Consider the following 56,409-nt stretch of genomic DNA (forward strand, 5'->3'; position numbering starts at 1 on the left):
CGCATCGAGGTCGAGGCGCAGAACCGGGGCGGCGACGGCGCGCAGCGCGAGTGGCGCCTGTCCAAGCTCAACCTGTCGGTGCCCGAGGCCACGCTGGTGTCGAGCGGCAACTGGGTGCTGCCGGGCGGGGGCACCGCCGGCCCGGAGGCGCGCCGCCGCACGGTGATGAATTTCCGGCTCGACGTCCGCGATTCCGGCGACCTGCTGGCGCGCTTCGGCATGGCCGACGTCGTGCGCCGGGGCAAGGGCCGCATCGAGGGGCAGGTGGCCTGGGTGGGGGCGCCGCTCAGCCCCGATTACCACTCCATGACGGGGCAGATGAACGTCAACATGGAGTCCGGCCAGTTCCTCAAGGCCGACCCGGGCCTGGCCAAGCTGCTGGGCGTGCTGAGCCTGCAGTCGCTGCCGCGCCGGCTCACGCTGGATTTCCGCGACGTGTTCAGCGAGGGTTTCGCCTTCGACTTCGTGCGCGGCGACGTGCGCATCGACCAGGGCGTGGCCACCACCAACAACCTGCAGATGAAGGGCGTGAACGCCGCCGTGCTCATGGAGGGCAGCGCCGACCTCGACCGCGAGACGCAGGACCTGCACGTGGTGGTGGTGCCTGAGATCAACGCCATGACGGCCTCGCTGGTGGCCACCGCCATCAACCCGGTGGTGGGGCTGGGGAGCTTCCTCGCGCAGATGTTCCTGCGCGGGCCGCTCATCCAGGCCGCCACGCAGGAGTTCCGCATCGACGGCACCTGGACCGATCCGCGCATCGCGCGCGTGCCCCGGCGCCGGGTCGGCTCGGGGCCCGCGGACGTCGCCGCGCCGGGCAACGCGCCCGCTGAGGGCGTGGTCGCCCCGGCCGCCGCTCCGGCCGCATCCAACCGCAAGGCGCCCCGCGCCCGGGGCTCTGAAGAGGACGATTCATGATGAAAGCCGCCGCATTGCAGATGGTCTCGGGCCTGCGGGTCCAGGACAACCTCGCGCAGGCCCGCCGCCTGCTGGAGGAGGCCGCCGCCCAGGGCGCCGAGCTGGCCGCGCTGCCCGAATACTTCTGCGCCATGGGCGCGCGCGACACCGACAAGCTGGCCCTGCGCGAGGCCTTCGGCGAGGGCCCCATCCAGGACTTCCTGGCCGGGGCCGCGCGCGATCTGGGCCTGTGGATCGTCGGCGGCACGCTGCCGCTGCGCTGCGACAGCGACCGCCACGTGCGCAACACCACGCTGGTCTTCTCGCCCGCGGGCGAATGCGTGGCGCGCTACGACAAGATCCACCTCTTCCGATTCGACAACGGCCGCGAGCGCTTCGACGAGGCGGCGGTGATCGAGGCCGGCAGCGCGCCCGCGCGCTTCACGATGACCGCGCGCGACGGCAGCGCGTGGCGCGTGGGGCTGTCGGTGTGCTACGACCTGCGCTTTCCCGAGCTGTACCGCGCGCATGCCCGCGCGGGGGCCGACGTGCTGCTGGTGCCCAGCGCCTTCACCCACACCACCGGCCAGGCGCACTGGGAGGTGCTGCTGCGCGCCCGCGCCGTGGAGAACCTGGCCTACGTGGTCGCGCCCGCCCAGGGCGGCGTGCACGAGAACGGGCGCCGCACCTGGGGCCACAGCATGGTGGTGGACCCCTGGGGCGCCATCCTGGACCAGCGCGCCGAGGGCGCGGGCGTGGTGGCCGGCACGCTGGACGCGGACCGCCTGCGGGACGTGCGCGGGCAGTTGCCGGCGCTGGACCACCGCGTCCTGTGAACCCGCCGTGAGCGCCACGCCCCCCGCCGAAACCGAGGCACCCGCATCCGATGCGGGCACGGCCCCCGAGCCCGGGGCCGCCGCCCGGACGGTCGGCGGCCCCGGGCGCGGGCCCTGGCGGCACTGGCACATTGCCTGGCGGCGCTGGTCGCTCTGGACCGCCCTGGTGCTGCTGGTCGCGGGCATGCTGGTCACCCAGGTGTGGCTCGCGGGGCGCTACGAGGCCACCGAGGTGCAGAACCGCCTGGACCGCGACGCGGCCGATGCCGTGGCCGACATCCGCACGGGCTTCGCGCACAACCTGCAGAGCCTGCAGGCGCTGCAGGCGGGCGACCCGGACACCGCGAGCTGGGAGACCCGGGCCGGCCAGCTGCTGGGCGTGCGCCGCGAACTCGTGCGCATCGAATGGCGCGAGCCCTCGCTGCGCGTGCGCGCGCATGTCGAGACGCCCTACCGCCCCGTGCAGTGGGACAACGAGGCGCGCAGCGGCACGCACTCCAACACGGCGCTGGCCTGCGGCAACGCGCGGCGCGTGGGCGGGCCCTCGTATTCGGGCAGCTACTACCAGCCGCTGGGCGACGGGCGGGGCACCGAGATGATGGAGCTGTGCATTCCGCTTTCGCAGGAAGGGCAGAACACCGGCTATCTCGTGGCCACCTATTCGCTGCAGAACGTGCTGGTGGAGCTGGTGGTGCCCAGCCTCAAGCGCGGCCAGGAGGTTTCCTTCACCGAGGCCGACGGCACGCGCCTGGCCATGATCGGCGCGAACCGGCGCGGCACGCGCATGTTCAGCACGCAGCAGCTCTTCGATCTGCCGGGGGGCGCGCTGGTGTTGCGCATGGACAGCTGGCACAGCGCCCCCAGCGTGTTCCCCAACGTGCTCACGGCGCTGGTCACGGCCATGTCGATCGCGCTGATCACGGTGCTGGTGGTGCTGGTGCGCGACAACCGCCGCCGGCTGCGCGCGGAGCGCGATCTGGGCGATGCGCTGGCCTTCCGCAAGGCCATGGAGGATTCGCTCGTCACCGGCCTGCGCGCGCGCGACCTGCAGGGGCGCATCACCTACGTGAACCCGGCCTTCTGCGAGATGGTGGGGTTCCCGGCGCCGGAGCTGCTGGGCCAGGCCGACCGCCTGCCCTACTGGCCGCCGGAATTCGCCGACGAGTACCTGCGCCGGCAGCGGGGCCGGCTCTCGGGGCGCCAGCCGCCGCCGCGCGAGGGCTACGAATCGACCTTCATGCGCAAGGACGGCACGCGCTTTCCGGTGCTGATCTTCGAGGCGCCGCTCATCAACGCGCAGGGCCTGCACACGGGCTGGATGAGCGCGTTCCTCGACGTGAGCGAGCAGCGCCGCATCGAAGAACTTTCGCGCGCCTCGCAGGAGCGCCTGCAGGCCACGGCGCGGCTGGCCACGGTGGGCGAGATGGCCTCGCTGCTGAGCCACGAGTTGAACCAGCCGCTCGCGGCCATCGCGAGCTATGCCTCCGGCTCGCTCAATCTGCTGGGCGCCCCGGGCGCGCCGCACCCCGCCGAGCCACCGGCCACCCATCTGCCGGACGTGCGCGTGGCGCTGCAGCGCATCGCCCAGCAGGCCGAGCGTGCGGGGCGCGTCATCAAGAGCGTGCACGACTTCGTGCGCCGCCGCGACCAGACGCGCGAGCCCGTGGCCGCGGGCGATCTGCTGGAGGCCGTGCTGCCCCTCATCCGCCTGCAGGCCCGCAAGCTGGGCGTGCAGATCCGCCTGGCCGTGGAGCCGCCGCTGCCCAAGGTGCTGTGCGACCGCACGATGGTCGAGCAGGTGCTGCTCAACCTCGCGCGCAACTCCATGCAGGCCATGGACGAGCCCGGCACGCCCCAGCGGCTCCTGGAGCTGCGCGTGCGGCGCGCGGCCTCCAACGCGCAGAACGCGTGGATCGAGTTCCAGGTGATCGACGGCGGCCCGGGCATCCCGCCCGACGTGGGCGCCAAGCTGTTCACGCCCTTCTTCACCACCCGCGCCGAGGGCATGGGGCTGGGCCTGAGCCTGTGCCGCACCGTGGTCGAGCAGCATGGCGGCTTCCTGGGCCATGAGCCCCATGCGCCGCGTGGTACGGTATTCACTTTCACCCTGCCGGCCTGCCCCGTGGCCGGCGCAGAACCCGAAGAAACCGCCGCCTGATGGAACCCGTCTCCAACGCCACCGTGTACATCGTGGACGACGACGCCGGCGTGCGCGAAGCGCTCGCCTGGCTGCTGCGCTCGCGCCGCGTGCCCAGCGAGTCGTTCGACAGCGCCGAGGCCTTCGAGGCCATGCTCGCCAACGCGCCGCTGCCGCGCCACCCCTGCTGCCTGCTGCTGGACGTGCGCATGCCCGGCATGAGCGGGCTGGCGCTGTTCGAGCGCCTCGCCGAGCGCCGGCTCATCGAGGCCATGCCGGTCATCTTCCTCACCGGCCATGCCGACGTGCCCACGGCCGTGGCCACGGTCAAGCGCGGCGCCTTCGATTTCTGCGAGAAGCCCTTCTCGGACAACCTGCTGGTGGACCGCATCGAGCAGGCCCTGGCGCAGTCCGCGGGCCATCTCGCGGAGGTGCTGCAGCGCAGCGACCTGCAGCACCGGCTGGCCGAACTCACCGAGCGCGAGCGCGACGTGATGCGCCTCGTGGTCGAGGGCCTGCCCAACAAGCTCATCGCCGATCAACTCGACATCAGCGTGCGCACGGTGGAGGTCCACCGCGCGCGCGTGTTCGACAAGATGCAGGTGAAATCGGCCGTGGAGCTGGCGAACCTGCTGCGCGCGGCGGACTGAGCGCCGGCGCGCCCGTCAGCCGGGCCGGCGTTCGCCCACGAAGATCTCCACGCGGCGGTTGTGCGCGCGGCCTTCGGCGGTGTCGTTCGATGCGATCGGCTGGCGCGAGCCGCGGCCCTCGACCTGGATGTGGCCCCCGTTCGCGCCGCGCGCCGCGAGGTAGTTGCGGGTGCTGGTCGCGCGGTCGAGCGACAGCGGGTTGTTGATGGCGTCGCTGCCGGTGGAGTCGGTGTGGCCGACGATGCGCACCTCGGCGTTGGGGTTGTTGCGCAGGCCTTCGGCGAAGCGGTCCAGCACGGGCGCGAAGTTGGGCTGGATGTCGGAGCGGTTCACCGCGAACGAGATGTCGCTCGGGATGTCGAGCTTGAGCTGGTTGTCGGGCGTCTGCGTGACCACCACGCCCGTGCCCTGCGTGACCTGCTGCATCTCCTGCTTCTGGCGCTCCATGTGCTGCGACCAGATGTAGGTGCCGAGCGCGCCCACGCCGGCGCCCACCACGGCGCCCGTGCCGGCGTGGCCGCCCGTGGCCGAGCCCAGGACGGCGCCGGCCACGGCGCCCACGCCCGCGCCGGTGGCGGTGCGGCGCTCGGTGTCGGTCATGTTGGCGCAGCCGGTGGCGAGCAGCGCTGCGGCGGTGGCGCCGATGAGGATTCGGGGTGTGCGCATGGCGGAACTCCTGTTCGTGTGGTTGTCGAGAGAGGGACGGGACGAGGGCAAAAGAACCGGGGCGGTGCACGGTGCCCGGGCGGCCCGGGTTCCGGGGGCGCCACGGCCGCGCATCCGTGCTCCGGTTCGGCCAGCGGTTGTCTCACGGTTTCGCCCGGCGATGCCGCAGCCGATGCCGCCAGACCGTGCAGGCCGTGTCCTACCCGCCGCTGGAGCCGGGGGGCGGCGGCGGCCCGGGGGGCTGGCTGTCCTGCGGCGGCAGTTCGCCCCGGCGGCGGCCCGAGAACATGGTCCACCACACGATGGCCACCAGCACGGCGAGCGCGAGCAATGCTTCAAGCAAAATCAGCCCCATGAACTTCCGCCTCCTGCGCCTGGTGACAACGGCGCTGATTGTAGGAACGCTGGTGGCGTGCTCCACCCGGCCCCTGCCTCCCCCCTCCGCCCTACCGGGCCCCATGGTCACCCTGCCGCAGGGGCCCGCCGCGCCCCTGCCGCTGGAGCCGGGCGGCCCCCTGCCCCCGCCGATGGCCCAGCCCAAGAGCCGCTGGATTCCCGTGCACTGGGCCGAGCTGCCCGGCTTCACGAGCGATGCGCTGCACGAGGCCTGGAATGCCTGGGTGCGCAGCTGCGAGCGCCCCCCGCCGGCCTTCGCCGCCCTGTGCCCCGAGGTGCGGCGCCTCACGATCGCCACGCCCGAGGAGCAGCGCGAGTGGATGGTCGCCCGTCTGCAGCCCTACCGCATCGAGGCGCCGGACGGCAGCGCGGACGGCCTGCTCACGAGCTACTACGAGCCCTACCTCGACGCCTCGCGCACGCCGGGCAACGGCTACACCGTGCCGCTGCACGGCCTGCCGGCGGGCTACGGCGCGCGCAAGCCCTGGTACACGCGCCAGCAGATCGACACCCTGCCGGAGGCCCAGGCCGCGCTGGCGGGCCGCGAGATCGCCTGGGTGCGCGATCCGGTCGAGGCGCTGGTGGTGCACATCCAGGGCTCGGGGCGCCTGCGCATCCAGGAGCCCGACGGCTCGGTGCGCCTGGCGCGCGTGGCCTTCGCCGGCACCAACGACCAGCCCTACCAGAGCGTGGGCCGCTGGCTGCTCGACCAGGGGCTGGTGCGCGATGCCACCTGGCCCGGCATCCGCGCCTGGACGCTGCAGAACCCGCAGCGCGTGCAGGAGATGCTCTGGGCCAACCCGCGCTACGTGTTCTTCCGCGAGGAGCCGCTCTCGCCCCTGGACGCGGCCTTCGGCCCGCGCGGCGCGCAGGGCGTGCCGCTCACCCCGGGCCGCTCCATCGCCGTGGACCGGCAGAGCATTCCCTACGGCACGCCGGTGTGGCTGGCCTCGGGCGGCCCCACGGCGCAGCTGCAGCGGCTGGTGCTGGCGCAGGACACGGGCTCGGCCATCCTCGGCGCGGTGCGCGCCGACTACTTCGCGGGCTGGGGCCCGGAGGCGGGCGAGCTGGCCGGGAGGCTCAAGCAGGGGCTGCGGCTGTGGGCGCTGTGGCCGCGGTGAGCCCTGCGGCTTCGCCGGATTTCTGCCCCGCGCGAATCGTGTAGTCTGCCTTTCCCAAAACACCATCCAGGGAAGGAGAACCGATGACACCCCTCCGCGCAGCCATCCTCCATGCGGCCGCGCTGCTCGCATGCAGCGCGGCGTTTGCCCAGACGCCACCCGCCGCCGGCCCCGTCCTGCGCCCCGACACCACCGCGCGCTTCATCCCCTTCGTGTTCCCCAGGGGCGAGCGGCCTGCACCCATGACCCTCGCGCCCCAGCTGGCCTTCGAGGTTCGCATGCCGCCGGATGCCCGCGTGCCCGCGCCTGCGCGGTCCTTCACCGTCACCATGGACACCGGCTCCACCGGCGTGGTGATCTCCGCCGTCGATCTGCCCGGCTATTCGCGCAACGAAGAGGCCCGGCCGGCCAACCTGGGCTGGGAATTCCTCTCCAGCAGCAAGCGGCTGTGGATCGGCCACTGGGTGGTGCGCGATCTGGCGTTCCGCGATGCCTCGGGCGGCGAGGTGGTGGCCCGCGTCCCGGTGCTCGCGGTCGAGAAGGAGATGATCTGCCCGGGCTGGAGCGAGAAGGCCAACCGGCCCGACTGCGAGAAGCCCACGAGCACCACCGAGAGCCCGGGCGGCATCGCCTACATGGGCGTGGGCTTCGGGCGCGAGCACGACGGCCAGCCGCAGGGCACGCCCGACAAGAATCCGCTGCTCAACATCGCCGCCATCGACGGCCAGCCCGCGCCCAAGGGCACGGTGCACGGCGGCTACATCGTGACGAAGTACGGGGTGCACGCGGGCCTCACGACCGCCAACGCCGAAGGTTTCCGGTCCGTGAAGCTGCAGCCGGGCAGCCTGCTCGCGAACGGCGAGCCGGCCTCCACCGACCCGCGCGACTGGCAGCAGGCCACCATGGCCGTCTCGGTGAACGGCGGCGCGCCCGAGGCCGGCCCCGTGCTGGTGGACACCGGCATCGCGCAGATGTACCTCACGGTCGCCGATCCGTCCGCGCTGCCGACGAAGGAGATCCCCAACCCCAGCCGCAAGGGCCGGACCGCCACGGGCCTGAAGGAAGGCACCCCGGTGCAGGTGATGTTCCCCGGCGCGCAGGCGCCCGTGGCGCAGTACGACTTCCGCGTGGGCGACGCCGCCGCGCCCCAGGCCGTGCTCGTGAACAAGCCGGGCAGCCCGGCCTCCGTGAACACCGGGCGGCACATGCTGCGGCAGTACGACGTGCTGTTCGATGCCGAGGGCGGCTGGTTCGGGCTGCGCGCGTCGCGGCGGTGAGCGGTTCGGCGGCAGGGGGCGTGCGCGCCCGGCCTTCTGCGGGCCGCGCGCACGCCTAGGGCTGGCGCGGTCCGGCGGAAGACGCGGCCCGTTGCATGTCGAATCGGATCGGAGAATCGTTCAGCCTGCGGCCGGATTCGTCATGGACGTCATACCGGACATTGGGGTTGCCGCTGAACGGGACATCCCAGCGGTCCTCGGGGTCCTTCACATGGTCCGCAATGTGGCTTTCGGGGTCGCGGAATTTCTCGGCAACGAACCGATCGCGTATCGGCGATTGTTCCTGGGTGATCGCTTGCCGCCTCAGTGCTTCCTTGATCTCCAGTTTCGGCAAAAGGTCGCCGGCAGGCTTGGTGTGGCTGATGCTGCTGCCTGCCGCGCCGAGCAGTGTCCGGTGCAGGGGAAGTGCGTCCTGAACGAGCGTCGGTGAGGCAAACGGAGCCCATGGGTCCACCACGATGTCGTGCTCGGGTTCCTGCCCCCGGATCACGACGAAGGTATGGTTTCCGTCCGAACTCCTGCCGCTCACGAGGTCGATCCTGGAGTGCGCGAGGGCAGGATTCTGTGAGAGGAGTTGATAGGCCAGGCTGGCCTGGGCGTCGCAGTAGCCGCCCTGCCACTGGATGGCCAGGAAAGCGCGAATCACCGGGTGGTCGGTCTGGGTGTGCGACAGCGAGGACCGGAGAAGGCTGTCGCCCCCGGTTGCCGCGAGGTCCTTGATCTGGTTGCCGGCGCCGCCGGGGAGAAGTGCCTTGACCAGGTCGATGGCTTCCCGCGCCGATGCGAGGTTGGCGGCAACCGCGGGCGTGATCACGCGCAACTGAGGCTTCGTGTCCGGCATCTGTGTTTTGACGCCAGGATGCTTTGTGGAGAGCGCGTTGGCCTGATTCAGCCGCTCAGGGGAAAGCTCGATGAACGTGTCGGAGCGCAAGAGGTCCGGGACCAGTTCCTGTGCCGGAACCAGGACCGTGCTCTGTCCGTCGGACGCCATGTAGGTATCGAGCGGGTAAGGCGCTATGGAGAGGGGGGAGTCGTTGTGCACTTGCCGGGGCAACAAGGCCGCTTCGTCGAGCAGGCGCCTCCTGGCGGCTTTCGCCTCGGAGGCGTGGCTGCCGATCCATGCCCTGGGCTCCGGCTCGGGCCCAGGCTCGGGCTCCTTGCGGGAGGAGCCCCAGGCCATGAATCCGCGCATGGTGCCGAGTACGGAGGAATGTGGCACCGAATGCGAATGCGGCCTGGACGGCAATTGATCGCTGCGGGGTCGAATGCCGGCACCGGCGTCTGGACGGCGTGGCGGCCCGCCTGCCAGGGCGTGGGATGCCGTCCTGCTGGACGAGGCACCGTGCTGCGGCGAGGCGCTGGGTGCGGACTCTTCATGCGCGGTCGCGCGCCGGGGGCTCTGGGGGTGGAACAGACGGCTTAACTTCATGGACCTCTTCCCTAGGCGAGCTTGCCACCCCCGCCACGCGGCAGTTTGACAGCAAGGCCAGGATAGAGCGGTCTCACCACGATGGAATCGTGCCGACCGAAGCATTTCCAGGAGGCGCGAAAAGACCCTCCCTACCGCTCCAGCTCGACCAGGTAGCGCGTGACCACGGGCGGCGCGTCGCCCGCGTGGAACGCGAGCTTGCGGTCGCGCAGCGCCACGTCGGAGGCCGTGACGCGGTCGAAGCGGCGCAGGTGCTCGGTCCAGGATTCGTCCACGATGCGCTCCACGTAGCGGCTCGGGTCGGCGATGTCGTGCTGCAGCTGCCAGTCGAGCGCGCCCTGGCGCAGGCGGCTGCGGCGGCTCTCCTGCATCAGCGCGCGGAATTCGGCCGCGCGCGCGGTATCGATCACGTACTCGATGGTCGCCACCACGTGGCCGCGCTCGGGCGTGGTGGGCGCCACCGGCACCTTGAAGGCGCGCGAGGGGCTCAGGTCCTCCTCCATCGCGCGGTCCACCACCAGCCGCTGCGCCAGCGCCATGGCGGCGGTGCCGGTGAGCGCGGCCAGCGCCAGGCTCACGTGCACGCTGGTGACCGAGGCCACCTGCCCCCAGAGCGCCGCGCCGGCCGCCGTGGCGCCCATGATGGCCATCTGGTAGATCGACATGCCGCGCGCGCGCACCCAGTTGGGCAGCGCGAGCTGGGCCGAGACGCTGAGCGAGTTGGCCGTGGTGATCCACGCCATGCCGCCCACCACCATCGCGGGCACGGCCACGTACACGTTCGGCGCGATCGCGACCACCGAGGTGGCCAGCGCCTGCAGCATCGCGCCGCGCCCCACCAGCACGTCGCGCGGCATGGCCTGCCGCAGCCGGGGCAGGAACATCGCCGCCACGATGGCGCCCGCGCCCATGGAGGCCAGCAGCAGGGTGAAGGTGCCGGCGCCGCCGCCCTCCAGGTCGCGCGCCACCAGCGGCAGCAGCGCGAGCAGCGCCGTGGCGTGCAGGAAGAAGATCGAGATGCGCCAGAGCACGGCGCGCATGCGCGGCGACTCGCGCACGAACTGCACGCCCACGCGCATGGCGCTGGAGAGCCGCTCGCGGCCCAGCGGGTTGGGCGTGTGCGTGCGCTTCCAGCGCATGATCGTGAAGCCCGCGATCACCGACAGCACGGCGTTGAGCACGAACACCCAGGCGCTGCCCGCGCTGGCGATGATGGCGCCGGCCAGCAGCGGCCCGATGATGCGCGAGGCGTTCATCGCCACGCCGTTGAGCGCCAGCGCCGCGGGCAACTGCGCGCGGTTGACCAGCTCCGGCACGATGGCCGCGAACACCGGCCAGCGCATCGCCAGGCCGATGCCGTTGGCGAAGGTGAGCGCCAGCAGCAGCGGCGCCGTCATGCCGCCCCCGAGGATGGCCACGCACAGCACCAGCGCCACGGCCGCCACCCAGAACTGCGTGGCGATGAAGTAGCGCCGCCGGTCCAGGATGTCGGCCAGGGCCCCGCTAGGCAGGCCGAGCAGGAAGACGGGCAGCGTGGAGGCCGTCTGCACCAGCGCCACCAGCACGGGCGAGCTGGTGAGCGTGGTCATGAGCCAGGCGGCCGCCACGTCGTTCATCCACATGCAGGTGTTGGCCGCGAGCCAGGTGAGCCAGAGCATGCGGAACACCGGCACCGAGAGCGGCGCCAGGGGCGAGAGCGCCGCGCGCCGCGCGGCCTCCTGGCTGAGCTGCGCGGCGGCGGTGGATTCCGCGGACCCGGCGGCCTGCGCGGCGGGCGTGGCGGCGGGGTCTTCGATCAGGCGGCCCGCCGGCGGGGGCGCGGGGCCATCGGTGGCGGGCGGGGGAGGGGTGGGGGACGGTGGCGAGGGGGGCGGGGCGGACGGTGGCTGGGGCATAGGCCCCCCATTGTCCCCACGGAGACCAGGGTGTGCAGCGACGTTTTCCCGAGGCCCTGGCGGGCCGTGGGGTGCTCCTGCACGGGTTTCAGGGGTATTTCAGCCCCCATGTCGCCGTATCTGCTGGATAGTTTGCTATTAAAAACGGAGTGTGGAAAAGGCCGTCAGCGCACCTTGCCCAGGTGGCTGAGCGGCAGCGCGCCGCCGGCCTTCACCTCGCCCAGCGAAAAGCTCGTGTGCATGTCCTTCACGTTGGGCAGGTTCAGCAGCACGCCGCGCGCGAACTGCGAGAAGCTCTCCAGGTCGCGCGCCACCACCTGCAGCTCGAAGGTGCCGGTGCCGCTGATGTAGTGGCAGGCGATCACCTCGGGGATCTTCGCGATGGCCTCCTCCATCTCGCGCGTGAGGCCGCCGGTGCTGCGGTCGGCGTCGAGCCGCACGAAGGCCAGCACGCCCAGGCCGATCTTGTGGCGGTCGATCTCGGCGTGGTAGCCCTTGATGAAGCCCGCCTCCTCCAGCACACGCACGCGGCGCCAGCACGGCGCGGCGGAGAGGCCCACGCGCTGCGCCAGCTCGGCGTTCGTGAGCCGGGCGTCCGCCTGCAGCTCCGAAAGGATGGCGAGGTCGAATTTGTCGAGTTCTTCCATTTGTTCATTGTTTACAGAAAGGATCTTTCTGAAACGAGGGTAAACACGGCATGAAAACGAAAGGACATATCCGGCCACCCTGCCTACACTGGACCGACAAGCCCGCCCCACCGGGCGCGCCGCCCTGCCCGCGCCCACGAGGCCGCGGCACCCCCGACGATGATGGAGAGACATTCATGAACGCCCCGCTGCCCGAGCACATCCGCCGCGCCCTGGAAACCGTCACCCTGGATGACAAATACGCCCTGTCGGAGGGCCGGGCCTTCATGAGCGGCGTGCAGGCCCTGGTGCGCCTGCCGATGCTGCAGCGCCAGCGCGATGCGATGGCGGGCCTCCACACCGCCGGCTTCATCAGCGGCTACCGCGGCTCGCCGCTGGGCGGCTACGACCAGGCGCTGTGGGCGGCCCGCAAGCACCTGGCCGAGCACCACGTCGTCTTCCAGCCCGGCGTGAACGAAGAGCTGGGCGCCACGGCCGTGTGGGGCACGCAGCAACTCGACCTCTACCCCGACAAGAAGAAGTACGACGGCGTCTTCGGCATCTGGTACGGCAAGGGCCCGGGCGTGGACCGCTGCTCGGACGTGTTCAAGCACGCCAACATGGCCGGCACGGCCAAGCACGGCGGCGTGATCGCCATCGCGGGCGACGACCACATCAGCAAGAGCAGCACCGCGCCGCACCAGAGCGACCACATCTTCAAGGCCTGCGGGCTGCCGGTGTTCTTCCCCAGCAGCGTGCAGGACATCCTGGACATGGGCCTGCACGCCTTCGCCCTGAGCCGCTTCTCGGGCGTGTGGTCGGGCATGAAGACCATCCAGGAGGTGGTGGAGTCGTCCAGCAGCATCTCGGTGGACCCGGACCGCGTGAACATCGTGCTGCCCGAGGATTTCGCGATGCCGCCCGGCGGCCTGCACATCCGCTGGCCCGATGCACCGCTGGAGCAGGAGGCGCGCCTCATGGACTACAAGTGGTATGCGGCCCTGGCGTACATCCGCGCCAACCGGCTCAACCACAACGTGATCGCCGGCCCGCAGGACCGCTTCGGCATCATTTCCAGCGGCAAGGCCTACAACGACACGCGCCAGGCCCTCGCCGACCTGGGCCTGGACGACGCCACCTGCGGGCGGCTGGGCATCCGCCTGCACAAGGTGAACGTGGTCTGGCCGCTGGAGGCCACCATCACGCGCGACTTCGCGCAGGGGCTGCAGGAGATCCTGGTGGTGGAGGAAAAGCGCCAGGTCATCGAATACCAGCTCAAGGAAGAGCTGTACAACTGGCGCGCCGACGTGCGCCCCAACGTGCTGGGCAAGTTCGACGAGGGGGAGGGCGACCACTCCGGCGGCGAATGGTCCATGGCCAACCCGAGCCAGAACTGGCTGCTGCGCGCCAAGGCCGACCTGACCCCCGCGATCATCGCGCGCGCCATCGCCAGGCGGCTCAGGAAGCTCGGCGTGCCCGGGGACGTGGAGGCGCGCATGGACGCGCGCGAGCGCGCCCTGGCCGAGACCGGGGCCGGCACGGGCGACCGCACGCCGTGGTTCTGCAGCGGCTGCCCGCACAACACCAGCACCCGCGTGCCCGAGGGCTCGCGTGCGGTGGCCGGCATCGGCTGCCACTACATGGTCAACTGGATGCCGGGCCGCCACACCTCCACCTTCACGCAGATGGGCGGCGAGGGCGTGACCTGGGTGGGCCAGCAGCCCTTCACCACCGAAAAGCATGTGTTCGCCAACCTGGGCGACGGCACCTACTTCCACAGCGGCCTGCTCGCCATCCGCCAGAGCATCGCGGCCGGCACGAACATCACCTACAAGGTGCTCTACAACGACGCCGTGGCGATGACGGGCGGCCAGCAGGTGGGCGAGCGGCCCGAGGGCCACTCGGTGCTGCAGATCATGGCGAGCCTGAAGGCCGAGGGCGTGGCCCAGCTGGTCATCGTGACCGACGAGCCGGCCAAGTACGACGGCGTGGCGCTCGCCGAGGGCGTGACCGTGCACCACCGCGACGCGCTGGACCGCATCCAGCGCGAGTTCCGCGAGATCCCCGGCTGCACGGCCATCATCTACGACCAGACCTGCGCCACCGAGAAGCGCCGCCGCAGGAAGCGCGGCACGCTCGCCACGCCCGACCGGGCCGTGGTCATCAACGAACTGGTCTGCGAGGGCTGCGGCGACTGCTCGGTGCAGTCCAACTGCCTGTCGGTGGAGCCGCTGGAAACCGAATTCGGCCGCAAGCGCCGCATCAACCAGAGCACCTGCAACAAGGACTATTCGTGCCTGAAGGGCTTCTGCCCGAGCTTCGTGACCGTCGAGGGCGGCACGCTCAGGAAGCCCAAGAAAGAGAAGAAGGGCAACCTCGCCGCGCTGCCGCCGCTGCCCGAGCCCGTGCTGCCCCCGGCCGAGCAGGCCTGGGGCATCGTGGTGGCGGGCGTGGGCGGCACGGGCGTGATCACCATCGGCTCGCTGCTCGGCATGGCCGCGCACCTGGAGGGCAAGGGCGTGGTCACGCAGGACGCGGCGGGCCTGGCGCAAAAGGGCGGCGCCACCTGGAGCCACGTGCAGATCGCCGACCGCCCCGAGGCCATCCACACCACCAAGGTGGACACGGCCAAGGCCGACCTCGTCATCGGCTGCGACGCCATCGTCGCCGCGCACAAGACCACCCTGGCCGCGATGCAGCCGGGCCGCACCTTCGTGGCGCTGAACAACCACGGCTCGCCCACGGCGTCCTTCGTGCACGACCCCGACTGGCAGTTCCCGGGCCAGCGCTGCGACACGGCCATCGCCTCGGCCGTGGGCGAGGTGCTGCTGGGCAGCTTCGATGCCGAGGAGGTCGCCACGCAGCTGCTGGGCGACAGCATCTACACCAACCCGCTCATGCTCGGCTATGTCTGGCAGAAGGGCCGCGTGCCGCTCTCGCGCGCCGCGCTCCTGCGCGCCATGGAGCTCAACGGCGTGCAGGTGGAGAACAACCAGGCCGCCTTCGAATGGGGCCGGCGCTGCGCCCATGACCTGGCCGCGGTGCGCGCGCTGTTCCAGACGGCGCAGGTCATCCAGTTCGTGAAGAAGCCCGCGCTCGCCGAGGTCATCGCGCGGCGCGAGGAATTCCTCACCGGCTACCAGAACGCGGCCTATGCCGCCACCTACCGCGCCTTCGTCGAGACGGTGCAGGCGGCCGAGGCGCGCGTGGCCACCACCACGCGGCTCAGCGAGGCCGTGGCGCGCTACCTCTTCAAGCTCATGGCCTACAAGGACGAGTACGAGGTCGCGCGCCTGCACACCGACCCCGCCTTCACCGGGAAGATCGCCGGCATGTTCGAGGGCGACTACCGCATCGTGCACCACCTCGCGCCGCCGCTCACGGCGAAGAAGAACGAGCGCGGCGAACTGGTCAAGAAAGCCTACGGCCCCTGGATGCACAAGGCCTTCGGCGTGCTCGCGAAGATGAAGGGCCTGCGCGGCACGGCGCTCGACCCCTTCGGCCGCACCGCGGAGCGCCGCACCGAGCGCGCGTTGATCCAGGAATACCGCGCCTCGATCGAGGAACTGCTGGCCGGCCTCACGGCCGGGAACCTGCCGCTGGCCGAGGAGATCGCCCGCATCCCCGAGCAGATCCGCGGCTACGGCCACGTGAAGGAGCGCCACCTGCACGAGGCCCGCGCCCGGTGGGACGGCCTCATGGCCCGCTGGCGGCACGGGCCGGCCGACGGGGCGCTGCGCCAGAGCGCCTGACGGTGGGTGTTTGCTCCTGAAAACATAGCGAACTCTTCAGGAAAATCGGCGACGTATCCCAGAAAAGGCTTGGAATCTGAAGCCCGGCGGTGTTTATAGTGCCGTTCCCTCGGAGGAGCGCCGATCCATGCCCGCCATTCCACGCCTTGCCCGTGCCAGCCTCACGCTGGCGTTGGCCCTGGCCGCCGCGTTACCTGCGGCAGCTGCCGCACCCGCCGCACAGGCGGCATCCGCCCCGGCGCGCACGCCCTATCCCGCCATCGACCCTGCGTTCTCCCGGCCCGATCCCCGGCGCATGCTCAGCCGGGCCACGCTGCGGGCGTTTCTGGCCGAGTTGGAGCAAACCCGGCAGGCGAATGCTTTCTGCTTCGTCCAGCAGTCGTTCGAGCCGCGCCCTCCCGATGAAAAAGGGGAGAGCGTGGTCTGGATGGTCTGGCATGAGGGGGCGACCATCCAGGATGTCAATACCGTGCGGCACGGGCAGCGCTACGAACCAGATCCTGCGCTGGATGACGCGACACGAGGGCGTTCGATGGCGTCGTCCAGCGGCATCGTGAACCTCAAGACCGATGTCGTCCCGACCGACGACGACATCCGTGGGAGCACGTTTCTCGTGAGCCGTCCCTGGGTCGATCGCCTGCTCACTCAGTGCCAGCGCGTGGGCACCCAGGTGCGGGTTCCGGCGTTCAAGCCGCCCGCTCCATCGCAATAACCCCGAAAACACAAAACCTGACCCCGGAGAGAGGGTGGACTTCCCGTGCCCAACGCCGTCCTGAAATACATCTACAACAGCCCCGTCCCCCGAGTTCCTGGAATTCAAAACCCTGGGCAAGAACACCTTCTTCACCCACAAACGCCTGCGTATCCCCGGCCGTTGAGACGGGCGCGGCATCCGGCGGAGGCCGCGCCCTGGAGGCCTCGAGGCCGAGAGCGGGCGAGTTGGTCCCGAACCGCGCCTTGACTTGGTGACATGTTCCGCCCCGCCGCGTTCCTGCGATTGCTATGTTTTCAATAGCTGCCCATGCAGCAAAAACGCCGACATGCAACCCCTCCCGCCTTGAACTCCGCCGTGCGGGCCCCACCTGCGGCCCGCCGCCGGCAAAACCCGGGGGCTCGGGGGTTATGGCGGGGGGGCGCCGAAAGTCGCCGCATACAATCGCCTGTTGCCCTCCGGTGGGCGCCGCCGTGCCGCATCCCGGGCCCGATCGATCCGATCGACCGCATTCCAACGACCATCCCTTCCAACGGAGCCTGTTGCCGTGTTTATCTCTTCCGCCTTCGCCCAGACCGCCCCGGCCGCCGCGCCCGCCGGCGGCGACATGATGTCCTCGCTCACGGGCATGCTGCCGCTGGTGCTGATGTTCGTGGTGCTGTACTTCATCATGATCCGGCCCCAGATGAAGCGCCAGAAGGAGCACCGCGCCATGATCGACGCCATCGCCAAGGGCGACGAGGTCGCCACCGCCGGCGGCATCCTGGGCAAGGTCACGCGCCTGTCCGAGGGCTTCCTGCACATCGAGATCGCCTCGGGCGTGGAAGTGCAGGTCCAGCGCAGCGCCGTGTCCCAGGTCCTGCCCAAGGGCACGGTGAAGTGAACCATGAACATCCCCCTGAGCGGCTGCGCCGCTTCCCCCTTCTCTCGCGCTGCGCGCGGGAAGGGGGACGACGCCGGTGGCCTGGCAAAGCCAGTTCCACGGCGTCTGCTGGCCGGGGGATCGGCGTACAGCGCCTGAATAACTGAGATAAGAGCGCGATCATGAACCGTTACCCGGTCTGGAAGTACGCGATCCTCGTGGTCGTGCTGCTCGTGGGCATCCTCTATTCCCTGCCCAATCTGTTCGGCGAGGCGCCCGCGGTGCAGGTGTCCTCGGCCAAGGCCTCGCTGAAAATCGACGCGTCCCTGCAGCGGCGTGTGGAAGAGGTGCTCCAGGGCGCGGGCATCGCGACCGATGCGGTGAGCTTTGACGGCCACTCGGTGCGCGCCCGCTTCGACACGCCCGACACCCAGCTCAAGGCCAAGGACGCGATCCAGAAGGCGCTGGTGTCCGACCCGGCCGACCCGCAGTACATCGTCGCGCTCAACCTCGTCTCGCGCTCGCCCGCATGGCTCACGTCGCTGCGCGCGCAGCCCGTGTACCTGGGGCTGGACCTGCGCGGCGGCGTGCACTTCATGCTGCAGGTGGACATGCAGGCGGCGCTCACCAAGAAGGCCGAGTCCTTCGCGGGTGATCTGCGCACCTTCATGCGCGACCGCAACATCCGCCATGGCGGCATCAGCCGCGAGGGCCAGGCCATCGAGGTGCGCCTGCGCGACGAGGCGGCCGCCACGGCCACGCGCAACCTGATCGCCGACCAGTTCCCCGATCTCGTGGCCACGGCCAGCCCCGACGGCGAGGGCGTGCGCGTGCGCGCCACCATCAAGCCCGAGGCCCTGCGCAAGGTGCAGGACCAGGCGCTCAAGCAGAACATCACCACGCTGCACAACCGGATCAACGAACTCGGCGTGGCCGAGCCCGTGATCCAGCAGCAGGGCTCGGACCGCATCGTCGTGCAGCTGCCCGGCGTGCAGGACACGGCCAAGGCCAAGGACATCCTGGGCCGCACCGCCACGCTGGAAGTGCGCCTCGTGGACGAGAGCACCGAGGCGCGCGGCGCCGAGCGGGGCGCGGGCGCCGTGCCCTTCGGCAGCGAGAAGTACCCCGACCGCAACGGCCAGTCGATCATCGTCAAGAAGCAGGTGATCCTGACCGGCGAGAACCTCACCGACGCGCAGCCCGGCTTCGACAGCCAGACGCAGGAGCCCACCGTCAACCTGACGCTGGACGCCAAGGGCGCGCGCATCTTCAAGGACATCACGCGCGAGAACATCGGCAAGCGCATGGCCATCGTGCTCTTCGAGAAGGGCAAGGGCGAGGTGGTCACCGCCCCCGTGATCCGCACCGAGATCGGCGGCGGCCGCGTGCAGATCTCCGGCCGCATGACCACGGCCGAGGCCAACGACACCTCGCTGCTGCTGCGCGCCGGCTCGCTGGCCGCGCCGATGGAGATCATCGAGGAATTCACCATCGGCCCGAGCCTGGGCGCCGACAACATCCAGCGCGGCATCCACAGCGTGGTCTGGGGCTTCGTCGCCATCTCGGTCTTCATGTGCGTCTATTACGCGCTGTTCGGCGTGTTCTCCACGATCGCGCTGTCGGTGAACGTGCTCATGCTGATGGCCGTGCTCTCGATGCTGCAGGCCACGCTCACGCTGCCCGGCATCGCGGCCATGGCGCTCGCGCTGGGCGTGGCGATCGATTCCAACGTGCTCATCAACGAGCGCGTCCGCGAGGAGCTGCGCGCGGGCGTGTCGCCCCAGGCGGCCATCCACGCGGGCTACGAGCGCGCCTGGGCGACCATCCTCGACTCCAACGTGACCACGCTCATCGCGGGCCTGGCGCTGCTGGCCTTCGGTTCGGGCCCGGTGCGCGGCTTCGCCGTGGTGCACTGCATCGGCATCCTGACCAGCATGTTCTCGGCCGTGTTCTTCTCGCGCGGCCTCGTGAACCTCTGGTATGGCCGCAAGAAGAAGCTCAAGAGCGTCTCCATCGGCCAGGTCTGGAGGCCGGCGCCTGACGACACCCCGGCGGCGCCGTCCGTGCCCGCCAAGACGAACTGACAGGAAGGAAGACGCACATGGAATTCTTCCGCATCAAAAAAGACATCCCGTTCATGAAGCACGCGTTGGTCTTCAACGCGATCTCCTTCATCACCTTCGCTCTGGCCGTCTTCTTCCTCGTCACGCGCGGGCTGCACCTGTCGGTGGAGTTCACGGGCGGCACCGTGATGGAGGTGGCCTACACCGAGACCGCCGACATCGGCAAGGTACGCGAGGCGGTCTCCAGCCTGGGCTACACCGACGTGATCGTGCAGAACTTCGGCACCTCGCGCGACGTGATGATCCGCCTGCCGGTGCAGAAGGGTGTGACCTCCGCGCAGCAGAGCGAGCAGGTGGTCGGCGCGCTCAAGGCGCAGGACCCCGGCGTCACGCTGCGCCGCACCGAATTCGTCGGCCCGCAGGTGGGCGAGGAGCTCGTGCACGGCGGCCTCATGGCGCTGGCCATGGTGGTGATCGGTATTGTGGTGTACCTCGCCTTCCGCTTCGAGTGGAAGTTCGGCGTGGCGGCCATCATCGCCAACCTGCACGACGTGGTCATCATCCTGGGCTTCTTCGCGTTCTTCCAGTGGGAGTTCTCGCTGGCGGTGCTGGCCGGCGTGCTGGCCGTGCTGGGCTATTCGGTGAACGAGTCGGTGGTGATCTTCGACCGGATCCGCGAGGCCTTCCGCAAGTACCGCAAGATGACCACGCACGAGGTCATCGACCACGCCATCACGAGCACGATGAGCCGCACCATCATCACCCACGCCTCCACCGAGGCGATGGTGCTGTCGATGTTCTTCTTCGGCGGCCCGAGCCTGCACTACTTCGCGCTGGCGCTCACCATCGGCATCCTGTTCGGCATCTATTCCTCGGTGTTCGTGGCCGCGGCCATCGCCATGTGGCTGGGCATCAAGCGCGAGGATCTCGTCAAGGCGCCCGCCCGCAAGGATGGCGACCCGAACGATCCCAACGCCGGCGCCACCGTCTGATGCCCGGAGCCTCGCGCAGCGCCCGCCCCGCGCCTCCCCTGGAGCGCGGCGCCCGGGCCGCTGGCGGCCCACGCGGCAAGGATTCCGCAGAGTGGATCTGCGGCCGGCCCTAGGCGGGTTTCCACATCCCGCAGGCGCTTGCGCACGCTCATAATTTGCGGCGTATGGAACCCCCTCCGTCCACCCCCCTCTCGAACGCGCGGCGCCTGGCGCGCCAGGGCCGGCAGCGCTTCATCGAAGGGCTGTGCGAAGGCCTGCCCGGGCTGGGGCTCGAATTGCAGGAATTCACGGTCCAGCTCATGGGCCTGACGGCCACCCAGCGCGAGATGCAGGATCGCCGGGATTTCTGGATGCGCTACCAGCAGTCCCAGGCCGCGTGGATCGCGGGCGCCACCCGCGCCCTGCGCGACGCGCTCGTGCCGCTCGCCAGCACCCGCAGCGGCGCCCTGTCCGCCGGGCCGTCGCTGGCGGGGCTGGAGCTTGTGAGCGACGACGTGGTGGAAAACAAGATCATCGGCTCGCGCATCGGGCTGGCCGTCATGGAGCAGGCGGGCGGGGCGTTCGACGCCGCGCGCCAGTACGTGCAGTACCTGGAGGGCGAGGACCTGGGCGAGCGCGACATCCTGCGGCCCGAGGTGTTCGCGCTGCGGCTGGTGGACCCGTGGATCGATGCAGGCCTGCTGCGCTCCGACCTGCAGACCGCGATCGAGCCGCTGCAGCGCGGGCTGAGCGCCCTCGCGCAGCGGCACTACCAGGCGGTGGTGGCTTTCCTTGCCGATCAGGGCGTGCGCCCCGACAACGACCTGCGCTCCCGCGTGCGCCGCACCAGCGGCGGATCGACGCTGCAGGGCGGCCTGGGGTCGCAGTTCGCCCCGGCCGATGGCGCCCCGCAGGCCGGCATGGGCGGTCCCGCGCACCGCGCCGCGGCCGCGCAGGCCGGCATGGGGGCGGGAATGTCCTCGGCGCGGGGCGGCGTGGGGCCGGCCTCCGCCTTCGCCACGCCGCTGGTGCGCGCGCGCCAGCGCGCCCAGGGCGTGATGGGCCAGTTGCACCGGCTGCTCGTGCAGCCCGCGATCGCGGCGTTCTCCGTGTCCGGCGCCGGGCGCGTGGCGCCCGGTGCGGCACCGGGCGGCGTGCCCGGCAGTGCCTCCGGCCCGGGGGGCGGCGTGCCGGCCGCGCCCGCCTCGGCCGCGCTGCTGCAGGCCCTGGCCGAGCAGCGGCTTGCCGCCGACAGCTTCTACAGCAGCGGCGTGGTCACGCTGGTGCAGGATTACCACAGCCCCGCCGCCGTCGTGCAGGTCGTGGGCGCGGTGCGCGAGCGCTCGGCCGAACTCAAGGCCAAGGCCTCGACCCCGGGCGAGAAGGCCATCATCGAGGTGGTCGCGCTCATGTTCCAGAGCATCCTGAGCGAGGATCGCATTCCGCCGGCCATGCGCGTGTGGTTCGCGCGCCTGCAGGTGCCCGTGCTGCGCGTGGCCCTGGCCGAGCCCGACTTCTTCAGCGACGTCGCCCATCCGGCGCGCCAGCTCATCGACCGCATGGGCGGGGTCGTCATGGGGTTCGACACCGCCGCCATCCAGGGCAGCGCGCTGGAGGTCGAGGTCCGGCGCGTGGTGCAGGTGATCGAGCAGTATCCCGAAACCGGCCAGCGCGTGTTCCAGCTCGTGCTGGGCGAGTTCGAGGCCTTCCTCTCCCGGTTCCTCACGGCGCCGCAGGCCACCTCGCGCATCGTGAGCGTGGCCCAGCAGGTCGAGCAGAAGGAGACGATGGCGATCCAGTACACCATCGAGCTGCGCAACCTGCTCAAGGACATGCCGGTGCGCGAGGAGATCCGCGACTTCCTCTTCAAGACCTGGGCGGAGGTGCTCGCCCTCTCGGCCGTGCGCAGCGGTGCCCAGCATGCCGACACCATCGCCTTCAAGCGCGCGGCCACCGACCTCGTGTGGGCCGCGAGTGCCAAGCCGCACCGCGCCGACCGCGCGCAGGTCATCCAGAGCTTGCCCGGGCTGCTGCTGGTCCTGCGCCAGGGCCTGTCGCTGCTGGGGGTGGGGGGCGCGCCGCAGGACGCGCACATCAAGATCCTCACCGACACGCTGGCCGACGCCTTCCTCTCCAAGACCGCGTCCATCCCGCAGGCCCACATCGACGCAATGGCCAAGCGGCTGGCGCATCTGGAAGACGTCATGAGCGATGCCACGCTGGGCGAAATCCCGCTCGACGCCGATTACCTGGAGATGATGCTGGGCATCGATGCCTCGTCCATCCACGTGGTGGCCGACAACGGCGCGCCGGTGGACCCGGCGATGCTGGCCTGGGCGCGCGAGCTGCAGGTCGGCGCCTGGTTCACGCTGGACCACAACGGCGCATCGGCCCAGGTGCAGTACGCCTGGCACAGCGAGCAGCGCCAGCTCCACCTGTTCGCGGCCATGGACGGCAGCAGCTACCTCGTCCAGCTCAAGCGCCTGGGGGCCTACCTGCAGGCCGGCCTGCTGGTGCCGCAGGAAGAAGAGGCGCTGACCCTGCGCGCCACGCGCGACGCGCTCGCCAAGATCGACGCCAATCCCGAGCGGCTGCTGGGCTAGTTGAGCCTGTGCCTCAATCGGGCGCGGGGCCAGCGTCCAGAAGCGCGCCGTCGTCCGCATCCTCGCCCTTCACCACCTTGCGCACGATGTCGCCCGGAAACCCCCGGGCCGCCAGGAAGCGCATCTGCCGCGCCCGCTCCTGGGGCGTGGCCGGCGGCGTGCCGAAGCGCTGGCGCCAGACGGCCGTGGCGCGGGCATGCTCGCTCGCGCGCAGCTGTTCGGCCGTTTCGCGCACGAGGGCGTCGTCGAGCCCCTTGGCGCGCAGTTCCTGCACCACGCGCTGCGTGCCCAGCCGCGCGGCGCGGCGGTGCACCACCGATTCGGCCACGCGGCCGGCGTTGATGAAGTCCTTGGCCTGCAATTCGTCCAGCACGGCGCGCAGGTCGTCGCCTTCCTGCACATGCCGCGCGAGCTTGGATTCCAGTTCGGAGCGCGAATGCTCGCGCTGCGCCAGCAGGCGCAGCGCGCGGCCCTTGAGGGAGGGGGCGGAGGTTGCCATCGGTCGGGGCGCGCCGGCCATGCCGCGGGAGCGGCGCGGCCGGTGGCCAGGGGCGGGTTACGCGTCTTCGCCGTCGCCAGCCTCGCGGGCCGCCACCGGAGGCAGCAGGGTCACGCCCAGGCCCTCGCGCACCTTGTTTTCGACCTCGCGCGCCAGATCGGCGTTCTCGCGCAGGAATTCGCGCGCGTTGTCGCGGCCCTGGCCGATCTTCTCGCCGTTGTAGGCATACCAGGCGCCGCTCTTCTCGATGATGCGGGCGTTCACGCCCATGTCGATGATCTCGCCTTCGCGGCTGATGCCCTCGCCGAAGAGGATGTCGAACTCGGCCGTCTTGAAGGGCGGGCTCACCTTGTTCTTGACCACCTTCACCTTGGTCTCGTTGCCGATGGCCTCGTCGCCCTTCTTGATGGTGCCGGTGCGGCGGATGTCCAGCCGCACGGAGGCGTAGAACTTCAGCGCGTTGCCGCCCGTGGTGGTCTCGGGGCTGCCGAACATCACGCCGATCTTCATGCGGATCTGGTTGATGAAGATGACCATGCAGTTGGTCTTCTTGATGGTGGCGGTGAGCTTGCGCAGCGCCTGGCTCATCAGGCGCGCCTGCAGGCCGGGAAGGGCGTCGCCCATCTCGCCCTCGATTTCGGCCTTGGGCGTGAGCGCGGCCACCGAATCGATGACGATCAGGTCCACGGCGCCCGAGCGCACTAGGCTGTCCACGATCTCCAGGGCCTGCTCGCCGGTGTCGGGCTGGCTGATGAGCAGGTCGGGCACGTGCACGCCCAGCTTCTGCGCGTACTGGATGTCGAGCGCGTGCTCGGCATCGACGAAGGCGCAGGTGCCGGCCTGCTTCTGCATCTCGGCGATGACCTGCAGCGTGAGCGTGGTCTTGCCGGAGGATTCCGGGCCGTAGATCTCGATCACCCGGCCGCGCGGCAGGCCGCCCACGCCCAGGGCGACGTCCAGGCCCAGCGAGCCGGTGGAGACGACCTGGATGTCCTCGATGGCCTCGCCCTCGCCCAGGCGCATGATGGTGCCCTTGCCGAACTGCTTCTCGATCTGGGCGAGCGCCGCCTGCAGGGCCTTGGCTTTTTCGCTGTTGGCGGCGGCGGATTTGACGGGTGCGTCCATGGGGAAACTCCTGGGTAAACGGTCGGGTTCGGGGTGGGAAAGGGGCCCGGTCGCGGCGGCGGTGCCTTGCCGCGAACTGGATGCTTGACCAGTAGTGTAGGTGGCTATGAATGTCGGGCAATGCATTTTTTGGTCAGTTTGGCTGACAATCTGGGCATGGCTTCCAACCCTTTCGCCGCTCCGTCCGCCGGGCCTTCGCTCTCACCCCTGTCGGGGCACGATGCCTGGCGCCTCACGCACCTGGGGCGGCTGCTGGGCCATGCGGTGCGGCGTTTCGATGCGCGGGTGCTGGAGCTCATGGCGCACGACGTGCATGTGCCGCTGGCGCTCTCGAACCTCGCGGCGCGCGACCAGGTGAGCGCCGCGCACATCCACATCACGCGGCACCTGTCCCTGCAGGGCGACCGGCTGACCGATCTGGCCGCCCGCGCGGGCATGGCCAAGCAGTCCATGGCCGCGCTGGTGGACCAGTGCGAGGCCTGGGGGCTGGTGGCGCGCGAACCCGATGCGCGCGATGCCCGCGCCCGCCGGGTGTGCTTCACCGAGGCGGGGCTGGCCTGGCTGGAGGCCTTCCGCACCGCGGTCGCGCGGGCCGAGGCGGAGTTCCGCGCGGAGGTGGGCGACGAGGTGGCGGCGGTGGTGGCCCTGGGGCTGGAGGCCTACGCGGGCGCCGACGGCGTGGACGGCTGACGGCCAGCCCTCCATGCGAGACCGGAGCGAGTCAACGCCGTGGCCCCGGTCAGGACCCGGCCTGCCGGGCGCGGTAGAGCGCCTCCAGCGTGATCTTGCGTACCTCCAGCTTGCTCTGCTCGATGTGGGTGCGCAGCAGCCGCAGGGCCTCGTCGCGGCGCCGCGCGAGCACCGCGCGCAGGATGGTTCCGTGCTCGTCGTAGGTGGCATCGATGCGGGCCGGCTTGGTGAAGTCGAGCCGGCGGATGAGGCGGATGCGGTCGGTCACCTCCGCGTGCACGCGCATCATCTCGCGGTTGCCGGCGGCAGCCACCAGGCAGGCGTGGAAGTCTTCGTCGAGCGCGCCCACCCTGATGCCGTCCGCCAGCCGCTCGCCCGCGGGCACGAGCCAGATCTCCTGCAGCGCGCGCAGCGGCGGCGTGTCGGGGTCGGCGGCCAGGTGCTCGATGGCATGGCATTCGATCAGGATGCGCAGGTCGTACAGCTCGTCCATCACGTCGAAATCGATGGGCGCCACGTACCAGCCCATCTTCGGCAGCACGCGCACGAAGCCCTGGCTCTCCAGCCGCTGCAGCGCCTGCCGCAGCGGCGTGCGGCTCACGCCGAGCCGCTCCGTGAGCTCGGCCTCGGAAAAGCGCCCCCCGGGCATCAGTTCGAAGTCGAAGATCATCCGCCGGACGGATTCATACACCTGGTCCGACAGGCTGGTGCCTGGGGCCCGGGCCTTGTCCGCGGTTTCGATGGCGCCTGCAGGCGCAAAATTTCCCTCTTCGTTCATGTGCCGGTCTCTTCTTCGCTCCAAGGAATCATGCTGACGTGCGCGGCGACGATTTTCCAGCCGGCGGGGAAGCGGCGCCAGATTTGCGTCTGGAAGCCGCGCAGCGCCGTGTCGCTGCGCACGAACTCGACCTGCGCGACGGCGGTGTCGTCGCCGAAAGTGCTGATGCGCGGATGGTGCAGGCTGCGGGTGAAGCCGGGGGCGGGCGTGGCGGCGCGGTAGTGCCGCAGCGCCTGCGCGCCCCATTGCCGGTCGGCGATGCCGTAGCGGGTCACCAGCGGGCTGTCCCAGAAGAACGCCCCGAGGCGCTCCAGGTCGTTCGCCATGAGGGCCGCCTCGTAGCCGTGCAGCAGCGCGGTGATCTCGGCCACCACCTCCGGGCGGTTGATGCCGTCAGGCGGATGCATGGCGCGCCTCCCGGCCGGACAGGTAGTTGCGCCAGCCGCCGTGCTCGGTGATGTCGCGCGCGCATGCCAGCCCCGCCGGGTCGCAGGCGAATCCCGCCACCCATTCGCCATCTTCCAGCTCGACGCGGCCGAGTCCCAGCGGAAAGGGGATCGCGGCGAGGAAGCCGCCGACCGCCGAGAGCGGCATCTCGTAGACCTCCACGTCGATCGCCGCGCCGCCGCCGGGCTCCGCCGCCCGCACCAGGCCCGGCTTCGGGGGCGTGGTGCCGGCCAACGCGTACAGGCGATAGCTCGGGGCCGTGCGGGTGGCGCGCAGCAGGCGGCAGTGCCGTTCGGTGAGCTGGTGGTGCAGCGGCAGGCCCTGCAGATGCGCCCCGACGACGGCCAGCCGCAGCGTGGGCGCGGACTGCAGGGCCGGCGCGGGGTTGCCGGGTGTTGGCAGCGGGGCCGTAAGGGGAGGCTGGCGCGCCAGCCGCGCGCCGGGCGCCAGCGGGGTGGCGCGCTCCCACGCCAGGCCCCATTCCACCAGGGCGGCGTCGGCGCCGGGCGGACCGATGAAGGTGACGCCGAACGGCAGCCCGGCCGAGCCGAGGCCGCTGGGCAGCGAGAGGGCGGACCAGCCGAGCAGGTTCACGAAGTTCGTATAGCGGCCCAGCTCGCTGTTGCGCGCGACGGGGTCGCGCTCCAGTGCCTCGAAGCTGGGGCAGGTGGGCGCGGTGGGCACCATGAGGGCGTCGATGCCGTCCCACAGGGCATTCGCGGGGCCGGCCAGTTCGGCGAGCCGGTAGCGGGCCTCGAAGGCCTGGCGCGCGTCGAACTGGCGCGCCTTCGCGATGACGTCCCGCACCGTCGGGTCCATGTGCTCCGGGTGCCGCTCCAGCAGCTCCCGCACCACGGCATACCGCTCGGCGACCCAGGGGCCGTCATAGAGGAGCTGCGCCACCGCGTCGAGCGGCGCCATGTCCACGGGGACCGCCTCGGCGCCCTGCGCCCGCAGCCGCTGCACGGCCTCCCCGAACGCGGTGTCGTAGCCCAGCGCGGCATCGCAATCGGGTTGCCGGGGCACGCCGATGCGCACGGGGCGGGCGCCGCTGCCGAGCCAGGCGGGCCGCCACTCCACGGCCTGGAAGACGGGCTCCTCGCCGGTGCCCTGCAGCAGGCCCAGCACGGTGGCCGCATCGGCCAGCCGCAGCGCGAAGACGGAGACCACGTCCAGCGTCCGGCAGGCGGGCAGCACGCCGTCCATGGGCACCGTGCCGGGGGTGGGCTTGAGGCCCACGATGTTGTTCAGCCCGGCGGGCACGCGCCCCGAGCCGGCCGTGTCGGTGCCCAGCGCGAACGGCACCAGGCCGCGCGCCACCACCGAGGCCGAGCCCGAGCTGGAGCCGCCGCTCACGTAGCGCGGATCGAAGGTGTTGGGCACCCTGCCGTAGGGCGAACGGGCCCCGACGAGGCCGGTGGCGAACTGGTCCAGGTTGGTCTTGCCGATCACGATGGCCCCCGCCGCCTGCAGCCGCCGGACCACGGCGGCCGAATGCCGGACCTCGTGGGCGAAGGCGGGGCAGGCGGCCGTGGTGGGCCAGCCCGCGACGTCGATGTTGTCCTTGACGGCGAAGGGCACGCCGAAGAGGGGCAGCGTGGCGGGGTCGATGCCCTCCAGCGCGCGCAGCTGGGCTTGCAGCCGCGGCGCGTCGCAGGGGGTGATCCAGGCGGGGTCGTCCCGCCCGAGCCGCTCGCGCAGCGCGTGCAGCCGTGTGGCCTGGCCCGGGCCGCCGGCGCGGCCGGCCTGGAGCCATTCGGCGATGGTGAGGGGGTGCTCGGTCATGGGGCGATCGCTTCCAGGAGGCGGCAGGAGGGGGTGGCCCAGCCGACGATCCCGCCCTGGGCGGTGACCATGTCGATGGTGGCCTGCTTGAAGTGAGGGAAATAGCTGGCGGTGCAGTCTTCGAGCAGCAGACAGTCGTAGCCCCGGTCGTTGGCCTCGCGCATCGAGGTCTGCACGCAGACTTCGGTGGTGACGCCGGTGAAGACCAGCTGCCCGATGCCCCGGCGGCGCAGCCGCGCGTGCAGGCCGGTGGCGTGGAACGCGCCCTTGCCGGGCTTGTCGATGACGATCTCGCCCGGCGCGGGCGCGAGGGCTGGCACGATCTGGTTGCCCGGCTCGCCGCGCACCAGGATGCGGCCCATGGGCCCGGCATCGCCGATGCGCAGCGCCGGCTGGCCGCGCCGCCGTTTCGCGGGAGGGCAGTCGCTCAGGTCGGGCCGGTGCGATTCGCGGGTGTGCACCACCAGGCCGCCGGCGCGGCGCCAGGCGGCGAGCACGGCGGCCAGCGCGGGCACGATGGCCTGCAGGGGCTCCACCCGGTTGCCCAGGGCCTCGCCGAAGCCGCCGGGCTCGATGAAGTCGCGCTGCATGTCGATGAGCACCAGCGCCGCCCGGGGCAGCGCGAGCGGGAAGGCGCACGGGTGTGCGGGCACATCGGCGGTCATGCTGCGCTCCCGCCGGCCATGCAGGTGCCGAGCGTGCGGCGGTCCGCGTCCCGCGCCGCGCATTCGTGCACCACCCGGCCCGCGCTGATGACGGCCACGCGGTCGGCCAGCTGCAGGATCTCGTCGAGGTCCTCGCTGATCACCAGCACGGCGGCGCCCCGGTTGCGCGCGTCCACGAGGCGGGCGTGGATCTCGCCGGAGGCCGCGAAGTCGAGCCCGAAGGTGGGGTTGCTCACGAGGATCAGCCGCGCGTCGCCCGAGAGTTCGCGCGCCAGCACCGCGCGCTGCACGTTCCCGCCGGAGAGGGTGCGGATGGGCGCCTGTTCGCCCGCCGTCTTCACGCGGTACTCGCCGATCCATGCGCGCGCCAGCCGCCGGATGTGGCCCCAGCGCAGCCAGCCGCAGCGGCTCAGGGGCGGCTCGTCGAACTGGCGCAGGGCCATGTTCTCCGCCACCGACATGTCGGCCACGCAGGCGTTGAGCAGGGGTTCCTCGGGCAGGCCGCGCACCTGCAGCGCGCGGTTCTGCGCGCGCGTTGCGCGCCAGGCCTGCCCCTGTACGCGCACCTCGCCGCGCAGCCGGGGCCGCTGGCCGGCGAGGGCCTGCATCAGCTCCTTCTGGCCGTTGCCCGAGACCCCGGCCAGGCCCAGGATCTCGCCGCCGCCCACCGACAGCGAGAGGCCGTCGAGCGCGCGCTCGCCCCGGTCCCCGGCCACCACGAGGTCGCGGATCTTCAGCACGGGCGCGCCGCCGGTGCCGCCCGGCGCCCGGGCCGGTGGCGCCTTCGGGGCGGCCGCGGAAGGCCCCACCATCGCCTGCGCGAGCACGTCGGGGGTGGTGCATTCCACCAGCGTGCTCAGGACAAGCCGGCCCCGGCGCAGCACGGACACGTCGTCCGCATGGGCGCTCACTTCGCGGAACTTGTGGGTGATCAGGAGGATGGCGCACTCGCCCGCGTGGGCCCGCGCGCGCAGCGCGCCCAGCACTTCGTCGGCCTCGGCCGGGGCGAGCACCGAGGTGGGCTCGTCCAGGATGAGCAGGCGCGGGCGCAGCAGCATCTGCTTGAGGATTTCGAGCTTCTGCTTCTCGCCGGCCGAGAGGTCGCGCGGCGTGGCGTCCAGGTCGATGCGGAACGGGGCCCTCCGCATGAAGGCCTCCAGCTCCCGGCGCACGGCCTTCCAGTCCACCACGGCGGGCAGGCCGCCGCGCGCCATGAGCAGGTTCTCGGCCACGGTCATGCCCGGCACGGCCGTGAAGTGCTGGTACACCATGCCGATGCCCAGCTCGCGCGCCACGGCGGGCGAGTGGATGTCCTGCTCGCGGCCGCGCAGCAGCACGGAGCCGTCGTCGCAGCGGTGGTAGCCCGCCACTGCCTTGACCAGGGTGCTCTTGCCCGCGCCGTTCTCGCCGAGCAGCGCGTGCACCGTGCCGGGCCGCACCTTCAGCGACACCGCGTCCAGCGCGAGGACATCGCCGAAGCGCTTCGTGAGCCCGCAGGTCTCGAGTTCGTATTCGAGGGCGCGCATGCCGGCCTCACAGCGTCTGCAGCGCGGCGATCACGCACGCCGAATCCGAGACCGCGCCGAACACGCCGCCCTGCATCTGCACCATGCGGATCGCCGCATCGTGGTTGTCCCGGTCGGTGGCGCCCGTGCAGTCGGTCAGCAGCAGGCATTCGAAGCCCCGGTCGTTGGCCTCGCGCATCGTGGTGTGCACGCACACGTCGGTGGTGATGCCGGTCAGGATCAGGTTGCGGATGCCGCGCGTGTGCAGGATCAGTTCCAGGTCGGTGGCGCAGAAGGAGCCCTTGCCCGGCTTGTCGATGATGCATTCGCCGGGCAGCGGCTGCAGCTCGGGAATGATCTCCCAGCCCGGCTCGCCGCGCACCAGGATGCGCCCGCAGGGGCCGGCATCGCCGATGCCCGCGCCGATGCGCCGGGAGCGCCAGCGCTTGTTGGCGGGCAGGTCGGCCAGGTCCGGCCGGTGCCCTTCGCGCGTGTGGATCACGTGCAGGCCCTTCTCGCGGGCCAGGGCGAGCACCCGGCGGATGGGCCCGATGGGCGCGCGGGTCAGCGACAGGTCGTAGCCCATCGCGTCCACGTAGCCGCCGATGCCGCAGAAGTCGGTCTGCATGTCGATGACCACCAGCGCGGTGTTGGCGGGTGCGAGGTCGCCGTCGAAAGGCCAGGCGTAGGGCTGGGCGGGGAGGTGGAGGCTCATGGGGCTTGTCCGGTGGGAGGGCAAAGGGTGTGGGGCGTCAGCCGCGGGCGTTCAGCTCGGCCGGCGCGCCGCGCTGGACGCGGCCGGGCCGGCAGGTGAACACCAGGATGAGCAGGGTCAGCGCGTAGGGCAGGGCGTTGAAGAGGTAGTAGTGGCCGGCGATGCCCGCCGACTGCAGCGCCGGCCCGAGGGCGCCCGCGCCGCCGAACAGCAGCGCGGTCCCCAGGCAGGCCAGCGGCCGCCAGCGCGCGAAGATGACCAGCGCCACGGCGATCAGGCCCTGGCCGCTGGAGAGCCCTTCGTTCCAGCTGCCCGGGTAGTAGAGCGAGAGCGACGCGCCGCCCAGGCCCGCGATGGCGCCGCCGGCCGTGGTGGCGGCCGCGCGCACCCAGGTGACCGACGTGCCCAGCGCCCGGGCCGCGTCCGAGGAGTCGCCCACCATGCGCACGACCAGCCCCCAGCGGGTGCGCGCGAAGGCCCAGGCCATCACGGCCGCCAGCACCGCGCCGAGCGGAAAGAGCGGGTTGAGCTCCAGCGCGGAGCGCACCGCCGGCGAATCGCTCCACCCGCCCAGCGGCAGGGACGGCAGGCCCGGCGCCTGCGGCTGGATGAGCGGCTTGCCCCAGTAGAAGGCGAGCCCGGTGCCCAGCATCATGACGGCGATGCCCATGGCGATGTCGCTGACCCGCCGCAGCGCGCACGCCAGGCCGTGCAGCAGCGCCAGCAGCGCGCCCGCGGCCGAGGCGGCGGCCACGCCCAGCCAGGGCGAGCCGCTGAGGTAGGCCGTGCCGAAGGCCGCCATGGCCGAGAAGACCAGCACGCCCTCCAGCCCGAGGTGGATGCGCCCGGCCTTCTCCGTGAGGCATTCGCCCAGGCTGACGAAGAGGAACGGCGTACCGACCCGGATGGCGCCCGCCAGGACGGCCGGCAGCACGGAGGCGAGGAGGTCGGGGGTCATGCCGCGCTCCCGGCCGCGGCGGGCGTGGTGGTGGCGGGCTGCGGGCTGCGGGCGCGCAGGACGCGGCCCCGCAGCGACTCGGCCGCGAGGATCAGCACGAAGGCGAAGCCCAGCAGCACCTGCACCGCGGCATCGGGCAACCCCAGCCGGCGCTGCAGCAGGCTGCCGGCCGCGCCGAAGCCGCCCAGCAGGATGGCCATGGGCACGATGGCCAGCGGCTGGTGGCGTGCGGCGAAGCTCACCAGGATGCCCGTGTAGCCCAGGCCGGCGATCACCGCCGCGTTGGCGGTGGTGTGCACGGCGGCGACCTCGATGCCCCCGGCCAGCCCGGCCGCCGCGCCGCCCAGCGCGCAGGCGACCAGGATCAGCCGCGTGGCGGGCAGACCGACCAGGCCCGCGGCCCGCGCATTGCCGCCGACCACGCGCGTGGCGAACCCGTGGGTGGTGCACGACAGCCACAGCGCCGCCGCCAGGCAGGCGCCCACGCCCCAGGCCAGGCCCCAGTGCACGTCGGTGCCGCCGATGGGGCCGATGAGCCAGCCGGGGTCCAGCGGCACGGTGGAGGGCTTGTTCAGGCTCGCCGGGTCGCGCAGGGGGCCCTCCACCACGTGCTTGAACACGTTGATGGCCACGTAGGACAGCAGCAGGCTGCCGATGGTCTCGTGGATTCCGCGCCATTGCCGCAGCGCGCCGGCCAGCGCGATCCAGGCGGCGCCCGCGGCGGCGGCGGCCAGCAGCACCAGCGCCGTGCCCGCGATCCCCGGGGGCAGGGGCACCGCGCGCGGCAGCGCGGCGCAGGCCAGCGCGCCCAGCACCAGCGCGCCCTCGCCGCCGATGACGGTGAGCCCGGCGCGCGCCGGGATCGCCACGCACAGGGCGGTGAGCATCAGCGGCGCGGCGCGCAGCAGCGTGTTCTGGAACGAGAACGCATCGCCGAAGGCCCCGAGGAACAGCAGCCGCCAGACCTCCACGGGGTCGTGGCCCGCCACGGCGGTGAACAGGCCGAACAGCAGCAGGGCGCCCAGGATGGCGAGGAGAGGCAGCAGCGCGGCTTCCGCCGCCGCGGCGATGCGTGGGTTCATGCGGGGGCTCCAGGGGGCGCGGGGCCGTCAGACGCGGCCGATCACGCCCTCGACGAGGTAGTTCATCGACTCCAGTTCGATGGCCGTCTGGGCGAGCGTGCGGCCCTTGGCGATGACCACCTTGCCGGTGTTGTCCCGGATCTCGCCCGAGAAGATGCTGAACTCGCCCCGGAGCATGCGGGCCTTGATGTCGTCGGCGTTCTTGCGCGCGGCGGCGTCCACCATCGCGCCGTAGGCCGAGGTCTTCACGAAGCCTTCCTTCAGGCCGCCGCGGATGAAGTTCGGGTGGGGCTTGCCGGTGCGCAGGGCCTCCACCATGGCGGTGACGGGCGTGATCCAGTTCCATTCCGCGCCCGTGAGATAGGCCTGGGGCGCGAGCCGGGACTGGTCGGCGTGGTAGCCGCAGACGAAGCGGCCCCGGCGCGCCGCCGTCTCGACGATGACCTTGGGCGAGTCCACGTGCATCGTGAGCACGTCCACGCCCTGGTCGGCGAGGCTGTTGGCGGCCTCGGCCTCCTTCACCGGCAGCGACCAGTCGCCCGTGAAGATCACCGTGGTGGTGATGGCCGGGTTCACCGAGCGCGCGCCCAGGGTGAAGGCGTTGATGTTGCGCAGCACCTGCGGAATGGGCTTGGCGGCGATGAAGCCCAGCTTGCGCGAGCGGCTCATGTGGCCTGCGACCACGCCGTTGAGGTACTGGCCCTCGTCGATGTAGCCGAAATAGCTGCCCGTGTTGGCCGGGTGCTTGCCCTGGGTCCAGAGGCCGCCGCAGTGCGCGAACCGGATGCCGGGGTTGCGCTGCGCCACGGCCAGCACGTGCGGATCGAAATAGCCGAACGAGGTGGGAAAGAGCAGCGCCGCGCCGTCCTGCGAGATCATGCCCTGCATGCTGCGCTGCACGGCCTGCGTCTCGGGGACGTTCTCCTCCTCGATGACCTTGATGCCGGGCAGCTTCCTCAGCGCGGCGGCCGATTCCGCGTGCGCCTGGTTGTAGCCGTAGTCGTCGCGCGGCCCGACGTAGAGGAAACCGACCATCAGCGGCGCCTGCGCGGCCGCCGCCGGCCGGGGCCATCCGCCGGCGAGCAGGCCGGCGCCGAGGGCGCCGGTGCCCAGAAGAAGCTCGCGGCGGTTCCATTGATCCTTGTGCATGGGTTGACCTCTTGGGTTGGAGAGACGGGGCCGGGCGGATGGCGTGCGTGCCATCTGGAAAACGAACTTGTATTCAAGTTGAAATTCAAGAATGCATATCTCATGCCATGGTGGGCGGGGCGGCGTTTCAGAGGAGGGCCCGCCCGCGGCGGGCCGGCCGCCGTTCCGCGCTGGTGCGGCGGCGCCCTGGTTCCGGTCGCGGCGGGGCCGGGCATGCACCATCCGGGGGATCGGGGGTTTCCCGGGGCCTCGGGCCGTGGGGCCCTGAGTCCCTAGAATCATTTCCGCCCCCGCCCCCGCCCCCGCCCCCGCCCCCGCCCCCCGCTTTGCAAAACCAGGAGACTCCCCCCATGCGCATCCTCATCGCCGAAGACGACCAGGTGCTGGCCGACGGCCTGCTGCGCACGCTGCGCGGCTCGGGGGCCGTGGTGGACCATGTGGCCAGCGGCGGCGAGGCCGACGCCGCGCTCATGACCACGCAGGAGTTCGACCTGCTGATCCTCGACCTGGGCCTGCCGCGCCTGCACGGCCTGGAGGTGCTCAAGCGCCTGCGCGGCCGGGGCTCGGCGCTGCCGGTGCTGATCCTCACGGCCGCCGACAGCGTGGAGGAGCGCGTCAAGGGCCTGGACTACGGCGCCGACGACTACATGGCCAAGCCGTTCTCGCTGCAGGAGCTGGAGGCGCGCGTGCGCGCGCTCACGCGGCGCGGCATGGGCGCCACCAGCAGCACCATCCGCCACGGCCCGCTGGTGTACGACCAGGCCGGCCGCATGGCCACCATCGACGGCAAGCTCGTGGAGCTGTCGGCGCGCGAGCTCGGCCTGCTGGAGGTGCTGCTGCAGCGCGTCGGCCGCCTCGTGAGCAAGGAGCAGCTCGTGGAGCGCCTGTGCGAATGGGGCGAGGAGGTGAGCAACAACGCCATCGAGGTGTACATCCACCGGCTGCGCAAGAAAATCGAGCGCGGCCCGATCCGCATCGCCACCGTGCGCGGGCTCGGGTACTGCCTGGAGAAGGTCGCGGCCTAGATTGCTACTGTTTTCGTAGCTAACAACGCAGCAAGGACGACGACATGAAAGCAAGAATGCTCCAAAGAGGCGTTGCGGGCCGCCCCCGCGGACGGTGGCGGCCTTGAAGATCTTCCAGCGCGAGCAGCGCTCCCTCTTCGGGGAGATCCTGGACTGGATGCTCACCCCGCTGCTGCTGCTGTGGCCCGTGAGCCTGGCCCTCACCTGGCTGGTGGCGCAGGGGCTGGCCAACAAGCCGTTCGACCGCGCGCTCGAATACAACGCCCACGCGCTCGCGCAGCTGGTCACCGTGCATGACGACCGTGCGCAGTTCAACCTGCCGCAGCCCGCCAGCGAGATCCTGCGCGCCGACGAGTCCGACATCGTCTATTACCAGGTGCTGGGCCCGCAGGGCGAATTCCTCTCGGGCGAGCGCGACCTGCCGCGCCCCGCGTCCCCGGAGGACGACCGCCCGCTCTCGGGCCTGGTGCGGCTGCGTGACGCGGAGCTGCGCGGCATCGAGATCCGCGTGGCCGCGATCTGGGTGCGCCTGCCGCTGCCGGGCGCGCCGGCCGCGCTGGTGCAGGTGGCCGAGACGCGCGAGAAGCGCAGCGTGCTCGCCACCGAGATCATCAAGGGCGTGATGCTGCCGCAGTTCGTGATCCTGCCGCTGGCGGTGCTGCTGGTGTGGCTGGCGCTCGCGCGCGGCATCCAGCCGCTGCACCGGCTGGAGGAGCGCATCCGCGCGCGCCGGCCCGACGACCTCTCCCCGCTGGACCACAGGGCCGTGCCGCTGGAGGTGGCGCCGCTGGTCGATTCGGTGAACGACCTGCTGCGCCGCCTGCAGGATTCGCTGGCCACGCAAAAGCGTTTCCTCGCCGATGCCGCGCACCAGCTCAAGACGCCGCTCGCGGGGCTGCGCATGCAGGCCGACCTCGCGCAGCGGGAAGGCACGAGCACCGACGAGCTCAAGCGCTCGCTGCAGCAGATCGGCCGCGCAAGCATCCGCGCCACGCACACCGTCAACCAGCTCCTCGCGCTGGCGCGCGCCGAGGCCGGCGGCGCGGCGCTGGCCCGCCAGCCGGTGGATCTGGCGCGCGTGGTGCGCGAGGCGGTGCGCGACTGCGTGCCGCGCGCGCTCGACCGGCACATCGACCTGGGCTACGAGGGCGCCGAGCCGGCCGACGCGGGCGTGTGGGTGGACGGCAACCCCACCCTGCTCAAGGAGCTGGCGCGCAACCTGCTGGACAACGCCATCAACTACACGCCCTCCAGCAGCGCGCGGCCCGGCGTGGTCACGGCGCGCGTGCTGGCCGACCGCTTCGGCCGCGTGGTGGTGCTGCAGGTGGAGGACTCGGGCCCCGGCGTGCCCGAGGCGGAGCGCGATCTGGTCTTCCAGCCTTTCTACCGCGCACTGGGCACCGACGCCGACGGCTCGGGCCTGGGCCTGCCCATCGTGCTGGAGATCGCGCGCCAGCACGGCGCGGCCGTGCGGCTGGACGACGCGCACCCCGGCCACGTGCCGCCGGGCGCGTGCTTCTCGGTGCGCTTTCCGGCGCGGGCCGAAGCCGTGGCCCCCTGACGCCCAAAAGAAAAAGCCCGCGCCGGGGTGGCGCGGGCTGGAGGTGAAGGGGGCCCGGTATCAGCGGACTCCGCCTGCGCGCGGGGCGCGTCAGTTGGTCATGGGCACGGTGCCGTGCTCGTACATCGAGGCCACGGCGCTCACGTCGCCGCCCAGGCGGCGCACCTCGGCCACGTACTCGGGGCCGCTGCGCAGGCGCTGGTACTCGGCCAGGCGCTCCTGGTACATCGGGTCATTGGAGACCGAGCGGTCGCCCATCTCGTACTTGTCCAGGCCGGCCTTCTTCCACAGGTTCCCGTCGGCGATCACCTCGGCGCGCGAGAGCGGCTGCTGGTCCTGCTGCGAAGCCACGGGCGCGGGGCCGCCCCAGTCTTCCTGCGACACAGGGGCCGCCGTGGCGGCGCCGGCGCTGGCAAATGCGAGGGTGGCGATGGCGATCAGATGCTTGCGGTTCATGGCGATCAATCCTTTCTTCGTCTTGGAACGTGCAACACGCCGGATTGCGTGCTGCATGGGAAGTCAGTTTGCGCCGCCCGGCGCCCGCTGCCTGTGCGAAATCGCAGGGATTCGTGTAGGTCTGTTTCCGACGCCGCTGTGCTCCCGGGGGCGCCGCGGCGTGGGATAACAGGTCGTTGCAGACTTGGTTGCCAGGGGGCGGCCGGCAGGGCGGCGATCAGTTGCCGCCGGGCTCGGCGCTGCTGCCGGCCACGGCGCTGGTGCCACCCTGGCGGCGCACTTCGGCCAGGTATTCGGGGCCGCTGCGCAGGCGGCGGTACTCGGCCACGCGCTGCTGGTAGGCCGGGTCGACGATGGCCGTGCGGTCGCCTTCGCCGGTCTGGTTCAGGCCGGCGCGGTTCCACAGAACCAGGTCGGCGACCACTTCGGCGCGGGTGAGGGCCGGGCCCTGGGCCACGGGCTGGGCGCCGAACCAGTCATCCTGCGAGGTGGGGGCAGCGGAGGCGGCACCTGCGAAGGCGAGGGCGGCCAGGGCGATGAAGAGGGGCTTGCGTGCTTGCATGGTGGAGTCCTTTCGGGGTTGGGTCGGTCGCCGCGTTGCGGTGGTGCGTTGCGGCATGGGAGGAAGTGTCCGCCCGCGACCCCTGGGGCGTCTGTGCGTAAGCGCACAGGTTCCGGCGGATTCCCGCGCGCCGCCCGCGCCGCCGGTCCGGCGCGATCAGCGCGAAGGGCCGCCCCAGAGGGCGGCCGGGCGGGCCGCGTGCAGTACCGCCAGCGGCTGCGAGCGGCCCCGCACGGTGATCTGCTCGGGTGCGCCCAGCAGGTCCTCCACGCCCGCGAGGCGCGCCACCTCCTGCGAGAGCACGAGGCGCGCGGCCGCCACCTTGGAGTGGTCCTGCAGGCGGCTGGCGGTGTTCACCACCTCGCCCACGGCGGTGAAGGTGGTCGTGTCCTCGAAGCCCACCTCGCCCACGGCCACGGCGCCCGCGTGCAGGCCCATGCCGAAGTCCAGCGCGTGGCCGAACTGGGCGCTGAAGCCCTCGGTCCAGGCGTCCATGCGCTCCTCGATGAGCGCGGCGGCGCGCAGGGCCTGGCGGCAGGCGGTGGGCAGGTCGCTCTCCAGCCCGAAGAGGGCCATCACGCTGTCGCCGATGAACTGGTTGGGCAGGCCGCCGGCCTCGCGCACGGCGCTGCCCACGCGCTCGAAATACTGGTCCAGCACCCAGGCCAGGTCGAACGGCCACTGGCGCTCGGCCAGCCCCGACCAGCGCCGCAGGTCCACGAACAGCACGGCCACCTGCCGCTCGCCGCCCAGCCGGCCGGCGGGGCCGGCCGCGCCGGGCTGGAAGAGCGGCACCACCCGCACGCTGCCGCGCGGGCGCAGCTGGCAGGCCAGCCGCACGTCCGGCGGGGCGTTCACGCGGCGCAGCGTGCGCTGCTCGTCGCGGCCCGGCGGCGGCAGCTCTACGTCCAGCGCGGCGACGCGCACGCGGCAGGTGGAGCAGCGCGCCCGCCCGCCGCACATCGACAGGTGGGGGATGCCGTGCAGGCGGCTCGCCTCCAGCACGCTCGTGCCCTGCGGCACCTGCACGGTGCGCTGCGGGTAGCGCAGGGTCACGCAGCCTTCGCCCCGGCGGCGCTGCAGAGCGCCCCAGGCCATGCGCCCGCCCACCAGCGCGGCCAGCGCCAGCAGCCAGCCGGTCTGCAGGCCCTCGGTGAGCGTGCGCGCCGCCTCGCCGGCCGGGCGCGACGGCCCGGTCGCGCGCAGGGCCTGCGCGGTCCAGGCGATCTCGCGGCCCATGGCCAGCACGCCCAGCAGCGCCAGCGCGGGCAGCAGCACCGCGCCTGCGAGCAGCAGCGGCTGGTGGCGGCGCCAGGCGGCGCGGTGGCGCATCGCCAGGTGCAGGCCCAGGCAGCCGTGCACCCAGGCCAGCGCGAGCAGAAGCGTCTGCCGCACCAGGCCCTCGGGCGTCCAGAGGGCGCGCACGATGCGCAGGTAGGAGGGCTCCACGCCCCAGGCGCTCTCCAGCCAGCGCGTGGCGACCACGTGGGTGGCGAGCAGCAGCGGCAGCAGCAGGCCCAGCGCGATGCGCAGCGCCTCCACGGGCGGCATGCGCCACGTGCGGCGCTGCCACAGCGCCACGCCGGCCATGGCGAGGTGCACGGCGAACGCGCCGTAGAGCACGGCGGTGCCCGGCGCCGAATCCCAGGCGGCATGCACGGCGCGGCGCGTGGCCTCGGCCGCGCCCAGCGAAATCAGCCCCGCGGCGTGCGTGGCCAGGTGCAGTGCCACGTAGATCCACAGCGCCAGCCCGCTGGCCCAGCGCAGGGCGCGTGCCGAGGGCCCGCTCCAGCCGGCCGGGGCGGCGGCCTCGCCGGGCGGGCGGCGGCGGGCGGCGCGCAGCAGGCGGGCCAGGGCGGCGTACAGGGGCGGGGGCATCGGTGGTGGGGTGGGGCGGCGGGCAGGGCGGGTGAGCATAATCCCCCCGCCCGGCGCCCGCGCCGCCCCCTTCGCCTGCCCCGCGCTTCCTGCATGACTTCCCCCGCCACCCCCCGCTCCAGCCTCGCGCTGCGCCGCGTTCCGCTCTTCGAGGGCCTGGACGCGGCCCGGCTCGACCGCATCGCGCAGCAGTGCCAGTGGCAGCAGATGCCGGCGCGCCGGCGGCTCTTCTCGCGCGCGGCCTCGGGTGGCGACGTGTACTTCGTGCTCTCGGGGCGGGTGCGCGTCACCACCTACTCGGCCAACGGCCGGCAGGTCACGTTCCGCGACTGCGAGCCGGGCGAGCCCATCGGGCTGCTGGCCGCGCTGGACGGCGGGGCGCGCTCGGCCGACGTGGTCACGCTGGAGCCCACGCTGGTGGCCAGCCTGCCGCCGGCCGATTTCCGCGCGCTCATGGCCGAGGAGCCCGCCGTGGCGCAGCGCGTGGTGCAGGGCCTGTGCGCGCTGGTGCGGGAGCTGTCCGAGCGGGTGATCGACCTCAGCACCCTGGGCGTGCAGAACCGCCTGCACGCCGAGCTGCTGCGCATGGCCCGCGCGGCGGGGGCGGATGCGCAGGGCCGCGCGCGCATCGAGCCGGCGCCCGCCCACGTGGAGCTGGCCGGCCGCATCAGCACCAACCGCGAGCAGGTCACGCGCGAATTGGGTGCGCTTGCGCGCCAGGGCCTGCTGGAGAAGGACGGCCGCGCCTTCGTCGTCACCGACCTCGCCCGGCTGGAGCGCATGGTGGCCGAGGTGCGCGGTGGTTGAGCTGATCTGCTATTGAAAACATAGCTACTCATGCAGTCGCGACGCCGACATGCATGCCCTGGGGCCTGAGGCCGGCCCCACAGATCCCCTGAGCGCCCGCGCCTGCCCGCCATCGGCCGGGAATCAGGGTATGCGGGATCGGAATGCCGATAGGTACGCGGATTGCTATCGCTCGTCAGGCTCTTCCGATAACCTCCTGTTATTCGTGCAAGGAAGAAAAGACATGCAACGTCGTTACTGGCTCGCGGCGCTGGCCGCGGCATCGGCCCTTCCCGGAATCTCCCTTGCCGAGGAGGGGCGTCCCTTGCGCATCGTCGTGCCGTTCCCGCCCGGCGGCGCCACCGACATCGCGGGCCGCGCGCTGCAGGAGCCGCTGCAGCGCCTGTTGGGGCAGCCGGTGGTGATCGACAACCGCGCGGGCGCGGGCGGCTCCATCGGCATGGCCGAGGTCGTGCGCTCGGTGGGCGACGGGCTGACCTTCGGGGTGGCGACGCTCTCCACCCACGGTGTGAACCCCGCCGTGTTCTCCCGGCTGCCCTATGACCCGGTGAAGGATTTCGCCGGGGTGACCGAGATCGTCAAGGCGCCGGGCATCCTGGTGATCAACCCCCGGGTGCTGCCGGTCAAGGATTTCGCCGGCCTCGTGAAGTACCTCAAGGCCCATCCGGGCAAGGTCTCCTATGCCACGCCGGGCAACGGCACCATCGGCCACATGTGGGGCGAGCTCTTCAAGAGCAGCACGGGCACCTCGATGGTGGCCATTCCCTACCGGGGCACGGGCCCGGCCGTGAATGACGTGCTGGGCGGGCAGGTGCCCGTGTATTTCGACCAGGTGGCCCCGCTGCTGCCGCACGTCAAGAGCGGCCGGCTCAAGGCGCTGGCCGTGTCCTGGCCCCGGCGCCTCTTCGACGTGCTGCCCGACGTGCCCACCTACGGCGAACTGGGCTACCCCCAGGCCAACGAGCCCTCGTGGTTCGGCCTCGTGGCGCCCGTGTCCACGCCGCCGGCCGCCGTGCTGCGCGTGCAGCAGGCCGTGGCCGCCGCGCTCCGGGAGCCCGCCGTGCGCGACCGGCTGGAGGCGCAGGGCCTCTATCCCTCGGGTTCCACGCCCGCCGCGTTTTCACAGCAGATCGTGCGCGATATCGGCAAGATGCAGAAAGTCGCCGCCTACGCGCAGATCCAGGTGGACTGACCCGGCCGGAGCGCCGTTGCGTCGCCCCTGCCACGCCGCCGTGGCGCGCGCCATCGGCGCGGCGCACGGCACGACGGCTACCGCCTGCACCTGAACTGCCATTCCATGCGGTCCGTGGCCGCCAGCCACGCCACCCTGCACCCAGGCCCCGCGCAGGCCGGTCTCGTGATCGGCGACCACGGCGGCACCACGGGCCAGCCCCGCGCTCTCCGGGGCGCTGTGCGAAGTCCTGCGCGCGCTCACGGCGTGGCGCGGCACCGTGGACCCGCTTCTGCTTCGCGCCTGACGTGACACCCCCCCCTCTGGCGCCGCGCGGCCAGCGGACGGCGCGGGGCCCGGCATCTGTCCCATTTGTTTCGTTTTGTTTCGCATTCTCGGTCGTTATATCGGGTCCGGCCCGGTCGTCCCGGGGGGTGATCCGTAGATTGGCGTCATCCGCCACCCTCGTTCTCAGGATCCTCGCCATGACCTCTTCCACGCTTGCGGTTCCTTTCGGTGCCTCGCGCCTGTCCTTCACCTCCACGGAGTCCGGGCGTGCACCGGCTGCACCGCGCCAGCGTGCGGCCGCCACCGGCGCGCCGGAGCTGCAGCGCTGGTATGAGGCCCTGCAGGCGTGGTGCGATGCCGATCCGGGCCGTGCGCAGGCCCGTCCCGCCGCGGCGGGCGAGGGCTCTGGGCTCTGGGGGCGGCTGGCCGCCCGCGTGCAGAAGTCCGGCAACGCCGCCAGCGACGAACTCGTGACCGGCTTCGCCGAGCGCTGCAAGGAATTCGCCGCTGCCGCCGACCAGGCCGCCGCGCGCGGCGCCGAGTTCGACGACGGCCTCGACGAATCCGCCGAGCGCCGCGAGATCGCCGTGGGCCGCCTGCTCAACGCCTACCAGGCCCGCGCGGACCTGCTCGACCTGCGCAAGCTGCGCCTGACGGCGCTGCCGCCGGGGCTGGAGACCCTGGAATCCCTGCGCCACCTCGACGTCTCCCACAACCCCGGCCTGCAGCGCCTGCCGGACACGCTGGCCGGCTGCACGGGCCTGCGCATGCTGGTCGCCCGGGGCAGCAGCCTCGCGTACGTGCCGCCCGGCCTGTTCGCGCTGCCGTGCCTGGAAGTGCTGGACCTGTCGTGCAACGTCGAGCTGCGCGCCCTGCCCGCCGAGGCCGGCCGCGCCCCCGCGCTGCGCGAGCTGCGGGCCACGCGCTGCCAGCTCAGCAGCCTGCCCGAGGACATGATCCGCATTCCCTCGCTGGAGCTGGTGGATCTCTCGGACAACCTCAAGCTGCAGGAACTGCCCGCCGGCTGGAGCCCGGCCGACACCCGCCTGCGGCTCGCCGGCACGCCGCTGGAGATCATGGCCCGCGTGCTGCGGCCCCTGCCCCTGAGCCCCCGCCAGCGCGGCACGCTCGCCGAGCACCTGGACACGATGATCCAGTGCTGGCCCGTCATCCAGGAGCAGCTCCAGGCCGACGAGGACTTCGCGCTCAAGGTGCACTTCCTGCGCGGCAGCCTGTCGCTCACGGTGCGCACCGACTGGATCGGCACCCAGGAAGCCTACGAGGACGCCGGCTGGGCCGTCGATGGCTGGATGCGCGAAGGTCAGCCCATCACCGCCGCGCGCCTGCTCGAACTGGGCTGGCTCATCAACTGCCGCCCCTCGGGCCCGGAGCGCCTGCGCACGCAGGAACTCCCGAGCGTGGCGCTGGCCACCGGCAAGGCGTCCGGCGCTCGCGCCACGGGCGACACGCCCGAGCGCCTGGAATACCCCGCCGCCACCACCTTGCCCGCCCACCTGGCCGCGCTGGAGGCCTGGCTGGCGCAGGGCGACCCCTCGCGCGTGTCGCTCGACCCGCTGGCGGCCATGGAGCGCGCCGTGCTCCTCTACCGCGCCCTCGTGAGCCTGCATCCCCTGGAGAAGGGCAACGAGCCCACCGCGCTCGCGGCGATGGACTGGGCCCTGCAGCAGCATGGCCTGCCGCCCGTGCTGCTGCCCGAGGACCCGGCCCTGCCCGTCACCGCCCTGTTCTCGGGCCGCCGCATCGCCAGCGGCGACACGGCCCTGGACCTGCTGCAGGAGGTGGTGCGCCAGATGGACACGGTCGTGGTGCGCCTGGCCCGCAAGGTGCCGGCCACCGCTTGAGGGTGAGGCAACCCCCTGTGGCGCTGCGCGCCTTCCCCCTTCTCCTTCGGGAAGGGGGACAACGCCGGTGGCCGGGCCAAGCCCGCTCCACGGCGTTTGCTGGTGTGGCCTGCTCCGCGGCCATCGGAAGGGTGGCGCAGCACTGACTTCATGCGCCGCGGATGGTGGGCGGCGCAATGGATCACTGAAATGAAGCAACCCCCTATGGCGCTGCGCGCCTTCCCTTTTTTCCTGCGGGAAGGGGAGCGACGCTGGTGGCTGGGCCAAGCCCGCTCCACGGCGTTGGCTGGCGCGGCCTGCTTTGCGGCCATCGGAAGGGTGGCGCAGTGCCGGTTTCATGCGTCGCGGGTGGCGTGCGGTGTCGTGAATCACGGGTACCGCTTCGCTTGGCGGGCCATGGCATCGCTCCGGTGCCGTGCGCGGGCGGCGGCGGTTCGTAGATTGGGGCCATCCGCTTCCATCCCTTTCCCCCGTGTGAACCGCCACCCGCCATGAACCATCCCACTCTGGTCCGTTCCCGTTTCCGTCCGGCCACGTCCGCCCCGCGGTCCCTGCCGGCGCCACCCGGCGCACGCAGCGCGGCCGTCTCTCCGCAGCAGCAGGGGCTGCGGGAATGGCGGCGGGCGCTGCAGGCCTGGATTGCCGCCGAACCCGGCCGCACGCCGCAGGGCGGCTTCTGGCGCCGCATGGTCGCGCGCCTGCACCTCGCGGGCGGCGCGGTCGGCCCTGCGCTGCAGGACGATTTCCGCGAGCGCCGCGCAGAAGCCGTGGAGCGCGTGCTGCGGGCCCATGCCGCGCGGTCGCGCGAGCTGGATCTTCGGGGGCTGGCGCTCTCGGAGCTGCCCCCCGGGCTGGAGTGGCTGGAGCACCTGGAGGCCATCGACGCCTCGGACAACACCGGCCTCTACCGCCTGCCCGAGGCGCTGGCGCGGTGCCGGGGCCTGCGCGCCATCCGGGCGCGCAACAGCTTCGTCACCGAGGTGCCGCCCGCGCTTTTCGCGCTGCCCCGGCTCGAAACCCTCGACCTGTCGGCCAATTTCGGCCTGTGCGCGCTGCCCGATGGCATCGGCCAGGCCCGCAGCCTCCAGGAGCTGCGGCTCTCCCACTGCGGGTTCGAGACGCTGCCCGGCGCCCTCGCGAACCTGCCCGCGCTGCAGTGTGTGGACCTGTCGCACAACCCGCACCTGCACGCGCTGCCCGGGGGCTGGCGGGCCGATGACGCCCGGCTGCGGCTCGCGGGCACGCCGGCCGTGCTCCTGGCGGAACTGCTGCGCGCCCCGGACTGGAGCGAGCGCGAGCGCGGCGAACTGGGCGCCGGCCTGGAGCGCGTCGCGGGCCTGTGGGCCGGGTTCCAGGCCTGGCTCGGCCACGGCAGCATGTACGTGCTGGACGGCCTGCGGCTGGAGCTGTTCCGCCAGGAGCGCGGCGACGGCAAGGCCTCCGATGCCTCCTGGGCGGACGCCGCGCGCACCGTGGAGGCCTGGACCCGCGAGGGCCGGCCCATCACCCCCGACGGGCTGCTGGAGCTGGGCTGGCGCGTGAACGGCCGCCCCCAGGGCGAGCGCCGCATGCGCGCGCACGAGTTCCAGCGCATCCCTGCCGGCACCGGGAAGGCCTTCGATGCGTGGCACGGCCGCTTCCCCGTGCCGGGCGCCCTGCTGCCCTCCATCGGCCCCGGGCCCGTGGTGGCCACCCACCGCAGCTACCCGCCCGTGGGCTCGCTGCCCGGCCATCTGGCGGCCGTCTGCGACTGGCTGGAATCCGGCCCCCGTGCAGGACAAGACCCGCTCGGCGCCGTGGAGCGCGCGGCCCTGCTGTACCAGGCGGTCATGAGCCTGCGCCCGCTGCCGGCGGGCAACGCCCCGGCGGCCCTGCTGGCCATGGACTGGGCCTTGCAGCGCCAGGGCCTGCCGCCCGTGCTGCTGCCGCCGGGCGAGGAACTGCGCGAGGCCATGGTGTTCGCCGGCGACCACCGGCCCGGGGGCGCGAAGGCCCTGGTCCGGCAGGTGGCGCGGGGCATGGAGCACGTGCTGTCCGTGTCCTCGGGCACCCTGCGCGCCGCCGCGTGAGGTGAAACGGCCCCCCGTGGCACCTCGGTTTTCCGTAAAGTGCTGCGCGCCACTCGCGATGCATGAAACTGGCGCCGCGCCTCTCATCCGGAGGCCGCGGAGCAGGCCACGCCAGCGGACGCCGTGGAGCGGGCTTGGCCCGGCCACCGGCGGCGTCCCCCTTCCCGCAGGAGAAGGGGGAAGGCGCGAAGCGCCACAGGGGGTTGTTGTTTAATTTCAACCGCAAGGGCGCAGCGGCTTGCCCCCGAGCGTGGCGCGCAGTTGCGATTCGGCCTGCGCGCGCATCGCGGGCGTGGCGGCGGGCAGCCGCAGCAGGTAGCCCGTGGCGTCGGCGCGCTCCTGCACCACGCGCGCGGTGCGCACGCCCTGGGCGCCGAGTGTGGCCAGCGCGCGCTCGGCCGCTTCCTCGGTCGAGAAGCGCCCGAGCGAGAGCCCCGGCTCCAGCGCGGGGCCGGGCCGGTCGTAGGCGACCTTGCGCGCGCGCAGTTCGGCGCGCTTCTTTTCCAGCGTTTCCTCGTCGGGAAAGCGCCCCATGTACACCATCCAGCGGCTGGCGATCGGCATCGTGTCCAGGCTCCAGGCATTGCCGGGCAGGCTGGCCGCGGCGGCGCGCAGGGCCTCGGCCTGGCGGGCGTCGAAGGGGCCGGCCTGCAGGCATGCGCCCTCGGTGGCGGCCGCCGCCGGTGCGGCCGATGCGGCATCGCCTGCCGGGATGAGGGTGGGGGCGGGTGCCGGAGCGGAGGGCGCCGCCGCGGGCGGGGCCGGCTCGGTGGCGCCGGCCGGGCGGCCGATGCGCAGGTTTTCGGGCTGGATCTGCTGCTCCAGCCGCTGCGGCTCGGTCGGCTCGGCCGGGGCCCAGCCCCATTGGCGCAGCAGGCCCTGCGACCAGGCGTAGTAGCCGGCATTGGCCAGCAGCAGAACCAGGATGGCGGCGCGCAGCATGGCGGGTGTCCTTCGTCAGCCCCGGGGGGGCAGCGCCTGCCCGGCGGGGCGCACGCTGATCTCGGCGCTGGTCACGGCCTGCATGCCCCGCGCCGTGTGCACCAGCAGGGCCCCGTCCTCGCCCACGCCGTGGGCCGTGCCGCCCTGGCCGTCGCTCAGCGAAACCTCGCGGCCCCGCAGTGCGTCGCGCTGCAGGAAGCGTGGCTGCACGGGCGCGAATCCATACACCTCGAACGACTGCAGCATGGACACGAGCGGCGCGGCCACGCGCAGCAGCGCGGCCGGCGCGTCCAGCCGCGCGTCCACGTCCTGCAGGCTGGCGGGCGGCGTGGACAGATCCTGTGCCATAGGCGGGCGCACGTTGATGCCGACGCCCGCCACCACGTAGCGCGCGGCCCGCGCGGCGGAGTGCGCACCGGCCGGCGGGGCCATGCTGGCCGTCTCCACCAGGATGCCGCCCAGCTTGCGGTCGTCGTCCAGCCACAGGTCGTTGGGCCACTTGAGCACCACGCGCGGGCGCCCCGCCACCGGCGCGGGCTGCAGGCTCTCGGCCACGCTCACGCCCACGGCCAGCGACAGGCCCGACCAGTCGGCCGGCGCGAGCGGCAGGCCCAGCGAGAACATCAGCGAATCGCCCGCCGCGTTGTGCCAGGGCCGGCCCAGGCGCCCGCGCCCGGCCGTCTGCACCTCGGCCACGAGCAGGGTGGGCTCGCAGCGGCCCGCGCGCGCGCGGCGCATCAGCTCGGTGTTGGAGGAATCGATGCTCGGCAGCACCTCGACGGTGAAACCCGGCAGCAGCGGCTCCACCGCTTCCCAGACGGCCTCGGCCGGCCAGCGCAGGGGCGGCTGCATGCTCACCGGCGGGGGCTCCGCGCCGCGCGCTCGGCCGCCGGGCGCGGCTTTTTGGGCGTCGGGGGCAGGGCGGTGCCCGATGCCTTCGCGGCGCGCGCCGGGGGGCCGGGCGGGGCCCAGCCGCGCTTGGGGGCCAGCAGCGTGCCCCGGCATTCGCGGCTGCCGCACCAGCAGGGGTATTCGGCCTTGAGCTTGGGCGTGTAGCGCTCGTCGATGATCAGGCCGTAGTCGTAGTTCAGCTCTTCGCCCGTGCGGATGTTGCGCAGCGCGGTGATGAAGATGCGGCCGCCGCGCTCGTCGGCGTAGCAGTTGGGCGCGCAGCTGTGGTTGATCCAGCGCGATGAATTGCCGCCATGCTTTGCATCGATGACGCGGTCTTCATCGATGTGGAAATAGAAGGTATGGTTCGGCTGCTGCGGATCGTGCGGATGCCGGTCCTGGGCTTCCTGCCAGCTGATGATCTCGCCCGTGTATTCGACCAGCACCTCGCCCTCGGCGATGTCCTGCACCGCGAACACGCCCTTGCCGTGCACCCCCGAGCTGCGCACCTGGATGCGGCGCCCGCCCCTGGCGGCGGAAGGGTCGGTGGCGTGCGTGGCGGTGCGGGGCATGGCGAAACTCTGTTAGTTTGAATGGGCACACATGCGCAGGCGCGTGCGCGCCTGCGCGTAAGAGACCGGAATTGTAGAAGCGCCCTCCGGGGCAAACCCCACAAAAAATGACCAAGACCCTGGTAATCGCAGAAAAACCCTCGGTGGCGCAGGACATCGTGCGCGCGCTCACCCCCGTGGCGGGCAAGTTCGACAAGCACGAAGACCACTTCGAGAACGACCGCTATGTCGTCACCAGCGCCGTGGGCCACCTCGTGGAGATCCAGGCGCCCGAGGAATTCGACGTCAAGCGCGGCAAGTGGAGCTTCGCGCACCTGCCGGTGATCCCGCCGTATTTCGACCTCAAACCGGTGGACAAGACCAAGAGCCGCCTCGGCGCGGTGGTGCGGCTCGCCAAGCGCAAGGACGTCACCGACCTCATCAACGCCTGCGACGCGGGCCGCGAGGGCGAGCTGATCTTCCGCCTCATCGAGCAGTACGCCGGCGGTGCCAAGGGGGCCCTGGGCAAGCCCGTGCGGCGCCTCTGGCTGCAGTCCATGACCCCGCAGGCCATCCGCGACGGCTTCGACAACCTGCGCTCCGACCAGCAGATGCAGGGCCTGGCCAGCGCCGCGCGCAGCCGCTCCGAGGCCGACTGGCTCGTGGGCATCAACGGCACGCGCGCCATGACGGCGTTCAACTCGCGCGACGGCGGCTTCTTCCTCACCACCGTGGGCCGCGTGCAGACCCCCACGCTCTCGCTGGTCGTCGAGCGCGAGGAAAAGATCCGCCAGTTCGTGAGCCGCGACTACTGGGAAATCCACGCCGGCTTCCACGCCGAGGCCGGCGAATACCTCGGCAAGTGGTTCGACCCGCAGTGGAAGAAGAAGGGCGACGACCCCGAGGCCCGCTCCGACCGTGTCTGGAGCTTCGAGCGCGCCCGCGAGATCGCCGACGCCGTGCGCGGCAAGGCGGCCACCGTCACCGAGGAAAGCAAGCCCACCACCCAGGCATCGCCGCTGCTGTTCGACCTGACCAGCCTGCAGCGCGAGGCCAACGGCAAGTTCGGCTTCTCGGCCAAGACCACGCTGGCCCTGGCCCAGAGCCTCTACGAGCGCCACAAGGCCCTGACCTACCCGCGGACCGACTCGCGCGCCCTGCCGGAAGACTACCTGCCCGTGGCCAAGGACACCTTCGGCATGCTGGCCACCAGCGGCATGCGCCACCTCGCGCCCTACGCGCAGCAGGCGCTGAACGACAACTACGTGCGCCCCACCAAGCGCATCTTCGACAACAGCAAGGTCAGCGACCACTTCGCCATCATCCCGACCACGCAGGCGCCCAGCGGCCTCTCGGAGGCCGAGCAGAAGCTCTACGACCTGGTGGTGCGCCGCTTCATGGCCGTGTTCTTCCCCAGCGCCGAATACATGGTCACGACCCGCATCAGCCAGGTGGTGGGCCACAGCTTCAAGACCGAGGGCAAGGTGCTGGTCAAGCCCGGCTGGCTCGCCATCTACGGCAAGGAGGCCGCGAACGAGGTCGAGGGCGGCAAGGAAGGCGACAAGGGCCAGCCGCTGGTGCCCGTGCGGCCCGGCGAGATGGCCCACACCGAATACGCCGAGCCCAAGGCCCTCAAGACCAAGCCGCCCGCGCGCTACTCCGAAGCCACGCTGCTCGGCGCCATGGAAAGCGCCGGCAAGCAGGTGGAAGACGAAGAGCTGCGCTCGGCCATGCAGGAAAAGGGCCTGGGCACCCCGGCCACGCGCGCGGCCATCATCGAAGGCCTGCTCACCGAAAAATACATGCTGCGCGAGGGCCGCGAGCTGATCCCCACCGCCAAGGCCTTCCAGCTCATGACCCTGCTGCGCGGCCTGGGCGTGGAAGAACTCTCGCGCGCCGAACTCACCGGCGAGTGGGAATACAAGCTCGCCCAGATGGAAAAGGGCCAGCTCAGCCGCGAGGCCTTCATGCAGCAGATCGCCGCCATGACCGAGCGCATGGTCAAGAAGGCCAAGGAATACGACCGCGACACCATCCCCGGCAACTACGCCACGCTGGCCACGCCGTGCCCCAACTGCGGCGGCGTGGTCAAGGAGAACTACCGCCGCTATGCCTGCACGGGCACCGACGGGCACTCGGCCGGCTGCGGCTTCTCGTTCACCAAATCGCCCGCGGGCCGCACCTTCGAGCCCGCCGAGGCCGAGGCCCTGCTGCGCGAGCGCCGCATCGGCCCGCTGGAGGGCTTCCGCTCCAAGGCCGGCTGGCCCTTCACCGCCGAGGTGGCCATCGTGCGCGACGAAGAGGCGGGCAACTTCAAGCTGGAGTTCGACTTCGGCGACGACCGCGCGGGCGAGGAATCGGGCGAGCTGGTCGAATTTGCCGACGAGCCCCTGGGCCCGTGCCCCGTCTGCGGCGCCCCCGTGCACGAGCACGGCAGCAACTACGTCTGCAGCAAGGCCGTGCCCACCGCCGCCCAGCCCACGCCGAGCTGCACCTTCAAGAGCGGCAAGGTCATCCTGCAGCAGCCCGTGGAGCGCGCGCAGATGGCCAAGCTGCTCGCCACCGGCAAGACCGACCTGCTCGACAAGTTCGTCAGCATGCGCACCCGCCGCGCGTTCAAGGCCTTCCTGGCCTGGGACAAGGAGGCCGGCAAGGTGAACTTCGAATTCGAGCAGCGCGAGAGCAAGTACCCGCCGCGCAAGACCGCCGGCGCCGCCAGCGGCGCTGCTGCGAAAAAAGGAGCATCCCGCGCAGCAAAGACGGCGACCTCCGGCGCAAAAGCCTCCAAGCCGGCCGTGAAGGCATCCGCCACGGCCGCTGCGAAGAAAGCCCCCCGCAAGGCCAGCCCCGCCACCGGCAAGGCCCCCAGCCCCGCCCTGGCCGCCGTGATCGGCACCGAGCCCGTGGCGCGCCCCGAGGCCGTGAAGAAGATGTGGGACTACATCAAGGCCCACAACCTGCAGGACCCGAAGGACAAGCGCACCATCGTGGCCGACGCCAAGCTGCGCGAAGTGTTCGGCAAGGACAGCGTGGGCATGTTCGAGCTGGCGGGCATCCTGGGCAAGCACCTCGGAGGTGAATGACGATGAAGAGAACCGCACGCATCCTGCTCGCCACCCTGGCCTGCACCGCCGCCCTGGCCGGCTGCGGCGCCACGGCGGGCAAATCGGCCCGCTCGGATGACCAGAACAGCCAGCAGGGCGAGAGCGGCATCACCGTGTTCGGGACCATCGACGCGGGCGTGGGGTCGGTGCGGTCCTCGCGCTGACATAAGACACCCCCTGAGGCGCTTCGCGCCTTCCCCCTCTCTCGCCTTGCGATGCGATGCGGGAGGGGGACGCCGCCAGCGCGGCGGGGCGGCCCTTGCGCGGCGGCCGCTGGCCTGGGCCGCGCCGGTTGCATGCGTTGCGGGTGATGCGCAGCGCCATGGAAAACTGAGGTGATCGACGGCAGGCGCTGCGCGCGCCTGCCGCTTGGATGGGCGCCTCTCCCAAAGTCCCGAACTCAGCGCGTGGGTCAGATGGGGCGTGGCGATTGCACCCCCGCATCAGGGGTGAGCCTCTTGGGCGGGCGTGCGGCTGCCTGGATGGCGGTGACCCTGCGACCCGGACGGGACTCGATCCATTCGGCGCAAGCCCATGAGGGCGCAAGTGCGCCCGCAAGGCACGAGCACGGCTGAAGTAACAATTTGCAAGCCGCTCTCGGAGCCAAAAGAGAAGCCGTATAGCATCGCGGCGAATTGAATATGGCTGAGAAATTCTGCGGCTGGGAAATAGATCCAGCCGAAGGGCGTGCTTTGGCCCAATAACGCCAGCGGCGTTCTTCATTTAACCATTGAGCATTCTTGAGGGAATATGGGAATCAATATAAAGATAACAGGGGTTCTTCTTGCCGCGACCGCATTCGGGTATGCCTATGCGCAGGGCGTGGACCGGAGCCTGCCATTGGGGTACGGGGTGGACGTGGGCCTGAGCGATGACCGCTTCAAGGTATTGTCGAAGAATATGGAGGGGACTTGTGCCAACATGAGTTCCAGAGGAACTCCCGACAAGTATAGATATTGCCCCGCAACACTGGAATATTCCGATAAATGCATGGAGACCTGGGCGCCCTGCGGGGTGGAGTTCGGCTTCCAGATCATTCCCGTCTGCAATAAATCGGTCAACGACCATCCGCTGTATCCCGATAACCCGAGGCAATGGGTGATGAGCCAGGCGGGGTACCGCGCCGACACGCAACAGTACTATTGCTATTGCAAATGGGAGGGCTCCGACAACCCCTACCTCCGCGATCCCCTGAGCGGATGGTGTGCCCGCAAGGAGTTGCTGGACCCGCCTCCGCCGCCACCCCCGCCGCCGCCTCCACCACCACCCCCGCCGCCACCGCCTCCCCCGGCGCCCCCAACCCCGCCGCCGCCGCCGCCCCCCACGGACCGCATCGTTCCGCTATCCCTGTTTCCGGGCGGGCAGGACGGCATGTGCATGGGCGATCCGGTGATCCCCGCCACGGGCGAGAACTTTCAGGAACAGGTGGACTATGTGGACCCGCAAGGCGCGGGCCTGGATTTCGTGCGCATCTACCGCAGCCATTGGGCGCTGGGCCCGGGCCGGTCGAACCACGGGCTGGGAGCGCAGTGGAGCCATAACCACGCCATCGAATTGAAGGTGGCCAGCGGCGCCGCGACCGTGCTTTTCGGCGACGGCCTGGAGCGTTCTTTCAGCCAGGGCGCTTCCGGCGCATGGACGCCGCGCGAACCGGGCGATGCGATGACCCAGGCCAATGGCGGCTGGACCGTCAAATATGCCGCCGACGATTCCGTCTTGAAATTCGACAGTGCCGGAAAGATCCTGAGCCGCCAGTTCCGCAACGGCTGGGTGATTTCCTACGGCTACCAGAATGGACGCCTGATGACGATCAGGAACCATTTCGGCAAAGCGATCAACATCGAGCGCAATGACGATGGGTCCATCAAGAATATCTCGAACCCGAACGGCCTCAGGACCTATTACACCTATGCCGGCGGCAGCCTGGAATCCGTGAGCCTGGACGGGCGGTATACGAAACGATTCACCTACGAGAATGCCCAGCTCCCGTTATTGCTGACTGCCATCATCGACGAGAACGGCCGCCGGTTCGCCAGCTTTGCCTATGACGATGCGGGGCGCACCCTGAAAGCCGCCCACGCGGGTGATGCGCTGGCGCATGAATTCGATTATTCGGCGATCGGCGCGGGCCGGGCGCTGGTGAAGGATGCTCAGGGCAAGAACCGTGAATTCGGTTTCAGCTACCAGAACGGGGCGCTGGCCATTACCGGGGCGTCGGCAGTCCCGGCCCTGGCGTATGCCCCGGTGACCCGCCGAACCCAGAATGCCGCGGGGCTCATCACCACGGAAGAGGACTTCGCGGGGCGCAAAAACGTCTACGTGTGGGACGAGGGCCGGCAACTGCCGACCCTGGCCACGCACGCCGCCGGCACGGCCGATGAGCGGTCTGTGCAGACGGAGTGGCACGCATCGTTCCGCCTGCCCGTCAAACGGCGGGAGGCGAACCGGGCGACCGAATACACCTACGACGCGCTGGGCAACCTGATCGGCGAGCGCGTCTATGACGCCGTGCAGCCCGGGGGCGCTTCCAGGGCCGTGACCCGGAGCTGGGAGTACAGCGGCGGGCTGCTGCTGTCCGCCACCGATGCGAACGGCTTCAAGACCACCTACAACTATCCCAATCCGCCCGACCCCCGGCCCACGGAGGTGACCAATGCGCTGGGGCAGACCACGTCGTACTTCCGCCAGGAGGGCTATCTCTACCTCATGGGCTTGCCCAACGGCGTCCGCTACGAATTCGAGACGGGCGCCGATCCCCGCCGATTCGTCACCCAGGTGGCGACGGCCGGCCTGTATTGGAATTACGAGTACAACGCCATCGGAAAGCTCTCCAGGAAGAGCGAGCCTTCGGGGTACGCCGTGGATTACGCCTACGACGACGCCCACCGGCTGTCCGGCTGGAAGGACAACCGCGGCGCCTGGGGGCGCCATGCCTACGACGGCTTCAACAACGTCGTCCTGACGGAGATCGGCGATGCCGCCGGAACAATCGCCTGGAGGGAGCAAAAGCAATACAACGCGCTCAACCAGCTCGAAACCGTGCAGGCGGGGGATTCCAGGGACCGCTATGCCTATGGCCCCAATGGCGAACTGGCCGCGCAGACCAACGCCCTGAACCAGAGCACCACCTTCCAGCGCAATGCGTTCGGGCAGGCGACGAAGATCACCGACCCTTCCGGCAAATCCGCCTCGCTGGCCTATGACGGCCTGGGCGTGGTGAAGGCGGCCACCGACTTCACGGGCGTGGCCACCACCTATGCCAACGACCTGCGCGGCAACCCCACGCGCGAATCCACGGCGGACGCGGGAGGCACCGACATCCAGTACGACGCCATGGGGCGCGCCGTCCAATGGACGGATGCGCTGGCCCGCACCACCCGGGCGACCCGCGACGCGCTGGGCAGGACGACGCGGCTGCTCTTCGCGGACGGCAGGCAAAGCGTGCTGCGCTACGACCTGGCAGGCGCGGCCTACAACGCCGACGGCGCGCCCCAGGCGAGCACGGGCGCGCTGAGCGAACTGCAAGACCCTGGAGTGACCACGCGCTACCGCTACGACAGGCTCGGCCGGGTCATGGCCAAGACGCAGATCCTGACCGGCGGCGACACGCGGTCCGTGGGCTATGAGTACGTGCCGGGCGGCAGTGCCGGAGCGGGAGAGATCGCCGCCATGGCCTATCCCGGCGGCAAGCGGCTGCAGCGGCAGTACGACGCCACGGGGCAGCTCACCGGCCTGCAGTGGAACGGCCAGCCGCTGCTCACGGGGATCACCTGGAGCCCGCTGGGCCAGCCCACGGGCTGGACGTGGGCGGCCAGCGGCCTGAAGGAGCAGCGCAGCTACACCGTGGCGGGCCAGCTGGCCTCCAGCCGGCTCCTGCCCCAGCTCACCTGGGACAGCGCCGGGCGGCTCACCCAACTGCAGCAGCGGCACATGCTGCCGGCGGCGAGCGGCACGGCCGCGCAGCAGGCGGTGCTGGCCAGTGCCTTCACCTACGACGCGGCAGGCCGGCTGACGGCCAGCGCCCACAGCCTGCCCGCGGGCCTGGCGCTGCCCCGGGGCTGGGGCCTGGGCGACACCGTGGGGGCCACGGCCAGCGGCTATGCGTGGGATGCCAACGGCAACCGCACGCAGGCCTTCCATACCAGCGCCACGGGGGCCGGCACGGCCCGGCTGGAGCGGGTGTACCAGCCGGTGGCGGGCAGCAATCGGCTCAAGGGCTACAGCGAAACCTTCACGCCGGCGGGGGCGGCGGCGCGCACGACCCAGATCACCTATGCCCAGGACGCCACGGGGGCGCTCACGAAGAAGGGCGACGCCTACCTGCACTACGGCGCGGATGGGCGCATCGCCAAAGTAGGCTTGAACGCCGACCCCAAGAACGCCCTGGCCGTGGAATACACCACCAATGCCCTGGGCCAGCGGGTCTTCAAACGCGATGCGCGCATCTCCGGCACCAACGCCAGCGCTGCGGTCACCGTGCAAACGGTCTATGCGGAAGACGGCATCGGCAGCACGGTGCTCGGCCAGTACGGCAACCGCAGGAGCGGCAATAGTGCGGCGCCGGCGGGGGAGATGGACAGCACGGAGATCATCTACCTGCCCACGGCCTCCGGTCCGATGCCGGTGGCGGCGCAGATCAACGGGCGGCTATATGCAATCGACGCGGATCACCTGAACACGCCGCGAAGGCTGACCAACGCCCAAGGGCAGGTGGTGTGGCAGTGGCTGATCACGGGCTTTGGAGAGGCGAACCCGACCACCGGGGCGACGGGCTATGCGCAAAGCGGCGAGGCCAGCGGCCGTAGTTATGGGGAAGCGGTGCGGTTCGACCTGCGGTATCCAGGGCAGGTGTGGGACGAGGAGACGGGGCTGAGCTACAACCTGCATCGGTATTACGACGCGGGGACGGGGCGGTATATCCAGGCTGATCCGATTGGGTTGGATGGGGGAT

44 protein-coding genes and 1 pseudogene (2 of these 45 running past the window's edge) are annotated in these 56,409 nt (G+C 71.4%); 23 read left to right on the top strand and 22 right to left on the bottom strand.

What is annotated here, in order from left to right; translation table 11 throughout:
- The 4 genes in view from AX018_RS07715 to AX018_RS07730 are tightly spaced (at most 7 nt apart) and all read left to right on the top strand, a layout consistent with a single transcriptional unit that may run on beyond the window.
- A protein-coding gene (locus AX018_RS07715; RefSeq protein WP_111876716.1) for a YhdP family protein crosses the window boundary here: on the top strand, positions 1-918 show its final stretch. The gene continues 3,378 nt to the left of window position 1, outside the view; the window shows 918 of its 4,296 coding nt (coding positions 3,379-4,296); its start codon lies beyond the left edge, outside the window; its stop codon occupies positions 916-918.
- The gene (locus AX018_RS07720) at positions 918-1,733 is read left to right on the top strand and encodes a carbon-nitrogen hydrolase family protein (RefSeq protein ID WP_111876717.1); all 816 of its coding nucleotides are present in this window, start codon (positions 918-920) and stop codon (positions 1,731-1,733) included. Before AX018_RS07715 ends, AX018_RS07720 begins: the two co-directional genes overlap by 1 nt.
- A gap of 7 nt (positions 1,734-1,740) precedes the next feature.
- The gene (locus tag AX018_RS07725; RefSeq protein WP_415842095.1) at positions 1,741-3,891 is read left to right on the top strand and encodes a two-component system sensor histidine kinase NtrB; all 2,151 of its coding nucleotides are present in this window, start codon (positions 1,741-1,743) and stop codon (positions 3,889-3,891) included.
- Positions 3,891-4,520 carry a response regulator transcription factor gene (locus AX018_RS07730; RefSeq protein ID WP_111876718.1) on the top strand — a complete coding sequence of 210 codons (630 nt, stop codon included), beginning with the start codon at positions 3,891-3,893 and terminating at the stop codon, positions 4,518-4,520. Before AX018_RS07725 ends, AX018_RS07730 begins: the two co-directional genes overlap by 1 nt.
- A 15-nt stretch (positions 4,521-4,535) precedes the next feature.
- Here the strand turns inward: AX018_RS07730 and AX018_RS07735 are convergent, their stop codons facing one another.
- A complete protein-coding gene (locus tag AX018_RS07735; protein WP_111876719.1) occupies positions 4,536-5,186 on the bottom strand; it encodes a YiaD family glycine zipper/OmpA-like lipoprotein in 651 nt (216 codons plus the stop codon).
- A 199-nt stretch (positions 5,187-5,385) separates the two neighbouring features.
- Entirely contained in the window at positions 5,386-5,541 is a 156-nt protein-coding gene (locus AX018_RS25425) for a hypothetical protein (RefSeq protein ID WP_211322395.1), read from the bottom strand.
- On the opposite strand from AX018_RS25425, the gene mltA reads away from it, so the two are divergent.
- Positions 5,474-6,703 (top strand): murein transglycosylase A, encoded by a 1,230-nt coding sequence (gene mltA / locus AX018_RS07740; protein WP_211322394.1) that lies wholly within the window; start codon positions 5,474-5,476, stop codon positions 6,701-6,703. The genes AX018_RS25425 and mltA overlap by 68 nt on opposite strands.
- A gap of 83 nt (positions 6,704-6,786) precedes the next feature.
- On the top strand, positions 6,787-7,980 hold the full coding sequence (locus AX018_RS07745) for a hypothetical protein (RefSeq protein ID WP_111876720.1): 1,194 nt from the start codon (positions 6,787-6,789) through the stop codon (positions 7,978-7,980).
- A gap of 55 nt (positions 7,981-8,035) precedes the next feature.
- Here AX018_RS07745 and AX018_RS07750 read toward each other — a convergent pair whose 3' ends face one another.
- The 3 genes from AX018_RS07750 to AX018_RS07765 all read right to left on the bottom strand — a co-directional run bounded on the left by AX018_RS07750 (position 8,036) and on the right by AX018_RS07765 (position 11,951).
- Positions 8,036-9,172 carry a hypothetical protein gene (locus AX018_RS07750; protein ID WP_211322389.1) on the bottom strand — a complete coding sequence of 379 codons (1,137 nt, stop codon included), beginning with the start codon at positions 9,170-9,172 and terminating at the stop codon, positions 8,036-8,038.
- Between the two features lie 368 nt (positions 9,173-9,540).
- Positions 9,541-11,304 (bottom strand): MFS transporter, encoded by a 1,764-nt coding sequence (locus AX018_RS07755; RefSeq protein ID WP_281269544.1) that lies wholly within the window; start codon positions 11,302-11,304, stop codon positions 9,541-9,543.
- A 164-nt stretch (positions 11,305-11,468) separates the two neighbouring features.
- Entirely contained in the window at positions 11,469-11,951 is a 483-nt protein-coding gene (locus AX018_RS07765) for an Lrp/AsnC family transcriptional regulator (RefSeq protein ID WP_111876722.1), read from the bottom strand.
- A 176-nt stretch (positions 11,952-12,127) separates the two neighbouring features.
- Here AX018_RS07765 and AX018_RS07770 point away from each other — a divergent pair, with 176 nt between their 5' ends.
- From AX018_RS07770 to AX018_RS07800, 6 genes are all read left to right on the top strand, one after another.
- Complete coding sequence (locus AX018_RS07770; protein ID WP_111876723.1) at positions 12,128-15,682, top strand: indolepyruvate ferredoxin oxidoreductase family protein; 3,555 nt, start codon at positions 12,128-12,130, stop codon at positions 15,680-15,682.
- Between the two features lie 127 nt (positions 15,683-15,809).
- On the top strand, positions 15,810-16,394 hold the full coding sequence (locus tag AX018_RS07775) for a hypothetical protein (protein ID WP_111876724.1): 585 nt from the start codon (positions 15,810-15,812) through the stop codon (positions 16,392-16,394).
- 547 nt (positions 16,395-16,941) lie between these two features.
- On the top strand, positions 16,942-17,277 hold the full coding sequence (gene yajC / locus AX018_RS07780) for a preprotein translocase subunit YajC (RefSeq protein WP_111876725.1): 336 nt from the start codon (positions 16,942-16,944) through the stop codon (positions 17,275-17,277).
- Positions 17,278-17,438: 161 nt separating this feature from the next.
- Positions 17,439-19,340 carry a protein translocase subunit SecD gene (gene secD / locus AX018_RS07790; RefSeq protein ID WP_111876726.1) on the top strand — a complete coding sequence of 634 codons (1,902 nt, stop codon included), beginning with the start codon at positions 17,439-17,441 and terminating at the stop codon, positions 19,338-19,340.
- Between the two features lie 17 nt (positions 19,341-19,357).
- A complete protein-coding gene (secF, locus tag AX018_RS07795; protein WP_111876727.1) occupies positions 19,358-20,311 on the top strand; it encodes a protein translocase subunit SecF in 954 nt (317 codons plus the stop codon).
- Between the two features lie 164 nt (positions 20,312-20,475).
- Positions 20,476-22,893, top strand: coding sequence for a DUF1631 family protein (locus AX018_RS07800; RefSeq protein ID WP_111876728.1), 2,418 nt, complete (start codon positions 20,476-20,478; stop codon positions 22,891-22,893).
- Positions 22,894-22,906: 13 nt separating this feature from the next.
- On the opposite strand, the gene recX is transcribed toward AX018_RS07800, so the two are convergent.
- Positions 22,907-23,392, bottom strand: a complete 486-nt coding sequence (gene recX, locus AX018_RS07805; RefSeq protein WP_111876729.1) for a recombination regulator RecX — start codon at positions 23,390-23,392, stop codon at positions 22,907-22,909.
- 57 nt (positions 23,393-23,449) lie between these two features.
- A complete protein-coding gene (gene recA / locus AX018_RS07810) occupies positions 23,450-24,517 on the bottom strand; it encodes a recombinase RecA (protein ID WP_111876730.1) in 1,068 nt (355 codons plus the stop codon).
- A gap of 156 nt (positions 24,518-24,673) precedes the next feature.
- On the opposite strand from recA, the gene AX018_RS07815 reads away from it, so the two are divergent.
- Positions 24,674-25,207, top strand: a complete 534-nt coding sequence (locus AX018_RS07815; RefSeq protein WP_111876731.1) for a MarR family winged helix-turn-helix transcriptional regulator — start codon at positions 24,674-24,676, stop codon at positions 25,205-25,207.
- Positions 25,208-25,256: 49 nt separating this feature from the next.
- Here the strand turns inward: AX018_RS07815 and AX018_RS07820 are convergent, their stop codons facing one another.
- From AX018_RS07820 to AX018_RS07860, 9 genes are read right to left on the bottom strand one after another with little or no spacing between them, the layout of a single operon-like run.
- Positions 25,257-25,985, bottom strand: a complete 729-nt coding sequence (locus AX018_RS07820) for a GntR family transcriptional regulator (RefSeq protein ID WP_111876732.1) — start codon at positions 25,983-25,985, stop codon at positions 25,257-25,259.
- Positions 25,982-26,392 (bottom strand): AtzH-like domain-containing protein, encoded by a 411-nt coding sequence (locus AX018_RS07825; RefSeq protein WP_111876733.1) that lies wholly within the window; start codon positions 26,390-26,392, stop codon positions 25,982-25,984. The genes AX018_RS07820 and AX018_RS07825 overlap by 4 nt, the downstream gene beginning before the upstream one ends.
- Positions 26,379-28,217 carry an allophanate hydrolase gene (gene atzF, locus AX018_RS07830; protein WP_111876734.1) on the bottom strand — a complete coding sequence of 613 codons (1,839 nt, stop codon included), beginning with the start codon at positions 28,215-28,217 and terminating at the stop codon, positions 26,379-26,381. Before atzF ends, AX018_RS07825 begins: the two co-directional genes overlap by 14 nt.
- Complete coding sequence (locus AX018_RS07835; protein ID WP_111876735.1) at positions 28,214-28,882, bottom strand: cysteine hydrolase family protein; 669 nt, start codon at positions 28,880-28,882, stop codon at positions 28,214-28,216. The genes atzF and AX018_RS07835 overlap by 4 nt, the downstream gene beginning before the upstream one ends.
- Positions 28,879-30,408: an ABC transporter ATP-binding protein gene (locus AX018_RS07840; protein WP_111876736.1), complete on the bottom strand. Its 1,530-nt coding sequence runs from the start codon at positions 30,406-30,408 to the stop codon at positions 28,879-28,881. The genes AX018_RS07835 and AX018_RS07840 overlap by 4 nt, the downstream gene beginning before the upstream one ends.
- Before the next feature lie 7 nt (positions 30,409-30,415).
- A complete protein-coding gene (gene biuH / locus AX018_RS07845) occupies positions 30,416-31,102 on the bottom strand; it encodes a biuret amidohydrolase (protein WP_111876737.1) in 687 nt (228 codons plus the stop codon).
- A gap of 37 nt (positions 31,103-31,139) precedes the next feature.
- Positions 31,140-32,060: an ABC transporter permease gene (locus tag AX018_RS07850; RefSeq protein WP_111876738.1), complete on the bottom strand. Its 921-nt coding sequence runs from the start codon at positions 32,058-32,060 to the stop codon at positions 31,140-31,142.
- Complete coding sequence (locus AX018_RS07855) at positions 32,057-33,142, bottom strand: ABC transporter permease (protein WP_111876739.1); 1,086 nt, start codon at positions 33,140-33,142, stop codon at positions 32,057-32,059. Before AX018_RS07855 ends, AX018_RS07850 begins: the two co-directional genes overlap by 4 nt.
- Positions 33,143-33,169: 27 nt before the next feature.
- Positions 33,170-34,291 (bottom strand): BMP family ABC transporter substrate-binding protein, encoded by a 1,122-nt coding sequence (locus AX018_RS07860; protein WP_111876740.1) that lies wholly within the window; start codon positions 34,289-34,291, stop codon positions 33,170-33,172.
- A gap of 350 nt (positions 34,292-34,641) precedes the next feature.
- On the opposite strand from AX018_RS07860, the gene AX018_RS07865 reads away from it, so the two are divergent.
- Both AX018_RS07865 and AX018_RS07870 read left to right on the top strand, forming a co-directional pair.
- Positions 34,642-35,316: a response regulator gene (locus AX018_RS07865; RefSeq protein ID WP_111876741.1), complete on the top strand. Its 675-nt coding sequence runs from the start codon at positions 34,642-34,644 to the stop codon at positions 35,314-35,316.
- A 103-nt stretch (positions 35,317-35,419) separates the two neighbouring features.
- The gene (locus tag AX018_RS07870; RefSeq protein ID WP_111876742.1) at positions 35,420-36,877 is read left to right on the top strand and encodes a sensor histidine kinase; all 1,458 of its coding nucleotides are present in this window, start codon (positions 35,420-35,422) and stop codon (positions 36,875-36,877) included.
- A 90-nt stretch (positions 36,878-36,967) separates the two neighbouring features.
- Here the strand turns inward: AX018_RS07870 and AX018_RS07875 are convergent, their stop codons facing one another.
- The 3 genes from AX018_RS07875 to AX018_RS07885 all read right to left on the bottom strand — a co-directional run bounded on the left by AX018_RS07875 (position 36,968) and on the right by AX018_RS07885 (position 39,773).
- Complete coding sequence (locus AX018_RS07875; protein ID WP_111876765.1) at positions 36,968-37,333, bottom strand: DUF4148 domain-containing protein; 366 nt, start codon at positions 37,331-37,333, stop codon at positions 36,968-36,970.
- A gap of 217 nt (positions 37,334-37,550) precedes the next feature.
- Positions 37,551-37,895: a DUF4148 domain-containing protein gene (locus AX018_RS07880; RefSeq protein WP_111876743.1), complete on the bottom strand. Its 345-nt coding sequence runs from the start codon at positions 37,893-37,895 to the stop codon at positions 37,551-37,553.
- A 156-nt stretch (positions 37,896-38,051) separates the two neighbouring features.
- Positions 38,052-39,773, bottom strand: coding sequence for an adenylate/guanylate cyclase domain-containing protein (locus AX018_RS07885; RefSeq protein WP_111876744.1), 1,722 nt, complete (start codon positions 39,771-39,773; stop codon positions 38,052-38,054).
- 93 nt (positions 39,774-39,866) lie between these two features.
- On the opposite strand from AX018_RS07885, the gene AX018_RS07890 reads away from it, so the two are divergent.
- The 5 genes and pseudogenes from AX018_RS07890 to xopAC (AX018_RS07905) all read left to right on the top strand — a co-directional run bounded on the left by AX018_RS07890 (position 39,867) and on the right by xopAC (AX018_RS07905) (position 45,970).
- The gene (locus tag AX018_RS07890; RefSeq protein ID WP_111876745.1) at positions 39,867-40,580 is read left to right on the top strand and encodes a Crp/Fnr family transcriptional regulator; all 714 of its coding nucleotides are present in this window, start codon (positions 39,867-39,869) and stop codon (positions 40,578-40,580) included.
- Between the two features lie 223 nt (positions 40,581-40,803).
- On the top strand, positions 40,804-41,772 hold the full coding sequence (locus AX018_RS07895; protein WP_111876746.1) for a tripartite tricarboxylate transporter substrate binding protein BugE: 969 nt from the start codon (positions 40,804-40,806) through the stop codon (positions 41,770-41,772).
- 22 nt (positions 41,773-41,794) lie between these two features.
- A pseudogene (locus tag AX018_RS25635) lies at positions 41,795-42,007 on the top strand (N-formylglutamate amidohydrolase); the annotation flags it as partial.
- A 229-nt stretch (positions 42,008-42,236) separates the two neighbouring features.
- Positions 42,237-43,901: a XopAC/AvrAC family type III secretion system effector gene (xopAC, locus tag AX018_RS07900; RefSeq protein WP_111876747.1), complete on the top strand. Its 1,665-nt coding sequence runs from the start codon at positions 42,237-42,239 to the stop codon at positions 43,899-43,901.
- Positions 43,902-44,392: 491 nt separating this feature from the next.
- On the top strand, positions 44,393-45,970 hold the full coding sequence (xopAC, locus tag AX018_RS07905) for a leucine-rich repeat domain-containing protein (protein ID WP_245951474.1): 1,578 nt from the start codon (positions 44,393-44,395) through the stop codon (positions 45,968-45,970).
- A gap of 216 nt (positions 45,971-46,186) precedes the next feature.
- Here xopAC (AX018_RS07905) and AX018_RS07910 read toward each other — a convergent pair whose 3' ends face one another.
- From AX018_RS07910 to AX018_RS07920, 3 genes are read right to left on the bottom strand one after another with little or no spacing between them, the layout of a single operon-like run.
- Positions 46,187-46,912 (bottom strand): SPOR domain-containing protein, encoded by a 726-nt coding sequence (locus AX018_RS07910; RefSeq protein WP_111876748.1) that lies wholly within the window; start codon positions 46,910-46,912, stop codon positions 46,187-46,189.
- Positions 46,913-46,927: 15 nt separating this feature from the next.
- Positions 46,928-47,764 carry a biotin--[acetyl-CoA-carboxylase] ligase gene (locus AX018_RS07915; protein ID WP_111876749.1) on the bottom strand — a complete coding sequence of 279 codons (837 nt, stop codon included), beginning with the start codon at positions 47,762-47,764 and terminating at the stop codon, positions 46,928-46,930.
- A 2-nt stretch (positions 47,765-47,766) separates the two neighbouring features.
- Positions 47,767-48,375 carry an SET domain-containing protein gene (locus AX018_RS07920; RefSeq protein WP_245951475.1) on the bottom strand — a complete coding sequence of 203 codons (609 nt, stop codon included), beginning with the start codon at positions 48,373-48,375 and terminating at the stop codon, positions 47,767-47,769.
- Positions 48,376-48,482: 107 nt separating this feature from the next.
- On the opposite strand from AX018_RS07920, the gene AX018_RS07925 reads away from it, so the two are divergent.
- From AX018_RS07925 to AX018_RS07940, 3 genes are all read left to right on the top strand, one after another.
- On the top strand, positions 48,483-51,437 hold the full coding sequence (locus AX018_RS07925; RefSeq protein ID WP_111876750.1) for a DNA topoisomerase III: 2,955 nt from the start codon (positions 48,483-48,485) through the stop codon (positions 51,435-51,437).
- A 2-nt stretch (positions 51,438-51,439) separates the two neighbouring features.
- A complete protein-coding gene (locus AX018_RS07930) occupies positions 51,440-51,622 on the top strand; it encodes a hypothetical protein (RefSeq protein WP_111876751.1) in 183 nt (60 codons plus the stop codon).
- A gap of 826 nt (positions 51,623-52,448) precedes the next feature.
- Positions 52,449-56,409 carry the 5' portion of an RHS repeat-associated core domain-containing protein gene (locus AX018_RS07940; RefSeq protein ID WP_211322390.1) on the top strand. Its footprint extends 386 nt past the window's final position, so the window shows 3,961 of its 4,347 coding nt (coding positions 1-3,961); it begins with the start codon at positions 52,449-52,451; the stop codon falls past the right edge of the window.

Source organism: Paracidovorax anthurii (assembly GCF_003269065.1).
Lineage (GTDB): Bacteria > Pseudomonadota > Gammaproteobacteria > Burkholderiales > Burkholderiaceae_C > Paracidovorax > Paracidovorax anthurii.

What these genes read in the sequence shown, in the direction of transcription:
- AX018_RS07820 (WP_111876732.1), bottom strand. Translation starts at nt 25,985, where the DNA reads ATGAACGAAGAGGGAAATTTTGCGCCTGCAGGCGCCATCGAAACCGCG.
- AX018_RS07720 (WP_111876717.1), top strand. Translation starts at nt 918, where the DNA reads ATGAAAGCCGCCGCATTGCAGATGGTCTCGGGCCTGCGGGTCCAGGAC.
- AX018_RS07890 (WP_111876745.1), top strand. Translation starts at nt 39,867, where the DNA reads ATGACTTCCCCCGCCACCCCCCGCTCCAGCCTCGCGCTGCGCCGCGTT.
- AX018_RS07855 (WP_111876739.1), bottom strand. Translation starts at nt 33,142, where the DNA reads ATGAACCCACGCATCGCCGCGGCGGCGGAAGCCGCGCTGCTGCCTCTC.
- AX018_RS07770 (WP_111876723.1), top strand. Translation starts at nt 12,128, where the DNA reads ATGAACGCCCCGCTGCCCGAGCACATCCGCCGCGCCCTGGAAACCGTC.
- AX018_RS07750 (WP_211322389.1), bottom strand. Translation starts at nt 9,172, where the DNA reads ATGCGCGGATTCATGGCCTGGGGCTCCTCCCGCAAGGAGCCCGAGCCT.
- AX018_RS07850 (WP_111876738.1), bottom strand. Translation starts at nt 32,060, where the DNA reads ATGACCCCCGACCTCCTCGCCTCCGTGCTGCCGGCCGTCCTGGCGGGC.
- AX018_RS07930 (WP_111876751.1), top strand. Translation starts at nt 51,440, where the DNA reads ATGAAGAGAACCGCACGCATCCTGCTCGCCACCCTGGCCTGCACCGCC.
- recX (WP_111876729.1), bottom strand. Translation starts at nt 23,392, where the DNA reads ATGGCAACCTCCGCCCCCTCCCTCAAGGGCCGCGCGCTGCGCCTGCTG.
- AX018_RS07825 (WP_111876733.1), bottom strand. Translation starts at nt 26,392, where the DNA reads ATGCATCCGCCTGACGGCATCAACCGCCCGGAGGTGGTGGCCGAGATC.
- mltA (WP_211322394.1), top strand. Translation starts at nt 5,474, where the DNA reads ATGGTCCACCACACGATGGCCACCAGCACGGCGAGCGCGAGCAATGCT.
- AX018_RS07880 (WP_111876743.1), bottom strand. Translation starts at nt 37,895, where the DNA reads ATGCAAGCACGCAAGCCCCTCTTCATCGCCCTGGCCGCCCTCGCCTTC.
- recA (WP_111876730.1), bottom strand. Translation starts at nt 24,517, where the DNA reads ATGGACGCACCCGTCAAATCCGCCGCCGCCAACAGCGAAAAAGCCAAG.
- secF (WP_111876727.1), top strand. Translation starts at nt 19,358, where the DNA reads ATGGAATTCTTCCGCATCAAAAAAGACATCCCGTTCATGAAGCACGCG.
- AX018_RS07920 (WP_245951475.1), bottom strand. Translation starts at nt 48,375, where the DNA reads ATGCCCCGCACCGCCACGCACGCCACCGACCCTTCCGCCGCCAGGGGC.
- AX018_RS07835 (WP_111876735.1), bottom strand. Translation starts at nt 28,882, where the DNA reads ATGACCGCCGATGTGCCCGCACACCCGTGCGCCTTCCCGCTCGCGCTG.
- AX018_RS07865 (WP_111876741.1), top strand. Translation starts at nt 34,642, where the DNA reads ATGCGCATCCTCATCGCCGAAGACGACCAGGTGCTGGCCGACGGCCTG.
- AX018_RS07735 (WP_111876719.1), bottom strand. Translation starts at nt 5,186, where the DNA reads ATGCGCACACCCCGAATCCTCATCGGCGCCACCGCCGCAGCGCTGCTC.
- AX018_RS07800 (WP_111876728.1), top strand. Translation starts at nt 20,476, where the DNA reads ATGGAACCCCCTCCGTCCACCCCCCTCTCGAACGCGCGGCGCCTGGCG.
- biuH (WP_111876737.1), bottom strand. Translation starts at nt 31,102, where the DNA reads ATGAGCCTCCACCTCCCCGCCCAGCCCTACGCCTGGCCTTTCGACGGC.
- AX018_RS07815 (WP_111876731.1), top strand. Translation starts at nt 24,674, where the DNA reads ATGGCTTCCAACCCTTTCGCCGCTCCGTCCGCCGGGCCTTCGCTCTCA.
- AX018_RS07755 (WP_281269544.1), bottom strand. Translation starts at nt 11,304, where the DNA reads ATGCCCCAGCCACCGTCCGCCCCGCCCCCCTCGCCACCGTCCCCCACC.
- AX018_RS07895 (WP_111876746.1), top strand. Translation starts at nt 40,804, where the DNA reads ATGCAACGTCGTTACTGGCTCGCGGCGCTGGCCGCGGCATCGGCCCTT.
- AX018_RS07765 (WP_111876722.1), bottom strand. Translation starts at nt 11,951, where the DNA reads ATGGAAGAACTCGACAAATTCGACCTCGCCATCCTTTCGGAGCTGCAG.
- AX018_RS07745 (WP_111876720.1), top strand. Translation starts at nt 6,787, where the DNA reads ATGACACCCCTCCGCGCAGCCATCCTCCATGCGGCCGCGCTGCTCGCA.
- xopAC (WP_245951474.1), top strand. Translation starts at nt 44,393, where the DNA reads ATGAACCATCCCACTCTGGTCCGTTCCCGTTTCCGTCCGGCCACGTCC.
- AX018_RS07925 (WP_111876750.1), top strand. Translation starts at nt 48,483, where the DNA reads ATGACCAAGACCCTGGTAATCGCAGAAAAACCCTCGGTGGCGCAGGAC.
- AX018_RS07910 (WP_111876748.1), bottom strand. Translation starts at nt 46,912, where the DNA reads ATGCTGCGCGCCGCCATCCTGGTTCTGCTGCTGGCCAATGCCGGCTAC.
- xopAC (WP_111876747.1), top strand. Translation starts at nt 42,237, where the DNA reads ATGACCTCTTCCACGCTTGCGGTTCCTTTCGGTGCCTCGCGCCTGTCC.
- AX018_RS07875 (WP_111876765.1), bottom strand. Translation starts at nt 37,333, where the DNA reads ATGAACCGCAAGCATCTGATCGCCATCGCCACCCTCGCATTTGCCAGC.
- AX018_RS07860 (WP_111876740.1), bottom strand. Translation starts at nt 34,291, where the DNA reads ATGCACAAGGATCAATGGAACCGCCGCGAGCTTCTTCTGGGCACCGGC.
- secD (WP_111876726.1), top strand. Translation starts at nt 17,439, where the DNA reads ATGAACCGTTACCCGGTCTGGAAGTACGCGATCCTCGTGGTCGTGCTG.
- AX018_RS25425 (WP_211322395.1), bottom strand. Translation starts at nt 5,541, where the DNA reads ATGGGGCTGATTTTGCTTGAAGCATTGCTCGCGCTCGCCGTGCTGGTG.
- AX018_RS07775 (WP_111876724.1), top strand. Translation starts at nt 15,810, where the DNA reads ATGCCCGCCATTCCACGCCTTGCCCGTGCCAGCCTCACGCTGGCGTTG.
- AX018_RS07840 (WP_111876736.1), bottom strand. Translation starts at nt 30,408, where the DNA reads ATGCGCGCCCTCGAATACGAACTCGAGACCTGCGGGCTCACGAAGCGC.
- AX018_RS07730 (WP_111876718.1), top strand. Translation starts at nt 3,891, where the DNA reads ATGGAACCCGTCTCCAACGCCACCGTGTACATCGTGGACGACGACGCC.
- atzF (WP_111876734.1), bottom strand. Translation starts at nt 28,217, where the DNA reads ATGACCGAGCACCCCCTCACCATCGCCGAATGGCTCCAGGCCGGCCGC.
- AX018_RS07885 (WP_111876744.1), bottom strand. Translation starts at nt 39,773, where the DNA reads ATGCCCCCGCCCCTGTACGCCGCCCTGGCCCGCCTGCTGCGCGCCGCC.
- AX018_RS07915 (WP_111876749.1), bottom strand. Translation starts at nt 47,764, where the DNA reads ATGCAGCCGCCCCTGCGCTGGCCGGCCGAGGCCGTCTGGGAAGCGGTG.